Origin of the sequence: Streptomyces silvae, from assembly GCF_016745505.1 — a bacterium.
In the GTDB taxonomy this organism is placed as follows: domain Bacteria; phylum Actinomycetota; class Actinomycetes; order Streptomycetales; family Streptomycetaceae; genus Streptomyces; species Streptomyces silvae.
The window spans coordinates 1-54,391 of record NZ_JAERUC010000084.1; the positions used below are offsets into that span (position 1 = coordinate 1).

Here is a 54,391-nt window from a genome sequence, read left to right on the forward strand (position 1 = left end):
ACACACCCGGGGCGCGGCGCCGCCCGGATCGGATGAGACCTTCCATGTCTGCGACTTCACGGCACGACCCGGTGTTCGCCGCGGTGGACCTGGGGGCCACCAGCGGCCGGGTGATCACCGGCAGGGTCGGCCCCGGCGAACTGGAGCTGGCCGAGGCGCACCGCTTCGCCAATACGCCGGTGCGGCTCCCCGACGGGCTCCACTGGGACGTACTCGCCCTGTACCAGGGCGTGCTGGACGGTCTGCGGGCGGCTGCCCACCGGGGGCCCGTGACCTCGGTGGGCATCGACACGTGGGCCGTGGACTACGGGCTCCTGGACTCCGACGGGTCGCTGCTCGGGCTCCCGTACCACTACCGCGACGAGCGCAACACGCCTGCGGCCGAGGAGGTACTGGCGCGTATCGGCGCACGGGAGCTGTACGAGGTCGGCGGGCTGCAGCATCTGCCGTTCAACACGGTCTTCCAGCTGGCGGCCCACCGCTCCGCGGCTCAGTGGCCGGCGGCCCGGACGCTCCTGCTGATGCCCGATCTGCTGGTGTACTGGCTGACGGGGTCGGTGGGCGCGGAGGTGACCAACGCGTCGACGACCGCGCTGTTCGACGCGCGTACCGGCACGTGGTCCGACGCGCTGATCGGCCGGCTGGGGCTGGAGCGTTCGCTGTTCCCCGCCCTGCGTGAACCGGGCGAGCGTGCGGGCACCCTGCTTCCGCACGTGGCCGGGTACACCGGTCTGCCGGAGGAGACACCGGTGACCACCGTGGCCTCCCACGACACGGCGTCGGCCGTGGCCGCGGTCCCCGCGACCGGACCGGGCTTCGCTTACGTGTCGTGCGGCACCTGGTCGTTGGCCGGCCTCGAACTGGACGCGCCGGTGCTGACCGAGGAGTCCAGGGCGGCGAACTTCACGAACGAGCGCGGTGTGGACGGCACCGTGCGCTACCTCCGCAACATCATGGGGATGTGGCTGCTGGAGGAGTGCCGTCGTACGTGGGAGCGCTCCGGTACGTCGACGGGTCTCGCGGATCTCCTCGTGGAGGCGGCGCGTGCCCGGCCGTTCGCGGCCGTGATCGACCCGGACGATCCGGTGTTCCTGGCACCGGGCGACATGCCGGCGCGGATCGATGCCGCGCTGGCCCGGACCGCGCAGAAGCCGCCGGACGGGCCCGGCGGGTATGTGCGGTGCGTGCTGGAGAGCCTGGCGCTGGCCCATCGGAGGACGCTGCGGCAGGCAGCGCAGCTGGCAGGCCGTGAGCTGACTCGGATCCACCTGGTCGGCGGAGGGTCGCGCAACGCGCTGCTGTGCCAGTGGACCGCCGACGCGACGGGTCTGCCGGTCACCGCGGGACCGGCCGAGGCCACCGCGCTCGGCAATGTGCTGCTCCAGGCACGGGCGCACGGGCTGGTGGGCGGACTGAGCGACATGCGGGGGCTGGTCGCGCGCACGCAGGAACTGCGCCACTACTCGCCGCGGGGGGACAGGGGTGCCTGGGACCGGGCGGCGGGACGGCTGGAGGCGTGCGCCTGAGCGGCCCCGGCGCCCCCCTCGGGCTTCGCTGCCGGGGTGAGCGGGGGGCCGGACGGGAAGCTCGGTGTACGGGCCACGGGTCGGGTCCACGTCCCGGCCGGGCCAGGAAGGTCAGGCCGGGCCGGGAAGGCCGGGAGGGTCAGGCCGGGGCCAGGCCCAGTTCCTCGTCGCCCAGCGGCTCGAAGTGGCGCGCCACGTCGGCGGCCGTGACGTCGCCGGGCTCGGCGGGGCTCCATCGCGGGGCCCGGTCCTTGTCGATGATCCGGGCGCGTACGCCCTCCACCAGGTCATGTCCGGCGAACGCGTGGCAGGAGACACGGAACTCCTGGTCCAGAGCGGCTTCCAGGCTGCCGAGCCGCTTCGTCCGGCGTACGGCGGCAAGGGTGACCTTGAGCGCGGTGGGCGAGGCGGTGAGGAGTTCGGCGGCGGTCTCCTTGGCGGCGGGGACGCCGCTGTCGACCAGCCGGTCGATGATCTCCTCGACGGTGTCGGCGGCGTAGCAGGCGTCGATCCACTCACGGTGGCCGGCCAGCTCTCCGTCCGGCGCGTCGGTCGCGTACCGGCGCACGGTGGCCGTCACCTCGTCGGGGGTCCCGGCGGCGGCGAGCGCGCTTGTCAGGTCGGCGAGACGGCCGGACGGGACGAAGTGGTCGGCCAGCCCGCACAGCAGCGCGTCGGCCGCCCCGACGGCCCTGCCGGTGAGTGCGAGGTGGGTGCCGAGCTCGCCCGGTGCGGCGGCCAGGAGGTAGGTGCCGCCGACGTCGGGAACGAAGCCGATCCCGGTCTCGGGCATGGCGACGCGTGAGCGCTCGGTGACGACGCGGACGTCGCCGTGGGCCGACACCCCGACCCCGCCGCCCATCACGATGCCGTCCATGAGCGCCACGTACGGCTTGGGGAACCTGGCGATCCGGGCGTTCAGACGGTACTCGTCACGCCAGAAGTCCACGGACGCACGTCGGCCGGCGCGGGCGTCCTCGTAGATCGACCGGATGTCGCCGCCGGCGCAGAGGCCCCGCTCACCCGCCCCGGCGATCACGACGGCCGTGACGGCGTCGTCGTCCGCGGCCACGGTGAGCGCCTCGTCGATGCCGCGCACCATGGTGTGGGTGAGCGCGTTGAGGGCTCGGGGGCGGTTGAGGGTGATGTGCAGGATGTGGCCCTCGGTGTGCAGCAGGACGGGCTCTTCGTCGTTCATGTGTGCGCTCCGGTCAGCCGTGGACGATCTCTGCTGCCATTCTGCGACGGCCGTCGCGGAGCCCTGGCGCCGGGTCTCCTGTGAAACCGCTGTGGCACTCCCGCATCGCGGGCTCGACAATTGAGACCGATGGGCCGCGACGTCCAGCAGCCCCGCCGGACGACCTCCGGAGAAGGCATGACCGACTCTTCACGGCGAGCAGACGGCGACGCAGCGTCGCCGCCCCGGTCCGATCGGCGACACGCCGGTGGGACCGGTATCGAGGAGCGCCTCGCCCTGAACCGCACAGGCAGCTTCGAGTGGGATCTGGACGCCGAGACGCTGGACATCGACGAGGCGGGGCTCATGGTCTTCGGCCTGGATCCCGCGACCTCGGACGCGCGGCCGGGGGTCGTGCTCGAACGGCTGGACGCGACGGACCGCGCGCGTCTCGAAGCCACCGTCGAAGAGGCGATCTCCGGCGGGAGCGACTCGTACAGCGTGCACTTCCAGGTGCCCCTGGAGGACCGGACCTGGCAGTGGACGCACGTCCAGGCGCGGATCCTGCGGTCGGAGGACGGCCGGGCACACCGTGTCATCGGTGTGGTGCGGGACGCGACGGCCGAGGTCACCCATTCGGCCTTCGTGCTGGATGTGGAAAAGCGCCGCCGCCGCCAGACGAGCATCGTCGAACGCACCACCACTGCGATGTCACGTGCGGTGACCGTCGACGACGTCACGGCCGCGCTCACCGGCCCGGGCGGCCTCGTCGGGATCGGTGCGGACGGGCTGGCCCTCGGGCTGGTGGAGAACTCGACCCTCAAGATCATCGCGCTCAGCGGTGACTCGGTGGAGGTGCTCGAAGGCCTGGGCTCCGGGCAGCTCGACGCGACGCTTCCCCTCGGGGACACCATCCTCAGCGGGCGCCCCCGCTTCATCACCTCGCTGGGATCGCTGATCCGGCGCTACCCGGCGCTCGAACCCCACATCGGCCAGCTGAACTTCCAGGCCGTCGCCTACCTTCCGCTGATCGCTCAGGCCCGCTCGCTGGGCGGTCTCGCCCTCTTCTACCGCGAACGCACGGTGTTCAGTGCCGACGAGAGGATCCTGTGCCTGGGCCTGGCGGCCATCGTGGCCCAGTCGCTGCAGCGGGCGATCCTCTTCGACGAGGAACGCGAATTCGCCACCGGCCTCCAGTCGGCCATGCTTCCGCGGCGGATCCAGGAGATCGAGGGCGGTGAGATCGCGGTCCGCTACCACGCGGCGTGGAGCGGGCGTGAGGTCGGCGGCGACTGGTACGACGTGATCACGCTCCCCAGGGGCCGTATCGGCGTCGTGGTGGGCGATGTGCAGGGACACGACACGCATGCCGCGGCGATCATGGGCCAGCTGCGTATCGCCCTGCGTGCGTACGCCGCCGAGGGGCACCCTCCGGCGACCGTACTGGCGCGGGCTTCCCGCTTCCTGGCCGAGCTGGACACCGACCGGTTCGCGACGTCGACGTACGCACAGGTGGATCTCGCCACGGGTGCGGTTCGCGTGGTGCGCGCGGGCCACTTCGGGCCGCTGATCAGGCATACGGACGGGCGGGTCGGCGTCCCGCAGGTGCGCGGGGGGCTGCCGTTGGGCCTCTCCTCGGACTTCTGGGACGAGGAGTATCCGGAGACCCGTCTCGATCTGGTGCCCGGCGAGACCCTCGTCCTGTACACGGACGGGCTGGTCGAGGAGCCGGGTGCCGATGTCGACTCGGGGGTCGCTGCGCTGATCCACGAGGTGAGCGAAGGGCCCGACGGTGCGGAGGCGCTGGCCGACCATCTGTCGGACCGGTTGTGGGAGCGGTGGGGTTCGGGCGACGACGTGGCCCTGCTGGTTCTGCGGCGCAGTCCGGACCTCGGGTCGCCGCGTGCTCCCCGGCTGCACCAGTACATCCATCAGGCGGATCCGCAGGGGCTGTCGGAGGCCCGGTCGATCGTGCGTCAGGCGCTGACGGACTGGGACCTCGCGGGCCTGGCCGACGACGCGGAGCTGGTCACCGGTGAGCTGCTGGTCAATGTGCTGCTGCATACGGAGGGCGGGGCGGTACTCACACTGGAGGTGCTGCCGGAGCCCGTCCGGCGCATCAGGCTGTCCGTCCAGGACCGCTCCAGTGTCTGGCCACGGCGCCGCACTCCGGGCGAGACCTCGACCTCGGGGCGTGGCCTGCTGCTCCTGGACGCGGTCGCCGAGCGCTGGGGCATCGAGCCGCGGGGCGAGGGCAAGGCGGTCTGGTGCGAGATCGGCCCCGTCCCCTGATCCCGCGGCCGCACCGGTGGCCGGGACAGCGGCTGCGGCTGCCGTTGCGGTTGGAGCTGGGCGCCGCGGGGCCTCGGAACGCGGCGGGGGCGCACCGCGACGGAGTTGTCACGGTGCGCCCCCACCCGGCGCGGCGGTGTTCTTCCATCACCGCGCCGGGATGCCCGGGTGACGTCAGTGCTGCGCCGTACGGCGCTTACGGACGGACCACAGGATGCCGCCGCCGGCGAGGAGAACCGCGACAGCGGCTCCACCGATGACGGGCGTGGCGGACGACGAACCGGTCTCGGCGAGGTCCGGAGCACTGCTGCTCGGCTCCGCCGGGGCAGGCGCGGCTTCCGTGGCGGTCTCGCTCGGGGTCGCGCTCGGCTCGGGGGTCTCCGAGGCCGGCGGCTCCGTGCTCGGGGCCTCCGAAGGCGTCGCCTCGGTCGGGGTGGGCGACGGGGTGTCGTCCTCACACACCGGAGCGGTCTTCGTGTCGTCGAAGGAGTACTTGTCGCTGTCCCCGGCCTTGACGACGAGGCGGACGGTCAGCTCCTTGTCGTGCTCGGGGAGCTGGAGCGGCGTCTTGGTGCTGTACTCACGGCCGAACTTGGTCGTGGCAAGCAGATCGTCGCCGCCCACGACGGAAACGGTCACCTCGTTGGTGGCGTTGCCCGAGTAGGCCGTCAGGTTGAGCGTCACTTCGGAGCAGGTCACGGCCCAGGTGGGGGTGTGAGCTGCGGCCGGGCTTGCGGAGAGGACTCCGCCGGCCAGGCCGACTACCGCGGCGGCCGCGAATGCTCCCGCGCCGCGCCACGATCTCCTGGGTATGGTCATGGATTCTTCCTCCATATGAGTTCACCGCTGGGATGGCGGTGGGGCGCACAGTACTGCCCCCCGTATCAGGGGGCGCACCCGCCCCATGTCTCAGCGGCACCCCAACCGTGCCCACATCACCGCCAGTTGGGACATGACGGACACGCCAGGATGGCCGGAAGCCGTTGGCCTCACGGCCGCTCCGGCTGACTGTGAGGGTGGTTTCAGAGGGACTTGTGCATGATGTGCAGCCCCACATAGCCCTGTGTGGGGTGGTTGAACCCCTCGGGCAGGGTGCCGATGACATCGAATCCGAGGGAGCGGTACAGCTTCACGGCGTGGCTGTTCGTCTCCACCACGGCGTTGAACTGCATGGCGCGATATCCCGCCGTACGCGCCCAGTCCACGGTGTAGGCGCACAGGGCCCTGCCCACGCCCCGGCCGGAGTGCTCCGGTGCGACCATGTAGCTGGCGCTGGCGATGTGCGAGCCGTTGCCCATGTGGTTCCTGTTCATCTTGGCCGTACCGAGGACGATCCCGGCCTCGTCGACCGCGACCACCGTGCGTCCCGGCTCCGGGATGAGCCACCAGCCCTGGGCATCGTCCTCGCCGAGGTCCAAGGGGAAGGTGAAGGTCTCCCCCGCGGCGACGATGGTATGGAAGAACGGCCAGATGGCGGGCCAGTCCTTGTCGGTGGCTTCTCTGATCAGCATGGGCGTCAAGATGCCCCGCCGTACATCTGTGCGCAACCCCTTAACGATCTCCGCGCCCCGGCCTGCGCAGGCCGATCCTCGCGAGCAACCCTGGTCCGGCACCGGGCCTTCCCGCAGGCCGGCGGGGTGAGGGGCCCGCCTGCGGGGATACCGGCACCAGGAGTCCGGCCGCCGGCCGGTCCGCGGCCATACGGCCCCGGGCGAGGCGGCTCCGGGCGGGACCGCTCCTGACAGGGTGGAACCCGGGGTCGTGTCCGGGTCGCGGTGCGGGGCGGAGTTCGCGTGCCCGCTCCAGCTCCAGCGTCAGATTGACCCGGCGCCAGAGGATCTCGTCCGGGTCGTCCGCCAGCATCAGCCTCTCCATGGCCTCCCTGCCGGACACGGACCCCGGGCGGCCGAACACGGAATCCGGCTGTACCCGGGCCAGATAGGCCCGCTCGTACGGATCCTCGACGACCTCCGCGAGCTGAACCGGGTCCAGAGCGGACGCCTGCAGGGCCGCGCGTGTCCACGGGTCCTCCGCCCGGCTGAGCAGCCGGGCGATCCTGCGGGAACGCCAGTTGCGCGCGCGCCGGTCGATGCCCGCGTCCAGCATGGTCCGCATCCCCGCCGGGCTCTTGCCCGTGATCAGGCCGGGCTCTCTCGCGGCGAAGGCGAGGAGATCGTCCACCAGGTAGAGCCAGACCACCGCGCGGTAGCGGTTCAGGTAGAACGCGACCGGTGTGACGCACCCGATGCGGGCAAGCCCGGTGAAGCGCACGGGCCTTACCCCGAGGAGCGTGGCCGCTTCCGCCGTGCCCGCCGTACGCACCTGGTCCCGGAGCGATCCGGGAAATCCCGGCAGCCCGCGCAGCCGGTCGATCTCCTGCTGACGGATCCGCGGCCTTCCCCCGACCGCCGCCGGTTCCACAGCGATCAGCCCGAGGTGGACGGCGAGGTCGAACTCGCCTCGCTTCAACGTCAGTTCCTGAGCTGCCCGTCCCGCCGGCACGCACATGGACGCGGCCCCTGCGGTGTGCGTGCGGGTGGCTTCCGTAACGGTCATGACCGTCCTCCCCCGTGAGGTCGAATACTCTGTGTGACCACGGTAGCCCGGGGAGCAATCACGCGGGGAGCCTGTGGATAACTCCTGGATCCCCGCAGGAACCGCAGGTCAGAGATGGTCGATACGCTCGGCCTCCTGGCGGGCCGTCACGCCGAGGTGCTCGCCCACCCGGTTGACCAGGAGGGTCATCTCGTAGGCGACCTGGCCGACATCGGCCTCGGCGGCGGTCAGTACGCACAGGCAGCTGCCGTCCCCCGCGGCCGTCACGAAGAGCAGCGCCTCGTCGAACTCCACCATGGTCTGACGTGCCTTTCCCGCGCCGAAGTGACGCCCCGAGCCCCGGGCCAGGCTCTGCAGCCCGGACGAGACCGCCGCCAGGTGCTCGGCGTCCTCCCGGGCCAGACTCGTACTGGCCCCGGTCACCAGCCCGTCGTTCGACAGCACCAGCGCGTGCTGGATGTGCTCCACCCGGCCGGTGAGATCGTCAAGGAGCCAGTCAAGTCCCCGGTCCAGCGCCATGTGCTCGTCCTCCCCGTTCATCAGTTCCCCACGTCCGCGCAAGCCTTGCGTACGGCTTCCCTGCGGGCAAGCGCCTCCCCACCCCGGGGGCGCTGCTTCGCGCCACCGCCCGCCCGCCGTGGACACAGGGGCGTGCGGAGCGCGGGCGCGGGACACGGATGACCGTGCCGGGGTGCTCGTCTCACGCGGACCCGGCAGCCTGGCCGACCGAATCGAGGAGCCGTGCGGTGTGCATACGGCCGGCGTACTCGACCATGCGGATCAGGACTTCCTTCCCGGAGGCACGGTCACGCGCGTCGCACAGGACGACGGGTGTTCCCCGGTCCAGGTCCAGCGCACGCGAGACGTCGTCCTCGGCGTAGGTCCGCGCGCCCGGGAAGCAGTTGACGGCGACGACGAAGGGGATGCGGCGGTGCTCGAAGTAGTCGACGGCGGGGAAGCAGTCCTCGAGCCGCCGGGTGTCGGCCAGGACGACGGCCCCGAGCGCACCCTGGGACAGTTCGTCCCACAGGAACCAGAACCGGTCCTGCCCCGGCGTGCCGAAGAGATAGAGCGACAGTCCCGACCGGATCGTGATCCGCCCGAAGTCCATGGCGACCGTCGTGGTGGTCTTCTGATCGACCCCGCCGGTGTCGTCGACGGCCTCCCCGGCCTCGCTGAGGAGTTCCTCGGTCCGCAGCGGGCGGATCTCGCTCACGGCGCCGACGAGCGTCGTCTTGCCGACGCCGAATCCGCCGGCGACCAATATCTTCAGGGCGAGGGCCGTGGATTCCCCGGCCTCCTCCTCACCTGTGCTGTCCACGTACTCGGAGGACATCGATCACTTCTCCCGCCAGTGCCATCAGTAGGGGCGACAGCATGGCAATCAGGGGCAGTCGCCGACGAAGGTGAACGGAATTCGACTTATGTATCCGGATTCTTTCGTTCAGGACCCGGACGGGTCCGCTTTCCGCCCTGAGCTGGCGGTGTCCACGACAGTTGGCAGAGGCTTCAGAGAGCCCGGAGGCCGTCGATCACCTCCCGCAGGATGTGCTCGTCGGGGAGTTGCGCGGGCGGGACGGGCCTGCTGACCCGGATACAGCCCGCGTCGAGCAGGTCTCCGAGGAGCACCCGCACCACCCCTACGGGGAGGTCGGCGTCCGCGGCGAGTTCCGCGACCGACTGGACCTCGTCCTGGCAGAGCGCGAGCAGGGCCCTGTGCTCGGGCCCCAGCAGCACCTCCCCCTGGTGTCCGGCATCATCGCCGTCGGCCACAACGAGGGCGATCAGGTCGAGGCGGGCCCCGCCCGGCCCCGCTTCGGTCCGGCCGCCGGTGACGGCGTAGGGGCGGACCAGCGGGCCCGCCTCGGCGTCGTACCACTGACTGCCCGGCGGGTCTCCGCCCTCGCCCGTCCGCACGTGCCGGTCCTCAGCCCGTCGCCGGCCGCCCGGCGAGCCTCACCGGGGTGGCCAGGTGCTCGCCCACCCGCTTCACCAGCCGCGCCATCTCGTACGCCACGAGGCCCATGTCCGCCATCGCCGTACTCAGGACGGTGAGGCAGGAGCCGTCCCCGGCCGCGGCCACGAACAGGAAGCCGTCGTCCATCTCGACCATCGTCTGACGGACGCTCCCGGCGCCGAAGTGGCGTCCCGTGCCCTTCGCCAGGCTGTTGAAGCCCGAGGCCACGGCCGCGAGGTGCTCCGCGTCCTCGCGGCTCAGCGCGTGGGAGGCGCCGACGGCCAGCCCGTCGTTGCTCAGGACGACGGCGTGCCGGATCTCCGCGACCCGCGCGACCAGGTCGTCCAGCAGCCAGTCGAGTTCGCCGGAAGGGCGGGAGGCCCGTCCGGGCCTCGCGTTCACGATCATGTCTGGTCTCCTTCGGTGAGCCGGTGGGACGGGGCTGCGGGGGCGGACCGGCCCGCGGGGTTCTTCCCCGGTGCGGCCCCACCTCCACGGATCCATCCGTCGCGGTAGGCGGTCATGCGGTCACGAGCCTGTTCGGGGGTGCGGTCGGCCGGCGCGGACCCGCCGGCGCGGGCCTCGCCCTCCTCCGGCCGTCGCTGTTCACGCAGTTGGGGTACGAGGCTGGCCTGCCGGACGCGGCGAGGCAGTTCACCGTCCTCGTCGGCGGGGCGCGGGCGCCGGTGCGGGGTGGTCGCCGGGGCCGGTCCAGGCCGCGGCTCGGCCCGCGCGGTCGACGTCGCACCCGGGTCGAGGGCGGGTACGGCGACCGGGGCGGGAAAGGCGGTGGGGCGCGGGTGTGCCGGGATCGGGGTGTTGCCGGCCCCCGGCCCCTCGTCGTCCCTGGCCACCGTCGTCGTCCGGTGCGCGGCGGCCTCCGGGCCGTTTGGTGGGCCCTTTGTAGGTCCGCTCCGCAGCAGCGCGGTCGGCAGCAGCACCACCGCGGTCGTGCCCCCGTAGGCGGAGGTGCGCAGCTGGACCCTGATCCGGTGGCGGGCGGAGAGCCTGCTGACCACGAACAGGCCGAGCCGGTCGCTGTCGAAGAGGTCGAGGGTCTCGGACTGTTCGATGCGGCGGTTGGCCTCGTCCAGCAGTTCCTTGCCCATGCCGAGCCCGCGGTCCTCGATCTCCAGGGCGTAACCGTTGCCCACGGGCTCCCCGCTGATCCGCACCTTGGTGTGCGGTGGCGAGAACTGGGCCGCGTTCTCCACGAGTTCGGCCAGCAGATGGGTGAGGTCGGCGACCGCCGCGCCCTTCACGGCCGCGTCGGGCAGCGTCCGGGCCTCCACGCGCGCGTAGTCCTCGATCTCCGAGACCGCCGCGCGTACGACGTCGGTCAGCGGTACGGGCATCCTCCAGGCGCGCCCGGGGGCGGCACCGGAGAGGATGATCAGGCTCTCGGCGTGCCGTCTCATGCGGGTGGTGAGGTGGTCGAGGCGGAACAGGTCACCGAGTTCGCCCGGGTCCTCGGCGCGGCGCTCCATGCCGTCGAGCAGAGCCAGCTGGCGATGGACGAGGACCTGGCTGCGGCGGGCCAGGTTGACGAAGACCCCGGAGATGCCGCCCGCGAGTTCGGCGCGTTCGACGGCGGCGTCGAGGGCCGCGCGGTGCACGGTGTCCAGGGCCTCCCCCACCTGGCCGATCTCGTCGTGGGAGGCCGGGCCGCGGGGCGCCTCGGCCCGTACGTCGATCTCCTCACCCGCGCGCAGGCGCCTCATGGCCTGGGGCAGTTTGTGCCGGGCGATCTCCAGCGCGCCGTCCCGGAGGCCGACGAGCTCGACGACGAGGCCGCGACCGATGCGTACGGAGATGACCAACGAGGCTGCTACGGCCAGGAATCCGAGCAGGACCGCGGCCCCCGCGGGACTGTACAGCGCACGGGCGAAGGGGCCCGCGAGGCCCGAGGCGCGTCCGTCCTGCGCCGTCTCGATGGCGCGCAGCTCCGTACGTACGGCTCTCGCGTCCCGCTCCCAGGCCGTGGCAGGCACCGCCTCCGCCGCGCGGCGGCCGGGCGGCGCGGCCAGGACGGTGTCCTCGGCCGCCATGAGGCGCCGGTAGGCGGTGCGGTCGGTGAGGTCGCGCCAGGCCGTCCGCGCGCTGGCCGGCAGATCGGCTCCCGCCGCCTCGGCCAGCGCCCGGCGGGTCGCCACGGCGCCGGTGAACAGGCGGAGTCGCTCCCCGTCGAGTGTGCCGGTCAGGGCGGCGGATGCCAGCAGGGCGTCCTCCCGGGCGAGCATCTCACCGCTCCGTGCCAGTTCGAGCATGACGCTGGCCTCGGAGCCGGCTTCGGCGCCCTGGATGCGGGTCAGGGCCCCCGCGACACCGAGGCCCGCGGTGATCGTTGCGGTGTACCGCGCGTACACGGTCCGCGTCTCCGTGGCAGTGGCCCGGGCCGAGCCGTCCGCCGGATCCAGGAGCCCGGTGCGCAGGGTGCGCAGTCGCTGGGTCCGGTCGAGGAAGTCACCGAGCCGGGCGGCGGCTCCTGCGGGGAGGATGCCGGCGTCGGCGACGGTGTGTCCGCCGCCGAGGTCCAGGGCCTTCAGTGCCGTGTCCGTCCTGGCGGCCTGCCGCCGCAGTGCCGCGGCGTGTTCGGCTCCGGGAGCGGCCAGCCGGCGCAGTGCCGCCGTGCGTTCGTCCTGCAGCGCGCCGACGGCCGCGGTGACCGGGGTCCGTACGGTGCTGTCCACGCGCTGGACCTCACGCAGGCGTGCCACGTCCTGCGCCGTGGTGACGGTGGCGAGTCCCCAGAGGCCCAGCAAGGAGACGACGGGCACCATCAGCAGGGAGATGATCTTTGCCCGTACGGTCCGGGGGCGCAGCGAACCGCGTCCGGACCCGGAGGGCGAAGGCGGTTCCGCCCCGTGCTCGGAGCGTTCGTCCGCAGGCGGTCCGGCGTGTGCGCGTCGTCCGCGCGGCGGTGTCGCGGGCAGGCCGGGGCGTGCGCCTGGGGCCGGGGTCGTCGTGCGGGGTGGGCGCATGGCCTCCTCGTTCCGGGTGGGAGCTGTGTGCCCCGTTTTCTGTGTACGGCGCGCGGGCGGTCAGCCGACGGGAGCCCTCGCGGCCCGTTGGGCGGAGGCGCCGCCGGAGGCCGTGGCCGGCGCCCCGGCCGTACGGTCCCGGGCGGGCGGCGAGAGCGCGACGAACGCCGAGGTGAGGAAGAGGTACGACCCGAGGCCGACGGCGAGGGGGAAGATGAACTGCATCACCGTGGCCCCGGGGAGTTCGGCCCCCGAGGGTGCGACCCGGACGCCGATCGCCAGCATGCCGGTGTAGTGCATGCTGCTCACCGCCGCGCCCATGACGAGCGAGGCGACGGCCACCGCTCCGGGTGAGGTGATGTGGAGCGCCGCCCACAGTGCGGCGGTGGCCGCGACTACGGCGATGACGACGGACGCCGTCACCAGCACAGGGTCGTAGGTGACGGTGCCGTGGAGACGCAGGGCGGCCATGCCCAGGTAGTGCATGCTCGCGACACCGAGGCCGGTGGTGAGGCCGCCGGCGAAGAGGGCCCGCGGGCGGTCGCGGCCGTAGCCGACGGCGAAGACGCCCGCTCCGACCACCAGCATGGCGATCAGCAGGCTGAGGAGGGTGAGCGGCACGTCGTAGCGGATGTCGGTGCCGGTGACACCGAACCCGAGCATGGCGACGAAGTGCATCGTCCAGATGCCGGTGCCGAGGGCGGATGCGGCGGTGAGCAGCCAGTTCCGCCGTGAGCGGCCGCTGGTGCCGAGGGCGCGCACGGTGCAGCGGAGTCCGAGTGCGGCGCCGACCGAGGCCATCGCGTACGACAGCACGGGTGTCAGCCAGCCGAAGGTGGCGTGGTCCAGGTGTCCCATGGATCCGGGACGCTAGCCCGCTCCGGGGCGCGCACCGGGGGCGCGCTTCGAAAGGTGCTGGGATATGACAGAGAGATGTTCCCTGACGATCGGGCAACGTTCGAACGCGTGCACCGCTTCGTCCGTTTCGTTCGGGTGCGGACTGCGCGATCATGTCCGCATGGCCGACGACCACACACACGTCCAGGACTTCTTCGCCCCGCGCGCGGCGGACTGGGACAGCCGTTTCCCCGATGACGGCCCCGCCTTCGCCGTCGCGGTCGGTGAGCTCGGGCTGAGTCCCGGCGACGCCGTGCTCGACGCGGGCTGCGGCACAGGACGGGCGCTGCCTGCCCTGCGTGGCGCGGTGGGGCCCGGCGGCACGGTCGTCGGGGCCGACGTGACGCACGCGATGCTCGCCGCGGCCCTGCGAGCGGGAAGGGAGTCGAGCGGCACCCTTGTGCTGGCCGATGCCGCACGGCTCCCGCTGCGCACGGGAGTCCTCGACGCCGTCTTCGCCGCCGGGCTGATCTCCCACCTCCCGCATCCCGGGCAGGGGCTCGGGGAGTTGGCGCGGGTCGTGCGCCCGGGAGGCCGGCTCGCTCTGTTCCACCCCATCGGGCGCGCGGCGCTGGCCGCACGGCACGGCCGGACGCTCTCGGACGACGATCTCCGGGCCGAGCCCCGTCTCACGCCGCTGCTGGCCGGGGCGGGCTGGCGGCTGGAGTCCTACGCCGACGAGGACAGCCGATTCCTGGCGCTGGCCGTACGGACCGGCTGACCGGGCGGCACCGGTACGGCCCCGTGGACCGCTCCGGGCGCGCCCATTGAGCGCCCGGAGTGGTCCACGCGCCCGCCCGGTTCATTCCGCGGGTGCGTCCGAGGGCCGGCCGTGCGGCACAGGACAGCCGCGCACGCCCGGGGTCGGGAACGTGCCGAGCCGGGCCAGCTCGTAGCCGTCCGGGTAGCCCTTGATCTCGGGGTTCTGGCGGGCGTAGTGCGGGGTGGAGCGCGGCGGCAGGAGCCGTACCGCGCGGGCCCTCAGGCGCAGGGCGCCGCGGGTCAGCCCACGGGCGATGGGGCCGGGCCGCTCGTACCGGAAGGCCCGCAGCAGCGAGTCGTCGAGCAGGGCCAGGCTCGCCCTGCGGACCAGGGGCGCGAGCGGGCGCGGGTACCAGGAGCCCATGAGGGCGAGGGTGGCGTCCGAGACCGCCCGCGCGCCCTCGTCCCAGCCGAAGTGCTCCTCCTCGTAGGCGTCCAGGGCGCGCTCGAAGTCCTCGTACGTCTGCGGCACGTCCTGGATGCCCATGCGGGCGCCGAGCGTGCGGTAGTACGCGGCGAACGCGCGCAGCTCGTGCCCGGACAGCCGGCGCCAGCCGTACGAGTCGAGCCAGCGTTTGGGGGTGACGACGAACGTGCACAGCACATAGCGCATGTCGTCGTTGCTGATGTCGTAGCTGCGGTGCATCCGGTTGATCCGCCGGACGGCCGTGCGGCCCTCCTCGCTGTCGAAACCGTGCTCGACGACGGCGTCCAGAAGAAGTGCGGTGTCGTCGTACCTCTTCTGTGAACGTTCCGTCAGTTCCCCTGTCTCCGCGAGCAGTCGCCCGATGCTGGGGACGGCGTAGGTGCGGTACAGGGCGAGTTCGAGAGCGCGGGTGATGTCCCAGGGGAATTCGTACGACACGGTGAGCCGGTAGATCTCCAGGAAGTCCCGCTCCGGGTCCAGCCGCTGGATCTGCTTCAGCCGTTCGAACCGCTCCACCATGCTGTCCCCCTTGTCGGCCGGTGTCACAACCCTACGGGTCATGGGCGGTCCGGGACCACGGTACGAGGGGCTCCGTGGCGTGCCCCGGCGGCCGGTGGCCGTCTCCGGATACGTGGCCGTTCTCGCTTGTCAGGGCCTCGACGACAGGGTTACCGAGTAGTTAAGGTGCGCCGACGGAACAAGCGACCAGGGATGAGGGTGGGTGCTGTGGCTGCGACGGACGACACGGTCGCCGACGACGACGCGCTGTTTGTACTGACCGCGGTGCTGCTGACCCCCGCGCAGTTCCCCAGCGTGCTGGGCGACGACTACGTGGCCGCGTGCGCCGCGCTCGGCCTGGAGCCGTACGCCGAGGGGTACGGTCTCGTGCTCGGCCAGGACAGCGACGGCGCGCGGTGGACGGTGGTCGTCGAGGACGTCTCGCTGGTGGCCGTCGCCATCGCCTCGTGGGACTGCGGGATGGAGTACGACCTCTCCCCCGACGACCGCTCGGTCGTCTGCGCGCTCCCGGGATGGCCGCTCGCCCTGGCGGTCGCCGCGCCGGGCGTCCCCGCGCCGCACGATCCGGTGCCCGGTCCTGACGACGAGGGTCCGGCGCCGCTGACACCGCCGGACACCGAGGTCTGGGGAGCACCGCAGCGGCGCCTCGGAGCGGACGAGATCGCCCTTCAGTGGGCGGCGTGGCGCGATCAGATCGACGACGAGACCGCGTTCGGCCGGTCCGGGGAGCCCGGTACCGGCGGCGAGCCTCAGGCCGAGGCGGAGGAGGGCGCAGCCGAGCCCGCGGGCTCAGGGCAGCATCCCGGCGTACGCAAGGCACTCGAAGCGGCGCGGGCGTACGCCGGCTCGCCGCCGCCGCCCGGCCGGATCCGCTCCGCGTTCGCCCCCGGTGGGGCCCGTACGCTGCGGGTCGACGGGCCCGGGTGGTCCCTGGTGGCCAGGACCGACGACATCGCGTTCATCCTGCTGGACGAGGAACCGGGCGAAATCATTCCGGTCGGCCGCGGGCCCGAGCTGCCGGGCCTGCTGAAGTCGCTCGACGAACTGGCCGTCCGGCCGTCCTGACCGCGCGGCGCCGCGGCCGTCGGGCCCCCTCGGGTCCGTCGGCGCGGCCCGTGTGTACTACACGCGCTCCAGCGGGCGGTGCGGCTCCACGGGCAGCTCCACCTCGACCGCGTCCCCGGGCCGCACCACACCGCCCGTGGTGACGATTGCCATGATTCCGGCCTTGCGGACGACGGTGCCGTCGTCCGCGCGGCCGACGACCTGTTTGAGCAGCCCGTCCTGGAAGTGGTCGATCTGCAGGCACGGGTTCCGCAGACCCGTCACCTCGACGACGGCTTCGTCGCCGAGGTGCAGCAGCGTGCCCACGGGCAGGGCGAGCAGGTCGATCCCGCCGGTGGTGACGTTCTCCCCGAGGTCGCCGGGGCCCACCTCGAACCCCGCTTCCCGGAGCTCGGCGAAGAGCTCCTGGTGGATGAGGTGGACCTGCCGCAGGTTGGGCTGCGTCGGGTCCTGGGCGACCCGGGAGCGGTGTTTCACGGTGACCCCGGCATGGACGTCACCCTCCACACCGAGTCCGGCCAAGAGCGTGACGCTGTCCCTGTTCGGCTTGGTGAAGGAGTACACGCCGTTGCTGCTCACCGCGGTGACCGAGCTGTTCAGCGCCCTATCTCCTTACGGCTGATCCTGCGCAGCCTGCGCCTCTGCGACGGGTCCAGCATCAGGTACCCCACCGTGGGTACGCCGATGAGGACCAGCAGCGACCACCAGAATCCGATGAACGGAATCAGGACGACTGCTGCGACCACTCCCCCGATGGCGATCTTTGCACCGTTCGACATGATCCATGCCTCCTCCGCGGCCGGAGCCGCTCCTGCTGGGACAACGCCTGTGCGCCCCCATCCGTTCCTGCTGGGGCGCACAAGCCCTGCGACGGTCTACCGGAGCGGCTCGCCGACCTCGTGCATGTGCTCCAGCGCCTGCCGGTACGACTCGATGATTCCCGTCTCCGCGTACGGCATCCCGATCGATGCGCAGTGCGCCTTCACCAGCGGCTGCGCCAGCCTCAGGTGGGGACGGGGCATGCTCGGGAAGAGGTGGTGCTCGATCTGGTAGTTCAGGCCGCCGAGGAACCAGTCGGTGAGGACGGCGCCCCGCACGTTGCGCGAGGTGAGGACCTGGCGTTGCAGGTGGCCCCAGCGGTCACCGTCGGGGTCGGGCATCTCCATGCCCTTGTGGTTCGGGGCGAAGGCCATGCCCAGGTGGAGGCCGAACAGCGCATGGTGCACGAGGGCGAACACGAGGGCCTTGCCGGGGGACATGACGCTCAGGAGCAGCGTGGCGTACAGCGCGAGGTGGCCGGCCAGCAGGAGTCCGGACAGGGCCCGTTCACGGGCGGGCTGCCGTCGCAGGAACTGGAAGCCGTAGATCTTGAGCGCGATGCCTTCGAGGAGCAGCATCGGGAAGAAGAGCCGCGCCTGGTTGCGGGTGAGCCAGCGGGCGAAGCCCTCGCGCTGGGCGGCCTGCTTCTGGGTCCAGACCAGGGCGCCGACCCCGACGTCGGGGTCCTTGTCCACGTGGTTCGGGTTGGCGTGATGGCGTACGTGCTTGTCGTTCCACCAGGCCTCGTTCATCCCGAGGAGCAGATTGGCGTGCACGAGGCCGATGACCCGGCTCGCCTTGCGGTCGCCGGATATCTGGGCGTGTCCCGCGTCGTGCCCGAAGAAGGCCGTACGTGTCCACAGGACGGCCAGCGGCAGGGCGAGGAAGAGGTTCCACCAGGTGTCACCGAGGATCACCATGCCGGTGATCACGGCTCCGAGTGCGACGAGGTTGGCGGCGATGCCCGCCGCGTACCAGCCGGTGCGCCGTTCCAGGAGCCCCTGCCCCTTGACTGTCTTCAGCAGGGGCGCGAAATCGCTTCCGGGGAGCGGCGCGACCGCCGGCCCCTCCGATCCGTCGAGGGGGTGTTGCGCAACGGTGGCTGCTGGGGGCATGACGTCTCCGGTTTCTGGGCATCTGCGCTGACCTCGTCAAACGTACGGAGAGCGGGCCTGCGGCAGCCATGGCGCCATCACCCCGGCCGTGCGGGGGGAATCCCCCGTGTCCGGTGGTGGTGCGGGCTGTACCCCAGGCTTCAGAAGGCAGAAATGAGTGAGGTGGATCACTGGGCATTTCTCCCGGAACGGGCCGTGGGTGGAGTACCCTCGGCGAACCCCGGGCTCACTAGTCAAATTTGAGGAATCTGACATCGCTGTGCACAGGCTCCCTGCGGCAACACCCAACGAGATCTCTGAACTGTCCCGCTGCTCCGCAGTCTTCCTCCCCGCGGATCCGGCCCGTACCGGCCTGATCGCGTTCTGGAATGCGGACGGTAGCACCCCTCCCGGCGATCAAGGGAGTCCGGAGGAGCTGACGGTCGTCGGGAGCGACGTCCGCCCCTACGTGGTACCGGCGTTGATGGTGCCCGTGCGGGACGCGCTGCCGGTCCTGACACGGGCACGGGCGGACGCTCATGCCTCCCCTTCCGCGGCCTTCTGGGGCGCTGCCGGGGTTCTCACGCTCCAACTCGTCGCGCGCGGACTGCTGCTGCCCGGGCTGAGCCCCGCGGACCACGACGCCTGGCGGGCCGGACCGCTGACCGCGGACGATCTCGACCGGATCCGGGTGCTGGCGGCCTCCATGCCGCCCGAGGCCCATGCCGTGCCGCTCGACGTGCCGGACGGCCCGGTGATGCTGGCCGAGCCCGAGTCGCTGCTGCGGTCGTTCCTCGACTCGGTGGTGGACGGAATGCCACGCACGCCCGCGGCCGAACTCGTCACCGGCACACCGGCGTTCGCCGCATCGGGCCCTCGGCGCCTGCCCGGACTGCGGTCCTGGGCCGCCGATGTGGCGGCCGGTCACGACGCGGGCGTACGGCTCTCCCTGCGGGTCGAGGTCTCGGGGCTCGGTGACGCGGACGGCGCGGCGGGCGAGGAGGGTTCGGGCCGCCCGCCGTCGTTCCGTGCGGTCCTGCAGATCCACAGCGTCCAGGACCCCGCTGTCGTCGCCGACGCGGCGGATGTGTGGGCCGACCGTTCCCCCGCCGCGTCACTGTTCGGTCCGCGCGCACGCATGGACGCCCTGCTCGCTCTGCGGCGTGCCGCGCGGGCCTGGCCGCCGCTCGCTCCCCTGCTGTCGGCCGCGGTCCCGGACGCGGTCGAGCCGGCCGACGAGGAGATCGCCGAGCTGCTGGGCCCTGCGGCCAGGGCGCTCGCGGCGACGGGTGTCCAGGTGCACTGGCCCAGAGGGCTTACGGGGAAGCTCACCGCACGCGCGGTGATCGGCCCGCAGGACGACGGCGCCGGCACGGCCGGGCGCCCCGGGGCGGACACGCCGTCGTTCCTGTCGGCCGACGCGCTGCTGGCGTTCGACTGGCGGTTCGCGCTGGGCGGCACGACGCTGAGCCGGGCGGAGCTCGACCAGCTCGCGGAGGCGGGAAGGCCCCTGGTCAGGCTGCGCGACCAGTGGGTGCTCGTCGACCCGGAGGACGCCCGACGGGCCCGTCGGACCCAGGACCACAAGGTCACCCCGATCGACGCGCTGGGTGCCGTGCTGACCGGGACCACGGACGTCGACGGGCACCGGGTCGAGGTGGCGGCCACCGGCTGGCTGGAGCAGCTGCGGGAGAGGATCGCCGACCCGGAGTCGGGGGACCGCCGTACGGTCGGACAGCCGGCCGCACTCGACGCGAGTCTGCGCGACTACCAGCTGCGTGGCCTGAACTGGCTGCACACCATGACCTCGCTCGGTCTCGGCTGCTGTCTGGCCGACGACATGGGACTGGGCAAGACGATCACGCTGATCGCGCTGCATCTGCACCGCCAGGGCATCGAGTCCGCCGCGGGTCCGACGCTCGTGGTGTGTCCCACCTCCCTGATGGGCAACTGGCAGCGGGAGATCGAGAAGTTCGCCCCGGGCACACCGGTACGTCGCTTCCACGGCGTGTCGCGTTCGCTGGAGGGCCTTGCGGACGGCGAGTTCGTCCTGACCACCTTCGGCACCATGCGTCTCGACGCGGCCCGGCTGGCGCAGGTGTCATGGGGCATGGTCGTCGCCGACGAGGCACAGCACGTCAAGAATCCGCACTCGGCCACGGCGAGGCAGCTGCGCACCATCGGCGGGCGGGCCCGCGTCGCCCTCACCGGCACCCCGGTGGAGAACAACCTCTCCGAGCTGTGGGCCATCCTCGACTGGACGACTCCCGGACTGCTCGGCCGGCTCGGTACGTTCCGCAGCCGCTACGCGAGCGCGGTGGAGGGTGGCAACGACCCCGCCGCCGCGGAGCGGCTCGCCTCTCTGGTCCGCCCGTTCCTCCTGCGGCGCCGCAAGTCCGACCCGGGCATCGCCCCGGAGCTCCCGCCGAAGACGGAGACCGACCGCGCCGTCTCGCTCACCGCGGAGCAGGCCGGCCTGTACGAGGCGGTGGTGCGCGAGACTCTCGACGAGATCTCCGGCGCGGACGGTTTCGCACGGCGCGGCCTGGTCATGAAGCTGCTGACGTCGCTCAAGCAGATCTGCAACCACCCCGCGCAGTACCTCAAGGAGGAACAGCCCCGGATCGGTGACCGGTCGGGGAAGGTGGAGCTGCTGGACGAGTTGCTGGACACGATCCTCGCCGAAGGGGCGAGCGTCCTGGTGTTCACGCAGTACGTGCGGATGGCCCGGCTCCTTGAGCAGCATCTGGCGGCCCGCGGGGTCCCCACCCAGTTCCTGCACGGCGGCACGCCGGTCGCCGGGCGGGAGGAGATGGTGAACCGCTTCCAGGCGGGCGAGGCCCCTGTGTTCCTGCTGTCGCTCAAGGCCGCGGGTACGGGGCTCAATCTCACCCGGGCCGGTCATGTCGTGCACTTCGACCGCTGGTGGAATCCGGCCGTGGAGGCACAGGCGACCGACCGTGCCTACCGGATCGGGCAGACCCAGCCTGTGCAGGTGCACCGGCTGATCGCCGAGGGCACCGTCGAGGACCGGATCGCCGCCATGCTGGCCCGGAAGCAGGGGCTCGCGGACGCGGTCCTCGGCAGCGGCGAGGCAGCACTGTCGGAACTGAGCGATGCGGAACTGGCCGAACTGGTCGAGCTGCGAGGGGGCGCACGATGACGAGCAGGAGTGAGGGTCCGGAGCGCACGTTCGCCGCGCTTCCGCCCGCGCACGGCCGGGGATTCGCCTCGTCCTGGTGGGGGCTGGCCTGGCTGAAGGCCCTGGAGGACACCGCGCTCGACGGGCAGCAGCTCAAGGAGGGCCGGAAGCTGGCCCGGGAGGGCAGGGTCGGAGCGGTGTCGGTCAGGCCCGGCCGGCTCACCGCGGTCGTCCAGGACCGCGACGCGTCGGCGTACCGCAGTGACGTGCTGCTCCAGGAGCTGACCGACGAGGAATGGGACCGCTTCCTGGACATGGCGTCCGAACGGTCCGGGCACATCGCCGCCCTGCTCGACCGCGAGATGCCGCCGCACCTGGTGGAGGACGCGGCCGCCGCGGGCCTGGATCTGCTTCCGGGGATCGGAGATCTGGAGCCGGAGTGCAGCTGCGAGGCCTGGGACCACTGCCCGCATACGGGCGCCCTGTGCTATCAGGTGGCACGGCTCCTCGACCAGGACCCCTTCGTGCTGCTGCTGTTGCGGGGGCGCGGTGAGCGGTGGCTGCTCGACGAACTGCAGGTGCGCAGCGCCGCCCGTGCGGGCCGCCGGGAGGATGACGAGGCGTCGGCTGAGGACGCTGCCGGGGGGCCGTCCTCGCGCGGGGTGCGGGCCGACGAGGCGTACGCGGCGCGGGACATCCTGCCGCCGCTGCCTCCTGCCCCGCCCCTGCCACCGGAGCCGGGCCTGCCGCCGTCGCTGGACACGGAGACGGATCCGGCCGAGGGGGTCGACCCTTCGGCACTGGAGTTCCTGGCCGCTGACAGCGCCGTACGGGCGTTCGCGCTGCTGGCGGAGGCACTCGCGGCGGGCCACGGACAGCAGCCTCTGGCAGCCGGGCTGACGCCGGGGCAGGACGCCGTGCGGATGGCGGCGGACGGCCGGCCCGACAGCCCGCTCGCTGCACGCCTCGGCGCGGCAGCCGGCCGCGGCCCTGCCGGTCTCGACGTCGCGGTGCGGGCCTGGCGGTACGGCGGGACGACGGCACTGGCGGTGTACGACGAGGAGTGGCTGCCGGGGCCGGATGACCTCGCCCGCGCGCGGGCGCAGCTCGCCTCCGCCTGGGAGGAGGGCGAGGGTCCGCGGCTGCGTGTCACGGACAACCGCTGGACCGTGGCGGGTTCGGACGCACAGTTGCGGTACGGGCCCGACGGGCGGTGGTGGCCGTACGCCAAGGAGCGGGGCCGTTGGGTGCCCGCCGGGCCGGCGGAGGACGATCCGGCGGCCGCGCTGGCCGGGGCATTGTCCGGATCCTGAGGGCAACTGTCCGGCTGTGTACGGTCCTTGCCCGGCGAGGAACCGTACAGTGGGGCGGCGCGTGTTGTGCCGTAGACCGGACGACGTCCCACGCACAGGAGTGCTGATGCAGCGCAGACGGATACTTCAGGGCGCCGCGGTCGCGGCCGCCGCGGCGCTCCTTCCGGCCTCGGCCCGCGCCGTGGCCGCCCCGGCGGCGGAAACGGACTATCCGGAAGCACAGTGGTTTCCGGCGTCCACGTCCAACTACACGGCTGCGGACCGCCCTTCGGAGTATCCGGTGGAACGGGTCGTCATCCACGTCGCCCAGCAGACGTTCAGCGAGACGATCGGCATCTTCCAGAACCCGGCCAAGCAGGTGTCCGCCCACTATGTGGTGCGGTCGGGGGACGGGTTGGTGGCGCAGTGCGTGCGGGAGCGGAACATCGGCTGGCACGCGGGGAACTGGGACTACAACACGCGCAGCATCGGTATCGAGCACGAGGGCTGGGTCGATCAGCCGTCGTACTTCACCCACGCGATGTACGAGCGGTCGGCGCGGCTGACGGCGGACATCTGCGACCGCTACGGCCTGACCAAGGACCGCGCCCACATCATCGGCCACCACGAGGTGCCGGGCAGCGACCACACCGACCCCGGGGTCAACTGGGACTGGGTGCGCTACATCCGTCTCGTCAACCTGGTCTGAGACCTGCCGGGCGGTGGGGTCCGGGACCCCACCGCCGCCGAGGGCTGCGCGCCCTTCGTGGGCGTAGATCTTGATCGCCACGGGCCGCCCGCCGGGCGCCTATCCCAGTGGAGGGGAACCTTCGCCTCCGCCTCGTTTCCGTGTCGAGGCCCCGGTGTCGTGCGTCTCGTCCGCGCGCCCCCTCTCCGCACCGCTTCCGCCGTCGTCCGAGTCGTCCTCGTCGGTCACCGGCGGCGCCATGGGGACTCCGCCGCGCAGCCGTTCCAGGTCGGAGGCACGCACCTGGATGACCACCAGCGCGATCAGCGCCGCGATGCAGGAGACGATGGCGGCCACGATGAACGCACTCGACACACCGGAGGCCAGCACCTGGTCGCCCCAGGGCGGGGGAAGCTCACCCGTCCTGCGGAACTGCAGCTGCTGGGCGGGGGTCGCCTCGGCCAGGAAACGGGGTATCTGGTCCGTCGCCTCGTTACGGCTGGCCGTACCGAACACCGTGACCAGGATGGACAGACCGAGCGAACCGCCGACCTGCTGAGTGGCGTTGAGGACTCCGGACGCGGCCCCGGCTTCTCTCGGTACCACCCCGGAGACCGCCATCAGGGTCAGCGAGACGAACTGCATGCCCATGCCGAAGCCGAAGACCAGGATGGGCCCGAGAATGCTGCCCAGGTAGGTGCTGTGGACGTCGGTCCGGGTGAGCCAGGCAAGGCCCGCCGCCGCCAGGATCGCGCCGGTCACCATGAAGGGTTTGGGTCCCCACCTGGGCAGCAGCCGCGAGGCGAGCCCCGCACTGATCGCGATGATGGCGCTCACCGGCAGGAAGGCGAGTCCGGCGCGCAGGGGGCTGAAGTCGAGGATGTTCTGCACGAAGAGCGTCAGGAAGAAGAACATCCCGAACATGGCCGCGGCCAGGCACAGCATCATCCCGTAGGCGCCGGCGCGGTTACGGTCGCGGAACATGCGCAGCGGTGTGATGGGCTGCTTCGACCGGCGTTCGACGGTCAGGAAGATGATCAGGAAAACCACGGCGCCGCCGAAGGACGCGAGGGTCAGCCGGTCGCTCCAGCCGTCCTCGGAGGCCCGGATGAAGCCGTAGACGAGCAGCACCATGCCCAGCGTGGACGTCAGCGCGCCGAGGAGGTCGAAGTGGCCGGGGTGCCGCTCGGACTCCTTGATGTGGCGCGGGGTCGCGAGGGCGATCAGCAGGCCGATGGGAATGTTGACGAAGAGCACCCATCGCCAGTCGAGCCACTCCACGAGAATGCCGCCGGCGAGCAGACCGATCGCGCTCCCGCCCGCGGACACCGCGGCGAACACCCCGAACGCCCGGTTGCGCTCCGGTCCTTCGCTGAACGTCGTCGTGATGAGGGAGAGGGCGGTCGGTGAGGCGATCGCCCCGCCGACGCCCTGCAGGGCGCGTGCCGCCAGCAGTTGCCAGGATTCCTGGGAGAGGCCGCCGAGCAGCGAGGCCACCACGAAGAGCAGTACGCCGAAGATGAAGACCCTGCGCCGCCCGAGGATGTCGCCCAGCCGCCCGCCCAGCAGGAGCAGTCCGCCGAACGTCAGCGTGTAGGCGTTGATCACCCACGACAGGCTCTCGGTCGAGAAGCCGAGGGACCTCTGGATGTGCGGGAGGGCGATGTTGACGATGGTGACGTCGAGCACCACCATCAGCTGGCACGAGGCGATGACGAGCAGGGCTATTCCCTTGCCGTGGCCCCGCTCCGGGGATGCGGCAATGGGCGCAGACTTCGCTCGAAATCCGGTCATAGCGTGGGGTGCCGTACGAGTCAGCAATGAACAGAAACGTTCACTCATCGACGTTAGGACGGACCGGACCGGACCGCCAATCGATCACCCGACCGACGCACGCACGCCTGGGCGCACGGTCGTTCGAGGACCCCGCCGGACCTGCGCGCCCGGCGGGGCCTGGGGACGGAGCGGGGCGCGGGATCAGGTGAAGTTCACGTCGCTGCAGAGGAAGTACGTCTGGTCCATGTGCGACGCCTGCCAGATCGTGTAGACGACATGACGGCCGCTGAGCCCGGAGGTGCTCACCGGGATCTCGTAGTTCTGGCTGGGACCGTAGCTGCCCGTCTCGGCGACCAGCTGGAGGTCACCCCAGGTCAGCGCCTCCGTGGCGGGGTCGAAGCCCTGCCGGGTGACGTACACCTGTAAGTAGTCGGCGCCGTGGCTGGCCTGGTCGTAGAGCTTCACCGTGAAGTCACCGGTGATGTCCGTGGTCTTCCACGCGCCGACGGTGTCGAGGGAGTTGTACCGTCCGCTCTCCGTCCGGCCGCCGCTGCACAGCTGGCCGTCGGGTACGGCGGCCGGGAAGTTGCCCCCGGACCCGTTGCGGTAAAGGCCGTTCCAGTTCCACATGGCGTTCGGGTCGGCCTGCCAGGCCTGCCAGCACATGGGGTCTTCCTGCGCCATGGCCGGGTTCTGGAAGTCGTCGCCCCAGCGCAGCCAGCAGCCGTAATTGCGGGAGGCGGGATCGACGACGGAGCCGTGGGCGCTCGCGGTGCCGGTCCACGGCAGGAGGCAGAGGACGGCGGCGACGAACACGCCGCACAGGCGCAGCGCCCAGCCGCCTAAGTTGACGCGATCATGACAGACCATGGTGCGATCTCCATTCCGAGGGGAGGTGGGGGGATCCACCGGCGTGGGAGCGCTCCCGCGCCACTTGGGCTTTGCCCCGCCACTTCCGCCTCAAACATGCCCGTCGCGACATCACCAGTAATGCCGACGGCCTCCGACCGCGTGCCCCACGGCCCCCAGGATCCAGAGGGCGAGCCCGATCACGAGCAGGATGATCCCGATGGTCCACAGGACACCGACACCCGTCACCAGGCCGAGAATCAGAAGGATGGCTCCAATGATGATCATGGCTGCCTCCGGTCACCGCACCCCGTACGACGTAGGGGGATATCTGTGAGGATATGCCTGCGGGGGCCTCCATGCCCAGGGCGCTCCTTTACTTCTGTGAACGCCCGGATCCTTCTGCGTCAATCGCGGGGCAGCAGAGTTCCCAGCGGCCCGAGGTCCAGGTTGAGGTCCTCCGGCCGCACCCCGTGCTGCTCGCAGAGCTCCGCCATCCGCTGGTCGAGCATCATGAGCGTGGTGCCGATCTCGTCCACCTGGCCGTCGGTGAGGTCCCCCTGATCGATACGCCGGATGGCCTGCCGTTCCATCAACTGCCGCAGGAGCTCCACCACGGTGAGCACCAGGGCGACGAGGTCGCGCCCCAGCTGGTCCTTGTCGACGTCGAGCCGCGCGCCGGTCACAGCGGGCCTCCGTCCGCCCAGGGAGCGGGGACGCGCTCGTTGACGGACGACAGCAGGGCGTGGAGCGACACCCGGACGAGCGGAACGTCCGCGATCGCGATCACCAGGTCACCGCTGATCACCACACCCGTCGCGAGGAGCCGGTCCAGCAGGTCGACGAGCGGAACACCGATGGGGCCGCTCAACGGCTCGGGGTTGTCCCAGGGCACCACCTCGCGCTCCATCGCTACACCTCACCGACGAAGGAGTAGGGCACCCAGGGTCCGGAGACGTCGATCCGGGCACCGGTCGTGTTCCGCAGGGTCCGGGCGAGGACCTGGAGCTCCGCGCCGCGGTGGTCCGGCACCAGGTAGGTCGCGTTGAGCACCTGGGTGTGCCCCTTCCCCACGAGCTCGGGGGCGTGCAGCCGCAGCCTGCGCCCCGCGGCGGACAGGGCCCCGAACGCGGTCTCCACCGTTTCGGCGAGCCGCAGAGCATCCTCGTGCCGCCGCTCGCGCCGCGCCTGCACTCCTCGCTTCCGTTCCAGATAGGCGAGGCCGGCTCCCGGGGCGGGGCGGGAGCCGGCGGCCGGCGCCTCCGCTCGGGGCGGAGAGGGGCTCGGGTCGGGTGCCGGAAGGTCGGCCGTATACACCTTCACGCCCCACTCGGAGTGGCCCGCGGTGCGCTCCAGGGCGGTGCGGAAACGCTCGGTCTCGTCGAGGAGGGCCTGCCGGGCCCGGTCTTCCCCGTGGTAGAGCGTGGCGAGCGGGAGAGGGACGGTGGGGCAGCACGCCGCGGCTGCCGACACCACGTCGTGGTGCGCCCGTGCGTACCGTTCGAGTTCGTCCCGGTCCGCCATGCGGGCCTGCCAGACCTCGTCCGTGAAGTCGGCCGCTCTGACGGTCTGCACGATCGCCGTCAGTGCGCCGAACCGCAGCCGGCCCAGCGGTTGGCCTGCCGCGACGCCCGGCAGGCCTCCGAACGCCGCCGGGTCCGGTGCGTCGCACACCGCGAATACGTAGAGGGCGCTGTCGTCCGGCGCCTGGCCGGGTCCCCGCTCCGTCATCTGGTTCGACTCTCCCTGCTCATCAGTGGTCCGACGTCTCTTCCGTCTTCGACTCGAGCGCCTCGAGACGCTCGCGCAGTTCACGGTTCTCCTCCAGGAGGGAGTTACGGGCCGCGCGCGAGCTCAGTGCCGGATCCGTCTCCCACCAGTCGATTCCGGCCTTCTTCGCGGTGTCGACGGATGCCACGAACAGGCGAAGCCGGATGGTGAGCAGCTCGATGTCGAGGAGGTCGATCTTGATGTCACCCGCGATGACGATGCCCTTGTCGAGGACCCGTTCGAGGATGTCCGCGAGGTTGCTGTTCGGCGGCCCCGGGATGGGGTACGCCTCCCGTCCGAGGTCGAGATCCGTCACCTGGACGCCCTCCGTCCGCGACGCTTCCTCGGCGCGGGCGCCTCTTCTTCCTCGTCCTCTTCCTCTTCCTCCTCTTCGGGCTCCTCGTCCTCGTCTTCCTCTTCGTCCTCGTACTCGTCCTCGTACTCGTCCTCGTCCTCGGGCTCTTCCTCCTCGTCCTCCTCTTCCTCCTCGCCCTCCTCCGGCTCTTCCTCGTCCTCGTACTCGTCCTCTTCGGAGTCCTCGGGCTCCTCGTTCTCGGCTTCCTCCTTCTCCATGGCCTCCTCGTGCGACACGACGACTTCGCCGTCGCGAATTTCTCCGCGCCAGCCCTCGGGCTCTTCGTCGGTGAGCGTGACGAACTTCTGGAAGAGCTTGAAGTCGAGTCGCATGCGGCGGCCCTGCACCCGCCACAGGTTGCCCGTCTTCTCGAAGAAGCCGGAGGGGTAGTACTCCACCACCAGCACGATCCGGGTGAGGCTCGGCGCCAGTTCGTGGAAGCTGACGCACCCGCGGGTCGAGCCCTTGGCCCCTTCAGAGGTCCAGACGATGCGGTCGTCGGGCACCTGCTCCTGGACCGTGGCCTTGAATCCGCGTGAGGAGGGGCCGATCTTGACCTTCCAGTCGCTCGACATCTCCTCACTCATCGAGACGCTCTGCACGCCCTTGGTGAAGCCGCTGAACTCGTCGTACCGCGTCCAGTGGTCGTAGGCGGTGCGGAGAGGGATCCCTACGTCGAGGACCTCGATGATGTTCATGGACTTGCCGCCACCGGGCTTGCCCTTGCCGCCCCCGCCGCCTCCGCCGCCCCCGAAGGCGTCCTTGGCCTTGTCCACGACCTTGTCCTTGACGTCGCCGGCCTTCTCCGACATGAAGGCCTTCACCGGGGATTCGCCCTGCATCACGCGAGAGGCGATCGAGGGCAGCGAGCCGCCGTTCTCCGCCATGTCGGTGAGCTTCCCCGTGAGGCCGGTCAGCTTGTCGCCCGCCTTCTGCGCCAGCTTCTCCGTCTGCGCGCCGAGAAAGTTCGTGAACTCCCCGCGGAGACGGTCGAGACCCGACTCCTCCGCCTCGGGTTCTTCCTTGTCCGTCCTGGCCATGGCTGTCTACCTCCGCCGTTCGCCGCGCTGGGACGCGGTTCGCTTCGATGACGTCGTCTTCTTGGCTGAAGTGGTCTTCCGGGCCGACGACTTCTTGGCCGAGGCCGACTTCTTGGCAGGCGCCTTCTTCGCCGCGGACTTCTTCGCCGGGGCCGACTTCTTGGAGGGCGCGGACTTCTTCGAGGGCGCGGACTTCTTGGCAGGCGCGGCCTTCTTCTGCGCGGCCTTCTTGGCAGGGGCCGCCTTCTTGGCAGGGGCCTTCTTCGCCGCGGCCTTCTTCGGAGGCGTCTTCTTGGCGGGGGCCTTCTTCGCGGCGGGCTGCTTCTTCGCCGCCGCCTTCCTGCGGGCGCTCGGCCGAGGCTCCTCCGGTTCTTCCTCTTCTTCTTCGCCTTCTTCTTCTTCGTCTTCGTCTTCGTCCTCGTCCTCGTCTTCCTCGTCTTCTTCCTCGTCCTCCGGTTCCTCTTCTTCCTCGTCCTCGTACTCGGGCTCGTCGTCCTCGTACTCGCCCTCGTACTCCTCCTCGTCCTCTTCCTCCTCGTCGGGCTGCTCCCCCAGCCGCGCCGTCCGGTCGCTCAGGGCGTCGGCCAGCGAGTTCATGCGCCGGTCCGCCGCCGCCGTCAGCGCCTTGCGGCCCGATTCGAGGACCTCACCCTTCAACTGGTCCTGGAGTTCGGCGAACTGAGGCACCTCGCCCAGCCGCCGCATTCCTTCGGCGGCGAGCTGGCGCGGTTCCAGGCCGAAGCGCCTGCCCGCGAGATAGGTGGCGACGGAGATGGCCAGACGGCCCTTCTTCGTACGGCCGAGTACGTATCCGCCCACGACAGCCGCCGCGAGCGTCACCTTCGTCTGATCTTCCATGAGTAAGTCACCTTCGATGGTTCGGCGCGGGGTGGGCCCGTCCGGCGTACAGCCGGTCGAGCAGCTCCGCCTCTTCCCGTTCGAACTCCTCCAGGCCGACGTTGCCGTCCTCCAGCTCCTGGTTCAGTGCGGCGAGCTGTGCCCGGATCACGCCGGGGTCGTGCAGCTCGCGGTCGGCAGCGTCGTTGACCTTCTCCGCGACCCAGATCACGCCGCGGACCGGCGCGAGGGGCAGCATGAGCAGGCCGGTGAAAAGTCCCATGTCAGACCCTTGCGGCCGTCGGCCGCAGTCCGCTGGAGGCGACGAAGCTGTAGCAGGGCAGCGGCCCCGCGACGCGGATCTCGGCGCGGTCCCGGTGGGCGTCGGCGAACTTGCGCACCGTCGCCCTGAAGGCGTCGCTCTCGTCCCGGTCGACCAGGAACGACACGTTGAACGCGCATCCGTGGACCTCCGGCCCGGGGGCCACCGCACGGGCCAGGGGCGTCAGTCGGTGGAGCAGCGTGTTCCCCGCCTCGGCGGCCCGGCGGGACAGAGCGGTGGCCACGGCCTCACCGAGCCGCACGTTCGCCTCGTACCCGGGACGCCGGCGGACCTCCTCACGCAGACGCCGTACGTTCTTCTCCTCGGCGACGACGGCGGCGAGCGAGTCCTGGGCGGGGAGCGCCTTCACGTTGAGCTCCACGCCCCGGCCGAGGTGGCGGAGGGTCGCGAGGTGCTCGGTCTCCGCTCCGGCCAGCTGGGCAGTGACCGAAGCCTCGTCCGGCGCGACCACGCCGAACCTCATGGGCAGTACCGGGCCACCGTCCGAGAGGCGCAGCAGCACATCCTGATGTGCCATCAGATCGCGTCGTCGCGCACGAAGTTGCGGTGGTGCCTCGCTCACGACGGCGGTGACCCGCCCGTCTCCGGCCAGTCGCAGTGGGGCCGGGGGGCTGCCCACGCCGGCCGCGCCGGCCGGGAGTGCCGCTCCCGCCGGGATGATCGCGTACACGTACACGCCGTTCTCGGTCACGGCTCAGGCCTCCGCACGTCGGCGTCGGCTCGCCCCGTCACGCGCGGGCGCGCGGCGCTTCTTCGGCCGCTCCTCGTCCTCGTCGTCGTCGCTGCCACCGGCGCCCACCGCGCTGCGGACGGTGTCACCGACGGACTCGGCGGCCCTGCGGACCTTGCGCTTGCCGACCGACTTGGCGACGCCTCCGCCGAGCAGCTCGGGGACGGTGGTGCTGCCCGAGTCGCGTTCCAGGTCGAGCCGGTTGCACGCCTCGGCGAAGCGCAGGTAGGTGTCCACGCTCGCCACGACGATGCGCGCGTCTATCTTGAGGATCTCGATGCCGACCAGTGAGACCCGGATGAACACGTCGATGACCATGCCCCGGTCGAGGATGAGTTCGAGGACGTCGTAGAGCGTGCCTGCCCTGGGCGCGCAGGGGACGACTTCGTCGGCGTACATGGTTGGGGTCATGGGGGTGTTCCTTCCGGGTGACGGTGAGAGGCGGAACGGGTCATTCGTCGGCGGAGCCGCGCCTGTAGCGGCGGACCCTGCTGTACTCCACGAGTTCGCCCCGCTCGTCGACCTGCACCTCGTAGGAGGCCAGCAGACTCGTGGTGTCCGGGATGCGGGGCACTTCGAGTACGTCGACGACGACACACCATCCGTCGTCGTTCCGCCGTACGGCCGAGACCCCCTCGGCGGGGTGACAGATCAGCCTTTCCAGGCTCTCGCTGGCAGCACGGGCAGCGTGCTCGGGGCCGCGGCGGGAGGAGGCGCGGGGGGCGGCCGTCTTGGTCCCCGTCCTGGCCGCCGACTTGGCCGCCGTTTTCGCTGTGTGCCCGGAACGGGCTCGACGATTCTCTGCCATGGGATCCAGTCTGGTCAGGATCGGTTCCGCCGCACCTCGACCGCGGACCGGCGGCCGGCGGAGGCACTCACCCTTTCGCCGTTCCGGCGGGACGCGGCGCCCTGGGCCCGTGCACAGTCGTAGACATGAGCGAGAGCCGTGGCCCCACCGGGCCCGATGAGGAGCACGTACGGCCGTCAGGGGTGGACGACACGACCGTCGAGGCGCTCGGGGCGCTGGCGGAGGCGTTGGAGGGGGTGGAGCGCGCGCGGGGTCAGCTCTACGGATTCCATCAGCTCACGGGCGGTGCGGACCTGACGCTGGACCGGGCGGTCGAACTGCTCCGGATGGGTGGCCACGCGGAGCAGGCCGATCTGGTGGAGCGGGAGATCCTGGGCCGCAACGTGATTCCTGGCTGCTGGACCTTCCAGATCGTCGAGGCGTACGACGACACGTACTACCGGCCGTTCGTCGCGGTCGAGGAGCGGGTGCGCCGGGAGCTCGTGGGAGGGCGGCGTCATCTCTACGAGGCGGAGATGAAGGAAGCCCGCCGTACGCACGGGCACCCCCAGCACACCGCGCGGCCGTGACCGTGGATCCGGGGGACGCCCTGCGGCGGATCGCGTTCCTCCTGGAGCGGTCCCAGGCCGCGACGTACCGCGTGAAGGCCTTCCGTACGGCGGCGGAGGCGGTCGGGTCCATGGGCGGGGAGGAGGTCGCCCAGCGGGTGGCGCACGGCTCGCTGGAGACGGTGCGCGGCATCGGGCCGAAGACCGCCAAGGTGATCCGTGAGGCGGTGGAGGGCGCGACGCCCGCGTATCTCCAGGCACTTGAGGAGGAGGCGTCGGCGCCGTTGGCCTCGGGCGGCGAGACCCTCCTCGCGGCGCTGCGCGGTGACTGCCACATGCACTCGGACTGGTCCGACGGGGGCAGTCCGATCGCGGAGATGGGCAGGACGGCGGCCGAGCTGGGCCATGAGTGGGCGGTGCTCACGGACCACTCCCCCAGGCTGACCGTGGCCAACGGCCTCTCGACCGAGCGCCTCCTCGACCAGTTGTCCGTGGTGGCGGAGCTCAACGAGCGGTGGGCGCCCTTCCGGCTGCTCACCGGCATCGAGTGCGACATCCTCGACGACGGCTCGCTGGACCAGGATCCCGAGGTGCTGGAGCGGCTCGACGTGGTGGTCGTCTCGGTCCATTCGAAGCTGCGCATGGACGCGGCGGCGATGACCGAGCGGATGCTCGCCGCCGTACGGAATCCGCACGCGGACATCCTGGGGCACTGCACGGGGCGGCTCCTCGGCGGGAAGAAGCGGCCCGAGTCGCAGTTCGACGCGGAGCGGGTCTTCGCGGCGTGCGCCGAGGCCGGTACGGCGGTCGAGATCAACTGCCGTCCGGAGCGGCTCGATCCTCCGCGTGACCTGCTGCGGAAGGCGGTTGCCTCCGGTGCTCTCCTCTCGGTCGACACCGACGCGCACGCACCGGGCCAGCTGGACTGGCAGCCCTACGGGTGCGCGCGGGCGGAGGAGTGCGGGGTGCCCGTGGACCGTGTCGTGACCACCTGGCCCGTGGAGCGGCTCCTGGAGTGGGCGCGGGAGAATTCCGGCGGATAGCGGCCCGCTCCGGGGTGCGCTGGCGTGGACAGGCTGGTCTCGGCCGTTCGGCGTAGAGTCGATCACGGTTGTCCATGTGACTCCGGGGCATGCCGGGGCAGGAGGAAAGCCATGTCACCTCACCGAACGGGCCCTTCCCTTCCGCGCGCACGCGGGGTGCTGTCCGCAGGCGTGACCGGCTATCTGCGGGACGAGGGCGCGCTGCCCGATCCTGATGCCGCCCGGAACGCCGATCCCTACGGCGACGACCTTCAGCTCGCCCTCTACGTCTGCTACGAGCTCCACTACCGCGGGTTCGACGGCGTACGCCCCGAGCTGGAGTGGGATCCACCCCTGCTCGCGGTCCGCGCCGCGATGGAGGACCGTTTCCTCACGGCGCTTCGGCACGACGCCCCGGTGGAATCGAGCCTGGACGAGGTGCTGGACGGTCTTCTCGTGGAACCGGTCCGGGGCACCGGCGTCTCGTGGTTCCTCCAGGACCGGGGCGAGCTGCGCCACCTGCGTGCGTACGCGGCACAGCGTTCGCTGTACCACCTCAAGGAGGCCGATCCGCACGCCTGGGTGCTGCCGCGGCTCAGTGGCCGGGCCAAGGCGGGCATGGCGGCGATCGAGTACGACGAGTTCGGCGGCGGGCGCGCGGACCGTGTCCACGCCCAACTGTTCGCCGACCTCATGACCGACCTGGGTCTCGACACGACGTACGGCCGGTATCTGGACGAGGGCTGCGCGCCCATGCTGACCCTGGTGAACCTGATGTCGCTGTTCGGCCTGCACCGGCGGCTGCGCGGAGCGCTGGTGGGCCACTTCGCCGCGGTCGAGATCACCTCCTCCCCCGCGTCGCGGCGCCTCGCCGATGCGATGAAGCGCACCGGTGCGGGTCCGGCGGCGGAGTTCTTCTACACCGAGCACGTCGAGGCGGACGCGGTGCACGAGCAGGTGGTGCGCCGTGACGTGATCGGCGGACTGCTCGAGGACGAACCCGGGCTGGCGGCCGACATCACCTTCGGCATCACCGCCACCTCGTTCGTCGAGGACCGGCTCGGGGACCGGCTGCTCACGGACTGGCAGGCCTGAGACGGCACTCCTGATCCGTACCGCCGGCGAACACCGAATGGAGTCGCAGATGTCCGCAGACGTGGCCGAGGGCACCCCTGCCGCCCGCATGATGACCCTTCCCGGGGTGTACGCGCCCCAGCACGACACCCGGCTGCTCATGGCGGCCCTGAACCGCGAGGAGATCGGCCCGGGCACCGAGGTCCTGGATGTCGGCACGGGCAGTGGCGCCCTCGCTCTGCACGCGGCGCGGCTCGGGGCGCGGGTGACCGCGGTGGATGTGGCGCGGCGCGCCGTGGCGACCGCCCGTCTGAACGCGCTGCTGCACCGTCGGCGTATCACCGTACGGCGCAGTGATCTCCTCGCGGCGCTGCCCGGCCGCTCCTACGACCTGGTGATCTGCAACCCGCCCTACGTCCCGTCGCCGCTGGGCCGGCTCCCCGGGCACGGGGCGGCGCGGGCGTGGGAAGCGGGGCGTGACGGCCGGGCGATCCTCGACCGGGTCTGCGAGACCGCTCCGGCCGCACTCCGTCCCGGAGGGCGTCTCCTGCTCGTCCACTCGGGCCTGTGCGACAGCGAGGTGACCCTGCGGCGCCTGTCGGATGCCGGGCTCCGGGCGCATGTCAGTGACCGCGCTCTGGTCCCGCTCGGGCCGGTGCTGCGCTCCCGACTGCGGTGGCTCCGGGAGACGGGGCTGGTCGACGACGGGGCTACGGCCGAGGAACTGGTGGTCATCCGTGCCGAACACGCCTGAGCACCCGTGCCGGATCACCCTCGGCGACGAGGGGCCGCTGCTGGTGGAGGGGCCGGTCGAAGTCACCTGTGCCGACGGCAGCGTGGCGGTCTCCGACCGGTTCGTCGTGGCCCTCTGCATGTGCCGGCGCAGCCGGATGTACCCGTGGTGCGACACCAGCCACCGGCGCCGTACGAAGCCGGGCGAGGGGCCCCGCCGGTCGGCGGACTGAGTCCCTCACTCCTCGGCGCGCAGCCGCGTCCGCTTCACCCCGCGCAGCCGGCGGGAGACCTCCCGGAGCCGCGGGTGGCGTTCGTGGGCCTCGGCGGACCGGCGGTCCAGCTCTTCGGCCAGGCGCTCCGTGCGCTTGTCGATGTCGAGTTCGTCCAGGATGCGGTCGACCTCCGCGAGCAGCGCGCCGTGCAGCTGCCACTGCCTGGGGTGTTCCTGGACGTCCTCGAGCAGCAGATCCGCCACCCGGTCGCGGGTCGCACGGCTCCGGGCAAGGGCGTCGGCCAGGCGCTCCTCGGCCTCCTCGCCGCTCTCGGCCATCGGCGTGGTGATCATCAGAGCGAATCCCTCGATGGCGTCGGACATGTGCCCGAACAACTCCCTGAGGTCCGTGGCCACGTCCTCGGGGAAGAGCGTCTCCTCGGTACGCGCCTTGGCGAGGTCGGTCAGCGTACGGGTCAGGACGCGCAGCACCACGGCGCAGATCTCCAGCGTGTCGAGCCCGGTCCGCAGGACGACGCGGTAGAGCAGGCCCTGTTTGACGCGGGGGTTGAGCCTGAGGCTCTCCTCGGCCTGCCGCAGGGACGCGTCGACCTCCACGATGTCGTGGTCGAGGCGGCGGGCTTCGTGCAGGCGCGCGGCGGCCTCGCGTACGGGGTGGTTGCCGCCGATCTCGTCGCCCAAGGCCCGGAACATCCTTCCCATGCGCTCCCCCAGGCCTCCGATGGAGGCGCCCGCCGACTCGACCCAGACGGGCGGCGCCAGCAGGAGGTTGAAGAGCAGGCCGACCCCGGCGCCGATCAGTGTCTCCAGCACGCGTTCCCAGGCGGTGGCGGCGACCTGGGACACGCCGAGGACCAGCATCGCGCTGATCGCCACCTCGGGCACGAACTCGTTGACCCTGACCAGCCGGCCGATCAGCAGTGAGGTGAAGATGGTCAGGCCGAGGCTCCACCAGCTCAGACCGACCAGGGAGCTGAATCCGCTGGCGATCAGGACCCCGACGACGACGGCGTTCACACGCCGGATCCCGGTGGTGAGCGTGGCGTAGAGCGTCACCTGCACCACGAGGAGCGCGGTGAGGGGCGCGGTCAGAGGCGCGGGATGCGGGGCGGGCAGGACCGTCTGGGCCACCGCGAAGGCGATGACGGCCGCCGCCGTCGACCGCAGCGTCTGGGCCGCGGCCGGTTCGGTGGTGCGCTGGACGAGTTTGACGACGGGTTCGGGTGCGGCGACTGCTGGCATGCCTAGACGGTGCCCCGTTCCGCTGCCCCGCAGCGCTTCGGGCGCCGGTCGGACTCCGTACGGACGTACGCGTGCCGCCGTCGGCTCCGGGCTCGCGGTGGCGCGCCTCGCGGTCACGCGCGCACGGAGGGATGGTGGAGACATGGCTATCTCACTCACGCCCCCCACCGAGACACCTCCGGCGGAGGGCTGCATCAGCGAAGCGCACGTGGAACGGGCGGACGGAGGGATCTGGGAGCACCCGGTCTTCTGGGCGGCTTTGATACTGCTGGGCTCGATCATCGTCGCGGGGTACTTCATCGCGCGGATCTTCGGCTTCGCGTGAGCACCCGGCGGACTCTGGACACGCTGCTGGAGCGGCACGGCACCACGTACGCGGCCGAGGCGGGCATCCGGCTGCGTGACACCCCGCAGCCGCTGTACCAGCTGCTCGTCCTGAGTCTTCTGCTGAGCGCGCGGATCCGTGCGGACATCGCGGTGGCCTCCGCCCGGGCGCTCTTCTCGCACCGGCTGCGCACTCCGCGCCGGATGGCCGACGCCACCTGGCAGGAGCGCGTCGACGCGCTGGGCGAGGGCGGCTACCGGCGGTACGACGAACGGACGGCGACGCAGCTGGGGGACGGCGCGCTGCTCCTGCTCGACACGTACGGCGGGGACCTGCGGCGTCTGCGGCGGGAGGCCGACGGCGACATGGACAGGCTGCGCGCGGGCCTTCGGGGCTTCCCCGGCATCGGGCCGGCGGGTGCCGACATCTTCCTGCGCGAGGTGCAGACGGTGTGGCCCGAGGCGTCGCCCTATCTCGACGCGAAGGCGCTCCAGGGAGCGGAACGGCTCGGTCTGCCCGCCACCCCGGACAAGCTCGTCCGGCTGGCGAAGGGCGAGGACCCGGCTGTGCTCGCCGCGGCCCTGGTGAGGAGCGCGCTGGACAAGGGCTGAGCCCGGTCAGCCCGTCGGCCGCCGCTTGCCCGGCTTGGTGGAGCGGCCCTCCACGAGCGCGCGCCTGATCTGCGCGGCGGTGGCGCGGGCGTGCTCGGAGGTGGACGTACGGTCGGCCACCGAGGTGACGAAGCGGTGGGTGGGGCGAAGGCACCTGCCGCACGGGGTGTCGTCCGTGATCAGGTATCCGTCCTCGCACTGGGGGTCCGTGCAGCGGCCGGGGCTCACGAGCGCCTCGGCGATCTCCTGGGGTGCCCAGCGGCGCCGGCCGTCCTCGTCCTTCTCGTGGAGCGCGTGGGACCAGCGGACGTTCCACCGGCGTTCGAGCCGCTCCAGCAGCTGGTCGGGGGTGCGCCGGCCCAGCTCCTGATGGATCAGGTCGTGCACCGTACGGGGATGGCGGTGTCCCAGTGCCTGGACCAGCGGTTGCGGAAGTGCCTGGAGGATGTAGGTGACGGGGTCGCCGGCCGCGCGTTCACGCCACTTGCGGCAGCTGCACGGCCCCTCGGCGGGCAGCGCACGCTGGCACCGTCCGCACCGGCCGCGGCATTCGGCGCAGAGCCCGTTCTCCAGCCCGTCCAGGTGCGGTGCGGGCGCCCGGCCGCAGTCGCGGCAGCAGGCGGCGCAGGGGCCGCAGAGACGCTCGTCGCCCAGTTTCGTCGTCCACTGCCGCTGCTGGCAGCGGCAGCACAGGGCGTTGTTGCAGTACTCGTGGTGGGCGGCGCCGGAGTGCCGTCCGGAGGGCGGGAATGACATGGATACGTTCTCCAGGTGCGTGGCGAGGGCCTGTCAGGTCCTAGCCATGTCGACGAAGCGCGCGCAGGGGCCCTCGGACGACGGTATCGCCCTCGTCGGGTCCCGTGCGGCACGGTGCCGCGTTCAGCCGACATTCTCCCGCACCCGGACGGTGCGTGGGGTGGTGGTCAGGGCCTCAGGCCGCTGACGACGTTCGCGGTGGCGGTGATCCCTTCGTGGATGGTGGGAGCCATGCTCGTACCCGCGAGGAAGAATCCCAGCAGGGCGCAGACGATCGCGTGCGAGATCTTGAGTCCTCCGTTACGCAGGAAGATCACTGCGAGGATCAGCAGGAGCAGCACCACTGAGATCGAAATGGCCATGGCCAACCTCCTCCGCCGCGCCGGAATTGCGGCATTCGGCCGCCAGTGTGGCGCAGCGGAGGGGCCGTTCGGCGCACTGGCGTGTCCGCCGAACGGGTGTTGACTCAGGGTGACGGGGTGAGGCCGGCGGGGGCCGCTCAGCCGTTCCGGCCGCTGCCGGGCTCACGGCGGCGGAGGAAGCGCTCGAGCCCTGCCAGGTCGTCGGTGTTGAGGTGGTCGACGTCCGCGGCGACGAGCTCGTTCCAGACGGCTTCGCGTGCGGGGCCCGCGAGGTCGGGTGTGCCCCAGAAGCGGACCCGTTGCCCGCTCGTGTGCGCCGCCGCGACGAAGGTGCGCAGCCGGTCACGTTCGGCCGCCGGGAAGGGGCCTGTCCCCTGCCAGCCGAAGCTCGTGGCCCAGTTGCCGCTGATGAGCGGGATGAAGGAGGCGGGGGCTGCGGTGCCGAGGTCTTCCGGCCGGCCGTCGTAGAAGGCGTACCGGGTGGTCTGCGCCTCCATCGGGACGCGGGCGGCCCGGTCTCCCGAGACGACGGCGGTGACGGCGCCGGTACGGACCCGGCCGTGCACGGAGCGGGTGAGGAGGGAGCGGTAGCGGCGGAGCACCCGGTCGAGTTCGAGGTAGGTGGCGGCGCCGTCGGTCTTGATGTCGATCAGCAGCTGGAGCGGGGCGGGGTGCCCGGCGTGGACGTGCCCGTGGTGGGCGCGGACCCGGGCCGCCAGGGGGTCGAGGTACAGGGAGACGAGGGTGCGTGCCGGGTCGAGGCTCTCGGCCTCGTGGGCGACGAGCAGCTGGCCGTCGACGAGGAAGATGTCCGCCTCGACGCTGGTGAAGCCGTGCGCGAGGGCGTCGTGGAGGGGGCGTCGGTGCAGGTAGTCGTTGTGGGCGTGGGCCCGGGCCAGTGGCCGGGGGCCACGGGGACGGGTGTTCACGGCAGGGGTCGTGGTGGGGGTCGCGACGGCGGTCTGGGCGGGGATGAACGCTCCCGCGGCGGCCGTGGCGAGGGCGGTGGTGACGACTCTGCGACGGGTCAGGTGTGCCATGGGGTCTCCCTGAAGCGGTCGGTGGGGCAGAGCGGGCGGGGACGCGACGAGTATGGCGGCGGCAGCGGTTCGAAAGGCAGGTACCTGCCAAGAGTTGGAACGACCGTCGTCCGTACGTCGGCTGCGCTGCGCCTGTTGTTCCCTGGCTCCCACGCGTGCGGGGCGGGGGCGCGTCGGCCGCACCCCGCCCCGCGCCTCGTCACGGAGCCGGCAGCTCCACCAGCCCCGCCACGGCCTCACGGTGACGCCCCGCGGTGCCGTACGCGATCGAGTCGGCCTTGGCCCGCTTCAGATACAGGTGCGCGGGGTGTTCCCAGGTCATTCCGATCCCGCCGTGCAGCTGGACGCACTCCTCGGCCGCGTGCACCGCGACCTCGGAGCAGTACGCCTGCGCCACGGCGACCGCGAGCGGTGCGTCCGGGCTGCCGGTCGCCAGCGCGTCGGCGGCGTTACGGGCAGCTGCGCGCGCGGAGACGACCTCCAGCCAGAGCTGGGCCATTCGGTGCTTCAGCGACTGGAACGAGCCCACCGGCCGGTTGAACTGGTGGCGTTCACGGGTGTACCGGACGGTCTCGGTCAGGCACCACTCGGCCAGTCCGAGCTGTTCGGAGGCGAGCAGTCCCGCTCCGGCCAGCAGGCCCCTGCCCACCGCTTCGGCCGCGGGACCCGCCTCGGCGAGCAGGGTGCCGGTGGCCCCGGTGAGGGTGACCGTGGCGAGCGGGCGGGTCAGGTCGAGCGGGACGAGCGGCTGGACGGCGACACCGGCCCCGCCGGCCTCCACCGCGTACAGGCCCTCCGCCGTGGGCACCAGCAGAACGTCGGCCGCCGCGGCGTCCGCGACGCCGGTCACGGTCCGCTCCAGGGTGCCGGTCGTCGACGCGGCCGCGTCCGCGGGCGCCGAGGCGAACGGCAGGGCGAGCACGGCGGTCCTGCGGCCTTCCGCCAGCTCCCCGAGGAGTGCGGCGGCCGGGCCGCCGTCCTCGGCCAGCGCGAGCAGGATCTCGGTCGCGACGACGGCACTCGTCAGGTACGGCGCCGGGGCGACGCTGCGGCCGAACTCCTCCAGGACCACGGCGGCCTCACGATGGGTGGCGCCCTGGCCGCCGAGCTTCTCAGGGACGAGCAGCCCGGCCGCTCCGATCCCCGCCGCGAGCGATTCCCACAGCCGCAGGTCGTACGGCGTGTCGGACTCGACCGCGGCGATCACCGTCGGCGCGTCGGCCCGGTCGGCGAGCAGTGAGCGCACGGCGGACCGCAGGTCGTCCTCGGCCTCCGTGTAGAGCAGGTCGGGCGCCTGGGCGGCTTCGGTCTGTACGGTCATCGGGCGAGATCCTTCCAGGCGACGTCCTTGTCGTTACGGGGCTCGGCGGGCAGACCGAGGACGCGCTCGGCGACGATGTTGAGCAGGACCTCGCTCGTCCCGCCCTCGATGGAATTGCCCTTGGACCGCAGATAGCGGTAGCCGGCGTCCCGTCCGGTGAAGTCGACCAGTTCCGGGCGGCGCATGGTCCAGTCGCCGTACAACAGGCCTTCGTCACCGAGGAGTTCGACCTCCAGTCCGCTGATCTCCTGGTTGAGGCGGGCGAACGCGAGCTTCATGCCGGAGCCTTCGGGGCCGGGCTGTCCGGCGACGAGCTGCTGGCGCAGCCGTTCACCGGTGAGCCGGGCGACCTCGGCCTCCACCCAGAGCGTGAGCAGCCGCTGGTGGAGGTCGTGGGTGCGCAGGCCGGGCTGTTCGCGCCAGGTCTTCGCGACGGTGCCGATCATGCCGCCCTCGCGGGGGATGCGGGCTCCGCCGATGGACACGCGCTCGTTCATCAGGGTGGTCTGGGCGACCTTCCAGCCGTCGCCGACCGGGCCGAGGCGCCTGCTGTCGGGGATCCGTACGCCGGTGAGGAAGACCTCGTTGAACTCGGCCTCGCCGGTGATCTGGCGCAGCGGCCGCACCTCGACGCCGGGGTCGGTCATGTCGCAGATGAAGTAGCTGATGCCGCGGTGCTTGGGGACGTCGGGGTCGGTGCGGGCGATCAGGATCGCCCAGCGGGCCACATGGGCGCTGGACGTCCAGACCTTCTGCCCGTCGACCACCCAGTCGCCCCCGCTCCCGGCTTCGCCCGAGCGGGCGGTGCCCTCTTCGTCACGGACGGCGCGGGTGCCGAGGGCGGCGAGGTCGGACCCTGCGCCGGGCTCGCTGAAGAGCTGGCACCACACCTCCTCGCCGACCCACAGCGGCCGCAGGAAGCGCTGCTTCTGCTCCTCGGTGCCGTAGCCGAGGATGGTCGGGGCGGCCATGCCGAGGCCGATGCCGATGCGGCGCGGGTCGTTGTCGGGGGCGCCCGCTGCGGCGAGTTCGGCGTCGACGACGGACTGCAGGGAGCGCGGGGCGTCCAGTCCGCCGAGGCCTGCGGGGTAGTGCACCCAGGCCAGGCCCGCGTCGAAGCGCGCCTTGAGGAAGTCGGTGCGGTCGGTGGTGGCCGGCGGGTGGGCCGCCAGCAGTTCCTGGGTGAGGCGCCGGACCTGTGCCGCGTCGATGGCGGTGCTCATCGGGTGCCTCCTGACGGCAGGACGACGATGCGGCCGGTGCTGGTGCCGTCGGCGACGCGCTGGACGGCGCGTGCCGCGTCGGCCATGGGGACGCGCTCGCTGATCAGCGGCTTGACGACGCCCTGCGCCGCGAGCTTGGTGAGCTCGTCGTGGCAGGCGCGTACGGCGGCGGGGTCCTTGGTGTTGTAGAGACCCCAGTGGAGTCCGACGATCGAGTAGTTCTTCACCAGGGCGTGGTTGAGGCCCGGTGTGGGGATGGCTCCGCTCGCGAAGCCGACGACGAGGACACGGCCCTCGAAGGCGATGCACTTGACGGACTTGGCGTAGGCGTCGCCGCCGACCGGGTCGTAGACGACGTCCGCGCCGCGTCCGCCCGTGGCCTCCTTCACCGCGGCGACGATGTCCTCGCTCCGGCGGTCGATGACCAGGTCGCAGCCCAGTTCGCGCGCGATCGCGGCCTTCTCGGGTCCGCCGACGACCCCGATGACGGTGGCGCCGGCGGCCTTGCCGAGCTGGACGGCCGCGCTGCCGACCCCGCCCGCGGCCGCGTGCACCAGGAGCGTCTCACCGGCCTGCAGGTGTGCCCGCCGGTGCAGCCCGAACCAGCCGGTCTGGTAGCCGATGTGCAGGGCCGCGGCCTCCGCGTCGTCCAGTGCGTCGGGCGCCGGCAGCAGGGCCGCCTCGTCCGCCACGACGTACTCGGCGAATCCGCCCTCGGGGAGGGCGGGGGTGGCGAGCACCCGGCGCCCGTCCTGGGTCACGCCGCAGATCTCCACGCCCGGGGTGAAGGGCAGCGGGGGCCTCACCTGGTACTGGCCGCGGCAGAGCAGCGCGTCGGGGAAGTTGATGTTCGCCGCGCGCACCTCCAGCAGTACCTGCCCGTCCCCGGGGGTCGGCCGGTCGGTCTCCTCGAGCTCCATCACCTCGCTCGGCTCGCCGTTCCGGTGCACTCGCCATGCCTGCATGAGGGGCCTCCACAACACTGTCGGCATTACCACTGCTCCGCCGCATACTAAGCGGTCGCTTGCCCCTCTGGGAACACCTCGCGCCGACCGGTCGCGGACCCGTCTACGACCGCTTCGGCTTGGCCCGCACGTGCATCCGCTCCCCCTGCGGCCCGAACAGGCTGATGAACTCGACCGGCTCGTCACCGGCGGGGCCGAACCAGTGCGGCAGCCTGGTGTCGAACTCGGCGGCCTCACCGGGCGCCAGCACCAGGTCGTGCTCGGCGAGCTTGAGCCGCAGCCGCCCGTTGAGCACGTACAGCCACTCGTATCCCTCGTGGGTGCGCTGCTCGGGCGTCTCGGTGCAGGGCGCCTCCTGAATGACCTTGTACGCCTGGAGGCCTCCCGGCCGGGCGGTGAGCGGCAGCGAGGTCTTCGTGCCGTGCACGATCGGTTTCGCCTTGACCCGCGGGTCCCCGACCGGGGGTGCCCCGACGAGATCGTCGAGCGGCACCTCATGGGCGCGGGCGATGGGGAGCAGCAGCTCCAGGCTGGGGCGCCGGCCGCCGGATTCGAGCCGGGAGAGCGTGGAGACGGAGATTCCGGTCGCCTCGGAGAGCCCCGCCAGCGTCACGCCCCGGTCCTTGCGCAGCCGTCTCAGCCGCGGACCCACCCCGGTGAGCACGGCGTCGAGGTCGGGGTCGTCGTGGTTCTGTTCCGTCATGGGATCCATTGCAGAATCAGCAACCCTGTTTGTCAATCGGGGGCGAGTGCCGTGGGCTCGCCGGCGGCCGTTCAGCGGGCGAAGAGCTCGAAGGTGACGGCAGGGCGGCCGCCGAAGCGCTCGGCGGCCGCCTCGGTGGTGCCGGAGAGGAACGTACGGCAGTACGCCTCCGGGTCCTCGTCCGTCAGCACCTCGATGTAGGTGCGGTGGGCCAGCAGCGACCGTACCGAGCGCTCGAACCCCGGGGTGGCGTCGACCGCGTGGGTGGGACGGTCGGTGCCCGCGACGGCGACCCAGCGCACCCCGTCCCACGGTTCGAGGCCCCGCTCACCCAGCTCGGGGAAGATCCAGCGGTTCCCCGCGTCGCCCGCGGCGTCCAGGGTGGCCCGGCCGACGGCGCGGTGGTCCGGGGTGTTCCAGGCGACGCCGCCCCAGGTGTCCCGGTGGTTCAGGGTGATGACCAGCTCGGGCCGGTGGCGGCGGGTCGCCGCGGCGATGTCGCGGCGCAGAGCCGTGCCGTACTCGATGACGCCGTCGCGGTGGTCCAGGAACTCCACGGCCGTGACCCCGACGGCCGCCGCGCTCTCCCGCTGCTCCCGCTCCCGCAGTGGTGCGCACTCGGCGGGGGCGAGGGTGTCGATCCCGGCCTCCCCGCGGGTCGCCAGGAGGTACGTGACCTCATGCCCCTCGTCGGTCCAGCCGGCCACGGCGGCGGCGCAGCCGTACTCCAGGTCGTCGGGGTGGGCGACCACGGCCAGGGCGCGGTGCCAGTCCGTGGGCATGGGTTCCAGCTGCTGTGTCATACCTCGCAGGCTATCCAGCGAAGGGTGACGGATCCGTGCATTCCGGAAGCGGTTCGGGGCAGGGACCAGGGAGCCGCTCCGGCCGGACGCGCCGTACGACCAGGTACGCAGAGCCGGAGAGGAATACCCCTAGGGGTATGATTACCTTCCGGGGCGCCGGGGTGAGCAGACCCCGGGCCGCCCCGCTCAGGCGACCGAAAGGAAACCCCGCTCGTGATCAGCCCCGCCTCCCTCTCCCCCACCGAGGCCGCAGCCCGGCTGGAGGAGTTCACCGTCATCGACGTACGGGCCCCCGGCGAATACGCCTCCGGACACGTGCCCGGCGCGCTGAACATCCCGCTCGACCGGCTCACCGAGGCGGTGCCCGCACTGAAGTCGGCCTCCGCCCGTGGCTCACTGCTGGTGGTGTGCGCTTCCGGCGTGCGGTCCACCAGGGCGTGCGAGATCCTCGCCGACGCCGACATCGACGCCGCCACCCTGACCGGCGGGACCTCCGCCTGGGAGGGCGACGGCCACGGCCTCGACCGCCCGGTGGGTGCCCGGGCGACCTGGCCGATGGAGCGCCAGGTCCGCCTCGCCGCCGGTTCGCTGGTGGTGGCCGGCCTGGTGGCGGGCCGGCGTTTCCCGGCGGCGAGGTGGCTGTCGGCCGGCATCGGTGCCGGACTCGTCTACTCCGCGGTGAGCAACACCTGCGGCATGGCGGCCGCCCTCTCCAAGCTGCCGTACAACCGCGCGCCGGAGTCCGCCGCCGGCCTGGACGCGACGCTGGACGCCCTCCAGGGCTGACTGAGCGATCGGCGCTGGAGGGCCTCCAGGGCTGACCTAGCGGTCGCTCTCGCCCCGCACGAGGGCGAGCAGCCGGTCCAGCACGTGGGGGCCACCCGCTCGCACACCGTCGTGCTCGTACTCGCTGGTCACCCATGTGCGCAGCCCGCGGATCGAGGACGCGGTGCGCAGCGCGTGGCCGGTGTCGACGTACATGTCGTCGTGGTAGACGGCGGCCGCCACCGGCACCTCGTTGGCCGCGAGCCGCTCGGTGTCGTACAGGACGGGCCAGTCGGTGCGGGCGGCGAGCAGCTCCGCCGTCTCGCGCAGGGGGCGCAGCGCGGGATCGACGTCGAAGTGCCAGGGGTGGATGCTCTCGCCGGTGAAGAGCACGGGGCCGTCGCCGGCCAGGGCGGCGGCGGCGTCGAACTGCGGGAAGTCGGCGCGTACGCGTTCGGCGGCCCAGTCGGTGGGGCGTGCGCCCTGGCCGTAGATCGGCTCGTGCATGAGGGCGTACAGCGGGTGGCCGGCAAACGAGGTGGCGGTGCGCATGGCCTCCTGGAAGGCGTCGGACAGCTCGGCGCCGTGCGGGCCCTCGACGAACGCGTTCTCCAGGAGGTAGTGCAACTGGTGGCTGCCGTTGCCGGAGCCCAGCATGATGCCGAGGGACTGGAATCCCTCGGGTGTCAGCGTGTGCCCGGCGCTGTCCGGGCGGTGCTCGGCGAGGTGTGCGGCGATGGCGCGGGCACGGGCGACGTCCTGGGGGTAGCGGGCGTAGTGGGCGGCCACCTTCCGCTCGATCCGCGGGTAGGCGGCCCGGTAGACGTCGTCGGCGTGCGCGTCGAGTGAGGGCAGACCGCCGGTGATCAGGACGGCTTCGAGGCCCTCCGGGGCGGCCGAGAGGTAGTGGACGGCGCAGAAGCCGCCGAAGGACTGCCCCAGGACCGTCCAGGGCGCGCCGCCGGTGAGCCGGGGGCGGATCAGTTCGCAGTCGCGGACGATGCTGTCGGACCGGAAGTGGGCAAGGTAGTCGGCCTGCTCGCGGGCGCCGCCGCGCAACGGCAGCGTCTGCCGGTTGGCAGGGGTGGACAGCCCGGTGCCGCGCTGGTCCAGGAGCAGCACACGGAACTCCCGCACCGCCCGTCCCAGCCAGGCCTCCGTGCCCACGAAGCGGCGGGCGCCGAAGCCGGGGCCGCCCTCCAGGTAGACCAGCCACGGGAGGTGCTCGGTGGCCCTCCCGCTCGCCACGGCCTCACGGCCGAAGATCTCGATCGACTCGCCGCCCGGATCGTCGTGGTCGAGGGGGACCGTGAACCGTCGGTCGGTGAGGACGATGCCGGGCTGGCGATAGCTGCTCAAGTGAACTCCTGTATCCGGTGCTTCGCGGACAGTTCAGCACATCGCCGTGTTCGGGCCGGTCGCGGCCCATGCGCGGCCTTCTCCGGCACCCCCACCCGAACGCGTTCCCTCACCCTACGGTCGAGGGTGAGGGTTGACCGTCACGCCGGAGCCGGCCCGGCCGGACACACAGGCGGCGCGACTTATCGGCGTTTGCCATTAACCCGCGTGTGCAACTATTGTCTACGCCAGTAACCATCGCACGCCGATCGGCTTGGTCCGAGTAGGAAAGGCTCCACCATGTCCACGGTCCCCACCGTCACGCTCAACAACGGCGTCACGATTCCGCAGCTCGGCTTCGGTGTCTTCCAGGTCCCCGACGACGAGACGACCGCCGCGGTCGCTTCCGCGCTGGAGGCGGGCTACCGCTCCATCGACACCGCCGCCGTCTACGGCAACGAGGCGGGCGTGGGCCGCGCGCTGGCCGAGTCCGGACTCGCCCGCGACGAACTGTTCATCACGACGAAGCTCTGGAACGCTGACCAGGGATACGACGCCACGCTCGCCGCCTTCGACACGAGCCTGGCCAAGCTCGGCCTCGACCACGTGGACCTCTACCTCATCCACTGGCCCACCCCGGCACGCGACCTCTACACCGACACGTGGCGCGCCCTGGAGAAGCTGCTGGCCGACGGCCGGATCCAGGCCGCCGGTGTCTCCAACTTCCAGCCCGCGCATCTGCGCCGCCTGATGGAGGAGAGCTCGCTGGTCCCCGCCGTCAACCAGATCGAGCTGCACCCCGGGCTCCAGCAGAGCGAGCTGCGGGCCGTGCACGCGGAGTACGGCATCGCCACCGAGGCCTGGAGCCCGCTGGCACAGGGCGCGCTGCTGAACGAGGAGGCGATCGTGGCGGTCGCCGAACGCCACGGGAAGACGCCCGCGCAGGCCGTCCTGCGCTGGCACCTCCAGCTCGGCAACGTCGTGATCCCCAAGTCGGTCACCCCCGCACGGATCCGGCAGAACATCGACGTCTTCGACTTCGAGCTGTCGGCCGCCGACATGGACGCGATCGCAGGCCTGGACCGTGGCATGCGGACGGGCCCGGACCCCGACACCCTCAACTGACCTGAGCCGGCGGCCCGCTCCAGGGCCGAGACCGACAGGACCGGGCAGGCGCCCCGCGTCTGCCCGGTCGTGTGTCAGTAACTGTTTCCGATCCAAGGTTCTGGGTAGATTTGCCCCCTAGCCTGGACCGGTGTCTGAGGGTGCCGAGAGGGCCAGAGTGAGGGACTGTCCGGCTTGTGGTGAACGGCTGAGGCCGGACGCCCGGCCCGAGGCGGTGTTCTGCTCGTCGGTCTGTCGTTCCAGGCAGTGGCGCAAGGAACAGCGGCTGCGGAAGCGGTTGGCAGCTGTCCGGGACAAGGTCGGCCTGGTCGAGTGCCCCGAGTGCGGGGCCCGCTGGGTGGCGGGTGTCGACCGTCGTTCGGACGCCCGGTTCTGCTCGCGGCGCTGCGTCGTGGGGGCCTGGCGGAAGCGGAAGGATCCGTACGCGGATCGTGCACAGTGACCACTGAGCGAACGCATCCTTGGACCAGTTTCATTCACGGAACGGTCAATTGCGGTCATTCCTTGCGATCTTCGTATTTACGGTCTGACTCTCGGAAACAGATGCGGTCCCTGTCCTGTCACGGCCCGAAGTGCCACGCCTGGGAGCGCACTTGGATGGTGAAAGCCATGTCCGAGGAGAACGAGACCATCGGCGCCGTCAGCCAGTCTCGCTACGAGCAGATCGTGGCCGAGCTGCGGGACGTCGTCGAACAGCAGACCCGCGGCCAGTTCACGATCGGGGACCGGGCCCTGGAGGTCGAACCGATGCGGCAGCGGGGCGGCGAAACCAGGGACAGCGAGTACACGGTCGAGGAATCGCTGACGCGCCTGGCCGAGGACATCGGCCTGAGGTTCTCCACGGTGAAGACGGCCAGGTGGGTGGCGTCGCGGTGGCCGAAGGAACGACGCCGTCCCGAGCTCGCGTCCTACACGGTCCACCGGTCGCTGGCGAGTATCGAGGACGAGGAGAGGCGGTTCGCGACGATCCTGACGCTCCCGGAGGGAAAGGCCCGCTGGACCAAGGACGACGCCAATCGACAGGTCGGCCAGCAGGTCGAGACGCCCATCACCCCGCAGGAGAAGGTTACCGCGATCCACTCGCTGGCCCGGGACGCCGAGGTCGCGGCTGCGGTGACCACCGACTTCCTGAAGCGTCCCCAGGTCGCGGCCAAGGTGTCCTCGGAGGACAAGGTCCGGGTGGTGGAGGAATTCACCCGCGACGAGCAGGTCGCGACGACCGCCGCGACCAGCCTGCTCCGCAGGCCGGACGTCGCGTTCAAGGCGATGAGCGATGACACCGCCCGCTTCCAGGTCAACTCTGCCCAGGCCGAGCGCAGTCGGCAAGCCCTTGACCACTTCGAGCGCTCGAACCCCGTCGCCCCGGCAGTCCGCAACATCGACCGGACGGTGGAGTTCCTTGACCTGGTGACCGCCTTCCACGTGTTCGTCGCCGCTGCTGGCCGGACCGTCCCCGGCCTGCGCGACCGCCAACTGTCGGAGGACGAACGCACCATCGTCCACCAGAACGTAGCCAAGGTGAAAGCGACTCTGGACTGGATCGAAACGGCGGTCGACACCGGCAAGGTCGACATGGACGACGAGCTCGCGGCGATCCTGCGGGGCGAGTAGTCGTGCCCCGCGCCTCCCGGCGCAAAGGGGACGCGGCCAGACGGCACGCGGACACCGTCCGCTTCGTTCTGTTCGAGGCCCGCCCGGCCGGGCTGGAGTTTCACCAGCTGGTCCGTGCGAGCGCGCTCTCCCCGCACCAGGTCCGCTCCGGCCTGGCCGCGCTGAAGGACGAGGCCGCGTCCAAGGGCTGGCCTCCGCTGATCTGGAACCGTCTCGACGGCTACCAGCTCGGAGCGGAGCGGACCGCGCTCGAAGCCTACGAGCGGCAGGTCGTGGGCGAGAAGCTGACCCAGTTCCGGCGGTTCATCACCGGCACGGTCGCCCCGCACGCCGCCGCCCACCCGAACGACAAGTGGGTACGGCACATCGTCGCCCAGCTCAACTCCATCGAATCCACCCTCGACCTCATCGCCAGCGCCTGACCGATCCACGGGGCCGACCGGCGAAGCCGGTCGGCCCCGCAGCAGGTCACAGACGAGAGGGGAAGTGCGTCAGCGCCGCTATCCGTCGGACATGACGGATGACGAGTGGGCCCTGATCGAACCGCTGCTGCCGCTGCCGGCCTGCGACACCGCCCGCGGCGGCCGGCCGGAGAAGCACCCCCGGCGCGAGATCGTCGACTCGATTCGATATGTCGTGGACACCGGCTGCAAGTGGAGGGCCCTACCCGCGGACTTCCCGCCCTGGAGGACCGTTTGGGGGTTCATGGCCCGCTGGGCTGCCCGCGGTGTCATCGGTCAGATCCGTGACGCCCTGACCCAGCGGATCCGCCGCGAGGTGGGCAAAGGCCCCAGAGCCGTCGCGACGATCATCGACTCGCAGTCAGTCAAAGCGGCATCGACCGTCGGCAAGAACTCCCGCGGTTACGATGCAGGCAAAAAGATCAATGGCCGCAAACGGCATCTCGTGGTCGACACCCGCGGCCTGCCGCTGCTGGTCATGGTCACCCCGGCCGATCTGCATGACTCCGCCGCGGCCAAGGAAGTCCTCTTCCGTCTCCGTCTCATGCACCCCGAGATCACCATCGTCTGGGCCGACCGCGCCTACGCGGGCAAGCTCATTACCTGGGCGAAGAAGCATCTGAACCTCACGATCAAGACCGTTGCCCGCCCGAAGGACTCCTCCGGGTTCGTCCTGCTGCCCCGCCGCTGGGTCGTTGAACGCTCGCTGGCATGGATGATGAACGCCCGCCGGCACGCGAGGGACTACGAACGGCTCGTCCAGCACTCCGAAACGCTGATCACCTGGGCGGCGATCACGCTGATGACCAAGCGTCTGACCCGCAACGGGGCGGGCTCCGCCTGGGCCAGCAAGCCCAGTACGGGCGCCTGAACTGGTTATTCGCCCGGCTCCGGGCCGGGCCACGCGTACAGGTCGAAGGCTGCTGATCAAGGACCGCCAGGGGCATCTGGGTGGAGGAAGAACGGTCCGCAGCCTGCGCCTTGGCTGGCCGGGTGAACGTGCCGCTGGCCCGAGAGACCGCAAGCTCTTTTCGGGTCCGGAGCGCCGGTAGCGGTCAGCCATGAGGTCGAGGAGGGCCAGTGTGCTTGCACGCCCGTCGTGTCCGAGCTCATCCACCGTCCGCGGTCCGCTGCGGCACCGGGGTACGGCAGAACCGGCGCCAGCGAAACGAGTCGGCGTTTAGTAACACAGTCGGTGCGGCGCTTGAGATACAGCAGCCGCAATCGCGTCTCCCGCCGTACCGACGACCGACGATGAAGCGCTCGTCCAAGAAAGCATGGACCCCAGTCAGCTCGGCAGATAACGGCCGCCCGCTCCGGCAACGTCTTCTACCAGGAGTCCTGCACTGGCGCGAGGCACAGCGCCGCCCACGCCTCCCGCCCACCTGTCGCGGTCGGCGACTGCGCTGCGGCGGCACGATCTTCTTCCAACCGATGGCTGATGCGCTGAGCGCCTACGGCGTCAGCGGGTACTAACCGCCCCTTGGGGCACCTGGGCAGTCCGTCGCGTCGTCGGGGGTGACGGACTGCCCACTACGCCGTCGCTTATGAGTTCGCAGGGACGGATGAGGGCGGGCCTCAGGCGGGAATGAGGCCGTGGGGGTCGATGATGAACTTTTCGGACACTCCCGTGTCGAAGGTCGCGTAGGCGTCGGGGGCGTCGTCGAGGCTGATCACCTTCGTGTTGAGCATGGCGCTCAGGTAGGGCATGCGGTCCCACAGGATCGCCATCATCAGCTCGCGGTTGTAGTGCATGATCGGTGCCTGCCCGGCGGCGATCCGCGGCGACTTGATCCACGCCTTGCCGAAGTCGATCGGGTACGTTCCCTCCTGCTCGGCCTTCGACTTCGCGAGCGGGTCGGCGCCGTAGACGCCGATGACTCCGGTGGCCCCGCCCGCGCGGGTGGCGTCGAGCACCTGGTTGATGGCGTAGGCCGGGTCCATGTCCTCGGCTTCGCGGCCGATGCCGTGTGCCTCGGTGCCGACGTAGTCCACTGCGCAGTCGACCATGGGTTCGCCCAGGATGGCCTCGATCTGGTCGGTGAGCGCCGCGTCCTGGCTCAGGTCGATCGTCTCGCAGCCGTTCTTCTTCACCAGCTCCAGGCGGTCCTTGTGGTAGTCGCCGACGATGATGCAGGACGCCCCGAGGAGGCGCGCAGCTGCTGCGCCGCAGCGGCCGACCGGTCCGGCGCCGGCGATGTACACGGTCGAGCCCGGTTTGGCGCCGGCCTCCATGAGACCGTGGAACGCGGTGGGCAGGATGTCCGAGAGCAGCGCCAGGTCACGGATCTTCGCCATGGCCTGGTCCCTGTCCGGGAAGCGCAGGAGCTGGAAGTCGGCGTAGGGGACGAACAGGTATTCGGCCTGGCCGCCGGTCCAGTCGCCCAGGTTGAAGCCGTACGCTGCGCAGGACACCTTGGGGTTTGTGGTCTCGCAGACTTCGGTCCGGCGCGCCCTGCAGTTGCGGCATCGGCCGCAGGCGACGTTGAACGGGACGGAGACGAGGTCGCCCTCACTGAGGAACTCGACGTCGGGGCCGACCTCGATGACCTCACCGGTCATCTCGTGCCCCATCACCATGCCCTGGGGCACCGGGAAGGACCCGCGGTAGATGTGCAGGTCGCTCCCGCAGATGTTGGTGGCGACGATCCTGAGGATGACTCCGTGCGGGGCCTTCTTCCCGTTCGGCATCTGAAGCTTCGGGAAGTCGAGCGACTCGACGCGCATGTCTTTCGGGTTCTGAAAGGTGACAGCACGGTTGCTGCTTGCCATGACGATCTCCTCTGCTGATTCACGGTGACTCGGCCGAGCGAGTGTCGGCGGTCATTTGGGCGACTTTGCGACCTCGGGTTTCTTAACGTAGGGCTACACCCGAGGTATGCAGGCCAGCGCCACACCCTCTTGCGTGCCATCGCACTAACGCTGCGTGCCACGCGCCCGGTCAAGCGCGTCTTCTGCCGATCAGGCGGGTTGCGGTGCGTTGGCGAAGCGTTCGACGATCGCCTTGCAGAAGGCGGGAAGGTCCTGCGGGCCGCGGCTGGAGATCAGCTGGCGGTCGATCACGACCTCCTCGTCGACGACCTCGGCGCCGGCGTTGCGCAGGTCAGTACGAATGCTGGGCCAGGAGGTGAGGCGGCGACCGTGCAGCACGCCAGCCTCTGCCAGGGTCCAGGGTCCGTGGCAGATGGTGGCAACGGGCTTGCCGGTCTCCACGAACTCCCTCACGAAGGCGACGGCGTCGGGGTCGGTGCGCAGCTGGTCGGGGTTCATGGTGCCGCCGGGCAGCAGGAGCGCATCGTAGTCACCCACACGGGCGTCGGCGACCTTCTTGTCCACGGTAAAGGTTCCGGCCGGGTTGATGTCCATCTGGCGCGCGTTGATCTCGCCGGTGTGGAGGGACAGGAGTTCAGCCTGCGCTCCAGCGCCCAGCAGTGCGCCGAGAGGCTCTTCGAGCTCGACGCGCTCAACGCCGTCCGTGGCCAGGATTGCGACCTTCCTGCCGTGCAGTTCGTTGGTCATGGTGCGTAGTTCCTTCCGGTGATCGGCGGAGGACCGGTTCGGGTCCGTGCCCTCGGCTCAGCTGCCGTCGGGGAGGAGGACCTTGGTCCTTGCCCTGCTCGATCAGCCTGGTTGGCCTGGCACCTCCCCATGTCTGGTGGGCACGTCACCCACGGAACGACCTCACCACTCCCACTGTCCCACCCTCACAAGACACGTCAAAAGGTGCAAATTGTCTCGCTTGGCCGGTGACGCGCCGGGAACCCGGCCTGCCCGGCCCACGACAGACCACGGCAGGAAGGGAGATGCGGCCAGATGCCGCGGTGACACCGTCCGCTTCGTGCTCCTCGAAGACCGCCCGGCCGGGCTGGACTTCGGCCAGCTCGTCCGCGCGACGGACCTGTCCGCCTACCAGGTCAGATCCGGTCTCGGAGCGTTGTCCAGCCGAACGACAAGCGGGTCAATCACATCGTCGCCCAGCTCAACTCTTTCGAGCGACCCTCGATTTCATAGCCGGTCCCGGAGATCTTGTCCGCAAGGGGACCGTCCGTCGCCGATCGGGCGGCCTCCGTCACATCGCTGGGGCGGCCGTCATGCGTCATCCTCGCTATCCGTCGGATACCACTGATGCCACTGGGCTCTGGTCGAACCGCTGCTGCCGCCGGCGGCCTGCGACACGGCTCGCGGTGGCCTGCCGGAGAAGCACTCCCGTCGCGAAATCGTCGACGCGATCCGATACGTCGTCGACGGCATCACTGAAGCCCGCTCCCGAACCGGCCAGGAATTCGGCCTCGACCGCTTCCTTGCCTTCCTCACCGGCCACCTCGATGAAGGCGTGCCCCTCCCCGAGACTCTGCGCCGCCTCATGCACAGCCACCACGGACACCTCTGCGACGACGCCACCACCGTCCTCCTCCAGTGGCACGGCC

58 protein-coding genes and 1 pseudogene are annotated in these 54,391 nt (G+C 71.2%); 20 read left to right on the plus strand and 39 right to left on the minus strand.

What is annotated here, in order from left to right:
• The first annotated feature begins 44 nt into the window (after window positions 1-44).
• Window positions 45-1,526: a rhamnulokinase gene (locus JKV81_RS11975; protein WP_202075787.1), complete on the plus strand. Its 1,482-nt coding sequence runs from the start codon at window positions 45-47 to the stop codon at window positions 1,524-1,526.
• Between the two features lie 139 nt (window positions 1,527-1,665).
• Here the strand turns inward: JKV81_RS11975 and JKV81_RS11980 are convergent, their stop codons facing one another.
• Window positions 1,666-2,724 carry an enoyl-CoA hydratase/isomerase family protein gene (locus tag JKV81_RS11980; protein WP_202075790.1) on the minus strand — a complete coding sequence of 353 codons (1,059 nt, stop codon included), beginning with the start codon at window positions 2,722-2,724 and terminating at the stop codon, window positions 1,666-1,668.
• A gap of 177 nt (window positions 2,725-2,901) precedes the next feature.
• Between JKV81_RS11980 and JKV81_RS11985 the strand changes: the two genes are divergently transcribed.
• Window positions 2,902-4,995, plus strand: coding sequence for a SpoIIE family protein phosphatase (locus JKV81_RS11985; protein ID WP_202075791.1), 2,094 nt, complete (start codon window positions 2,902-2,904; stop codon window positions 4,993-4,995).
• A gap of 174 nt (window positions 4,996-5,169) precedes the next feature.
• Here JKV81_RS11985 and JKV81_RS11990 read toward each other — a convergent pair whose 3' ends face one another.
• The 9 genes from JKV81_RS11990 to JKV81_RS12030 all read right to left on the minus strand — a co-directional run bounded on the left by JKV81_RS11990 (window position 5,170) and on the right by JKV81_RS12030 (window position 13,347).
• The gene (locus JKV81_RS11990) at window positions 5,170-5,814 is read right to left on the minus strand and encodes an LAETG motif-containing sortase-dependent surface protein (RefSeq protein WP_129260129.1); all 645 of its coding nucleotides are present in this window, start codon (window positions 5,812-5,814) and stop codon (window positions 5,170-5,172) included.
• Between the two features lie 203 nt (window positions 5,815-6,017).
• Entirely contained in the window at window positions 6,018-6,506 is a 489-nt protein-coding gene (locus JKV81_RS11995) for a GNAT family N-acetyltransferase (RefSeq protein WP_202075792.1), read from the minus strand.
• 40 nt (window positions 6,507-6,546) lie between these two features.
• Complete coding sequence (locus JKV81_RS12000; protein ID WP_236056384.1) at window positions 6,547-7,551, minus strand: DUF6397 family protein; 1,005 nt, start codon at window positions 7,549-7,551, stop codon at window positions 6,547-6,549.
• A 108-nt stretch (window positions 7,552-7,659) separates the two neighbouring features.
• A complete protein-coding gene (locus JKV81_RS12005) occupies window positions 7,660-8,070 on the minus strand; it encodes a roadblock/LC7 domain-containing protein (protein WP_129260246.1) in 411 nt (136 codons plus the stop codon).
• Window positions 8,071-8,251: 181 nt separating this feature from the next.
• A complete protein-coding gene (locus JKV81_RS12010; RefSeq protein ID WP_202075793.1) occupies window positions 8,252-8,887 on the minus strand; it encodes a GTP-binding protein in 636 nt (211 codons plus the stop codon).
• A 173-nt stretch (window positions 8,888-9,060) separates the two neighbouring features.
• A complete protein-coding gene (locus tag JKV81_RS12015; protein WP_129260126.1) occupies window positions 9,061-9,468 on the minus strand; it encodes a DUF742 domain-containing protein in 408 nt (135 codons plus the stop codon).
• 10 nt (window positions 9,469-9,478) lie between these two features.
• Window positions 9,479-9,916: a roadblock/LC7 domain-containing protein gene (locus JKV81_RS12020; RefSeq protein ID WP_129260125.1), complete on the minus strand. Its 438-nt coding sequence runs from the start codon at window positions 9,914-9,916 to the stop codon at window positions 9,479-9,481.
• Entirely contained in the window at window positions 9,913-12,489 is a 2,577-nt protein-coding gene (locus tag JKV81_RS12025) for a sensor histidine kinase (RefSeq protein ID WP_202075796.1), read from the minus strand. Before JKV81_RS12025 ends, JKV81_RS12020 begins: the two co-directional genes overlap by 4 nt.
• Window positions 12,490-12,549: 60 nt before the next feature.
• Entirely contained in the window at window positions 12,550-13,347 is a 798-nt protein-coding gene (locus tag JKV81_RS12030) for an MHYT domain-containing protein (RefSeq protein WP_202075798.1), read from the minus strand.
• Between the two features lie 160 nt (window positions 13,348-13,507).
• Between JKV81_RS12030 and JKV81_RS12035 the strand changes: the two genes are divergently transcribed.
• Window positions 13,508-14,107 (plus strand): methyltransferase domain-containing protein, encoded by a 600-nt coding sequence (locus JKV81_RS12035; protein ID WP_129260122.1) that lies wholly within the window; start codon window positions 13,508-13,510, stop codon window positions 14,105-14,107.
• An 81-nt stretch (window positions 14,108-14,188) separates the two neighbouring features.
• Here JKV81_RS12035 and JKV81_RS12040 read toward each other — a convergent pair whose 3' ends face one another.
• Window positions 14,189-15,094, minus strand: coding sequence for an oxygenase MpaB family protein (locus tag JKV81_RS12040; protein ID WP_202075842.1), 906 nt, complete (start codon window positions 15,092-15,094; stop codon window positions 14,189-14,191).
• A gap of 207 nt (window positions 15,095-15,301) precedes the next feature.
• Between JKV81_RS12040 and JKV81_RS12045 the strand changes: the two genes are divergently transcribed.
• Complete coding sequence (locus JKV81_RS12045; RefSeq protein WP_129260120.1) at window positions 15,302-16,159, plus strand: hypothetical protein; 858 nt, start codon at window positions 15,302-15,304, stop codon at window positions 16,157-16,159.
• Between the two features lie 57 nt (window positions 16,160-16,216).
• Here the strand turns inward: JKV81_RS12045 and JKV81_RS12050 are convergent, their stop codons facing one another.
• The 3 genes from JKV81_RS12050 to JKV81_RS12060 all read right to left on the minus strand — a co-directional run bounded on the left by JKV81_RS12050 (window position 16,217) and on the right by JKV81_RS12060 (window position 18,093).
• Complete coding sequence (locus JKV81_RS12050) at window positions 16,217-16,759, minus strand: MOSC domain-containing protein (protein ID WP_202075844.1); 543 nt, start codon at window positions 16,757-16,759, stop codon at window positions 16,217-16,219.
• Window positions 16,756-16,938, minus strand: coding sequence for a tail-anchor membrane protein (locus tag JKV81_RS12055; protein WP_028442276.1), 183 nt, complete (start codon window positions 16,936-16,938; stop codon window positions 16,756-16,758). Before JKV81_RS12055 ends, JKV81_RS12050 begins: the two co-directional genes overlap by 4 nt.
• 96 nt (window positions 16,939-17,034) lie before the next feature.
• Entirely contained in the window at window positions 17,035-18,093 is a 1,059-nt protein-coding gene (locus JKV81_RS12060; protein WP_124279367.1) for a fatty acid desaturase family protein, read from the minus strand.
• A gap of 259 nt (window positions 18,094-18,352) precedes the next feature.
• On the opposite strand from JKV81_RS12060, the gene JKV81_RS12065 reads away from it, so the two are divergent.
• The 3 genes from JKV81_RS12065 to JKV81_RS12075 all read left to right on the plus strand — a co-directional run bounded on the left by JKV81_RS12065 (window position 18,353) and on the right by JKV81_RS12075 (window position 23,215).
• The gene (locus JKV81_RS12065; RefSeq protein WP_202075802.1) at window positions 18,353-21,235 is read left to right on the plus strand and encodes an SCO1167/SCO6262 family helicase; all 2,883 of its coding nucleotides are present in this window, start codon (window positions 18,353-18,355) and stop codon (window positions 21,233-21,235) included.
• Window positions 21,232-22,527 (plus strand): SWIM zinc finger family protein, encoded by a 1,296-nt coding sequence (locus JKV81_RS12070; RefSeq protein WP_202075805.1) that lies wholly within the window; start codon window positions 21,232-21,234, stop codon window positions 22,525-22,527. The genes JKV81_RS12065 and JKV81_RS12070 overlap by 4 nt, the downstream gene beginning before the upstream one ends.
• Window positions 22,528-22,633: 106 nt before the next feature.
• Window positions 22,634-23,215 (plus strand): N-acetylmuramoyl-L-alanine amidase, encoded by a 582-nt coding sequence (locus JKV81_RS12075; protein ID WP_202075807.1) that lies wholly within the window; start codon window positions 22,634-22,636, stop codon window positions 23,213-23,215.
• Window positions 23,216-23,314: 99 nt separating this feature from the next.
• Here the strand turns inward: JKV81_RS12075 and JKV81_RS12080 are convergent, their stop codons facing one another.
• The 13 genes from JKV81_RS12080 to JKV81_RS12140 form a co-directional block, all read right to left on the minus strand.
• Window positions 23,315-24,988: an MFS transporter gene (locus JKV81_RS12080; RefSeq protein ID WP_202075809.1), complete on the minus strand. Its 1,674-nt coding sequence runs from the start codon at window positions 24,986-24,988 to the stop codon at window positions 23,315-23,317.
• A 183-nt stretch (window positions 24,989-25,171) separates the two neighbouring features.
• Complete coding sequence (locus JKV81_RS12085; RefSeq protein ID WP_202075815.1) at window positions 25,172-25,840, minus strand: lytic polysaccharide monooxygenase auxiliary activity family 9 protein; 669 nt, start codon at window positions 25,838-25,840, stop codon at window positions 25,172-25,174.
• 111 nt (window positions 25,841-25,951) lie between these two features.
• Window positions 25,952-26,107, minus strand: coding sequence for a DUF6131 family protein (locus tag JKV81_RS12090; protein ID WP_099177085.1), 156 nt, complete (start codon window positions 26,105-26,107; stop codon window positions 25,952-25,954).
• 119 nt (window positions 26,108-26,226) lie between these two features.
• The gene (locus tag JKV81_RS12095; protein ID WP_129260115.1) at window positions 26,227-26,505 is read right to left on the minus strand and encodes a gas vesicle protein K; all 279 of its coding nucleotides are present in this window, start codon (window positions 26,503-26,505) and stop codon (window positions 26,227-26,229) included.
• Window positions 26,502-26,729, minus strand: a complete 228-nt coding sequence (locus JKV81_RS12100; RefSeq protein ID WP_129260114.1) for a gas vesicle protein — start codon at window positions 26,727-26,729, stop codon at window positions 26,502-26,504. The genes JKV81_RS12095 and JKV81_RS12100 overlap by 4 nt, the downstream gene beginning before the upstream one ends.
• Before the next feature lie 2 nt (window positions 26,730-26,731).
• Window positions 26,732-27,550, minus strand: a complete 819-nt coding sequence (locus tag JKV81_RS12105; protein ID WP_129260113.1) for a GvpL/GvpF family gas vesicle protein — start codon at window positions 27,548-27,550, stop codon at window positions 26,732-26,734.
• Window positions 27,551-27,572: 22 nt separating this feature from the next.
• On the minus strand, window positions 27,573-27,905 hold the full coding sequence (locus JKV81_RS12110) for a gas vesicle protein (protein WP_129260112.1): 333 nt from the start codon (window positions 27,903-27,905) through the stop codon (window positions 27,573-27,575).
• Window positions 27,902-28,984: an SRPBCC family protein gene (locus JKV81_RS12115; RefSeq protein ID WP_202075818.1), complete on the minus strand. Its 1,083-nt coding sequence runs from the start codon at window positions 28,982-28,984 to the stop codon at window positions 27,902-27,904. The genes JKV81_RS12110 and JKV81_RS12115 overlap by 4 nt, the downstream gene beginning before the upstream one ends.
• Before the next feature lie 6 nt (window positions 28,985-28,990).
• Window positions 28,991-29,842, minus strand: coding sequence for a histone protein (locus JKV81_RS12120; protein WP_202075821.1), 852 nt, complete (start codon window positions 29,840-29,842; stop codon window positions 28,991-28,993).
• A gap of 7 nt (window positions 29,843-29,849) precedes the next feature.
• A complete protein-coding gene (locus tag JKV81_RS12125) occupies window positions 29,850-30,104 on the minus strand; it encodes a gas vesicle protein GvpG (protein ID WP_099177078.1) in 255 nt (84 codons plus the stop codon).
• A gap of 1 nt (window position 30,105) precedes the next feature.
• The gene (locus JKV81_RS12130) at window positions 30,106-30,855 is read right to left on the minus strand and encodes a GvpL/GvpF family gas vesicle protein (protein ID WP_129260109.1); all 750 of its coding nucleotides are present in this window, start codon (window positions 30,853-30,855) and stop codon (window positions 30,106-30,108) included.
• A 3-nt stretch (window positions 30,856-30,858) separates the two neighbouring features.
• Window positions 30,859-31,305 (minus strand): gas vesicle structural protein GvpA, encoded by a 447-nt coding sequence (locus JKV81_RS12135; RefSeq protein WP_129260108.1) that lies wholly within the window; start codon window positions 31,303-31,305, stop codon window positions 30,859-30,861.
• A gap of 40 nt (window positions 31,306-31,345) precedes the next feature.
• On the minus strand, window positions 31,346-31,702 hold the full coding sequence (locus JKV81_RS12140) for a gas vesicle protein GvpO (RefSeq protein WP_129260107.1): 357 nt from the start codon (window positions 31,700-31,702) through the stop codon (window positions 31,346-31,348).
• A 125-nt stretch (window positions 31,703-31,827) separates the two neighbouring features.
• On the opposite strand from JKV81_RS12140, the gene JKV81_RS12145 reads away from it, so the two are divergent.
• The 5 genes from JKV81_RS12145 (at window position 31,828) to JKV81_RS12165 (ending at window position 35,311) form a co-directional block, all read left to right on the plus strand.
• Window positions 31,828-32,271, plus strand: a complete 444-nt coding sequence (locus JKV81_RS12145; protein WP_129260106.1) for a hypothetical protein — start codon at window positions 31,828-31,830, stop codon at window positions 32,269-32,271.
• Between the two features lie 2 nt (window positions 32,272-32,273).
• Complete coding sequence (locus tag JKV81_RS12150; protein WP_129260242.1) at window positions 32,274-33,293, plus strand: PHP domain-containing protein; 1,020 nt, start codon at window positions 32,274-32,276, stop codon at window positions 33,291-33,293.
• Window positions 33,294-33,404: 111 nt separating this feature from the next.
• On the plus strand, window positions 33,405-34,367 hold the full coding sequence (locus JKV81_RS12155) for an iron-containing redox enzyme family protein (protein ID WP_129260105.1): 963 nt from the start codon (window positions 33,405-33,407) through the stop codon (window positions 34,365-34,367).
• Between the two features lie 49 nt (window positions 34,368-34,416).
• Window positions 34,417-35,100: a HemK2/MTQ2 family protein methyltransferase gene (locus tag JKV81_RS12160; protein WP_129260104.1), complete on the plus strand. Its 684-nt coding sequence runs from the start codon at window positions 34,417-34,419 to the stop codon at window positions 35,098-35,100.
• The gene (locus JKV81_RS12165; RefSeq protein ID WP_202075823.1) at window positions 35,084-35,311 is read left to right on the plus strand and encodes a CDGSH iron-sulfur domain-containing protein; all 228 of its coding nucleotides are present in this window, start codon (window positions 35,084-35,086) and stop codon (window positions 35,309-35,311) included. The genes JKV81_RS12160 and JKV81_RS12165 overlap by 17 nt, the downstream gene beginning before the upstream one ends.
• A gap of 5 nt (window positions 35,312-35,316) precedes the next feature.
• Here JKV81_RS12165 and JKV81_RS12170 read toward each other — a convergent pair whose 3' ends face one another.
• Window positions 35,317-36,555 carry an FUSC family protein gene (locus tag JKV81_RS12170; protein WP_129260102.1) on the minus strand — a complete coding sequence of 413 codons (1,239 nt, stop codon included), beginning with the start codon at window positions 36,553-36,555 and terminating at the stop codon, window positions 35,317-35,319.
• A gap of 142 nt (window positions 36,556-36,697) precedes the next feature.
• Between JKV81_RS12170 and JKV81_RS12175 the strand changes: the two genes are divergently transcribed.
• Entirely contained in the window at window positions 36,698-36,880 is a 183-nt protein-coding gene (locus tag JKV81_RS12175; protein ID WP_129260101.1) for a hypothetical protein, read from the plus strand.
• Window positions 36,877-37,491 carry an endonuclease gene (locus tag JKV81_RS12180; RefSeq protein WP_129260100.1) on the plus strand — a complete coding sequence of 205 codons (615 nt, stop codon included), beginning with the start codon at window positions 36,877-36,879 and terminating at the stop codon, window positions 37,489-37,491. The genes JKV81_RS12175 and JKV81_RS12180 overlap by 4 nt, the downstream gene beginning before the upstream one ends.
• 6 nt (window positions 37,492-37,497) lie before the next feature.
• Here JKV81_RS12180 and JKV81_RS12185 read toward each other — a convergent pair whose 3' ends face one another.
• The 8 genes from JKV81_RS12185 to JKV81_RS12220 all read right to left on the minus strand — a co-directional run bounded on the left by JKV81_RS12185 (window position 37,498) and on the right by JKV81_RS12220 (window position 44,664).
• Window positions 37,498-38,247, minus strand: a complete 750-nt coding sequence (locus JKV81_RS12185) for a hypothetical protein (protein WP_124279346.1) — start codon at window positions 38,245-38,247, stop codon at window positions 37,498-37,500.
• A gap of 167 nt (window positions 38,248-38,414) precedes the next feature.
• Window positions 38,415-38,609, minus strand: a complete 195-nt coding sequence (locus JKV81_RS12190; protein ID WP_099177066.1) for a hypothetical protein — start codon at window positions 38,607-38,609, stop codon at window positions 38,415-38,417.
• Between the two features lie 137 nt (window positions 38,610-38,746).
• Window positions 38,747-39,649, minus strand: a complete 903-nt coding sequence (locus tag JKV81_RS12195) for a phosphatidylinositol-specific phospholipase C/glycerophosphodiester phosphodiesterase family protein (protein ID WP_129260099.1) — start codon at window positions 39,647-39,649, stop codon at window positions 38,747-38,749.
• A gap of 199 nt (window positions 39,650-39,848) precedes the next feature.
• On the minus strand, window positions 39,849-40,970 hold the full coding sequence (locus JKV81_RS12200; RefSeq protein ID WP_202075824.1) for an acyl-CoA dehydrogenase family protein: 1,122 nt from the start codon (window positions 40,968-40,970) through the stop codon (window positions 39,849-39,851).
• Window positions 40,967-42,193, minus strand: coding sequence for an acyl-CoA dehydrogenase family protein (locus JKV81_RS12205; RefSeq protein WP_129260097.1), 1,227 nt, complete (start codon window positions 42,191-42,193; stop codon window positions 40,967-40,969). The genes JKV81_RS12200 and JKV81_RS12205 overlap by 4 nt, the downstream gene beginning before the upstream one ends.
• Window positions 42,190-43,158 (minus strand): NADPH:quinone oxidoreductase family protein, encoded by a 969-nt coding sequence (locus JKV81_RS12210; protein WP_202075825.1) that lies wholly within the window; start codon window positions 43,156-43,158, stop codon window positions 42,190-42,192. The genes JKV81_RS12205 and JKV81_RS12210 overlap by 4 nt, the downstream gene beginning before the upstream one ends.
• A gap of 103 nt (window positions 43,159-43,261) precedes the next feature.
• Window positions 43,262-43,861, minus strand: coding sequence for a helix-turn-helix domain-containing protein (locus tag JKV81_RS12215; RefSeq protein WP_124279341.1), 600 nt, complete (start codon window positions 43,859-43,861; stop codon window positions 43,262-43,264).
• 71 nt (window positions 43,862-43,932) lie between these two features.
• Complete coding sequence (locus tag JKV81_RS12220) at window positions 43,933-44,664, minus strand: PIG-L deacetylase family protein (RefSeq protein ID WP_129260095.1); 732 nt, start codon at window positions 44,662-44,664, stop codon at window positions 43,933-43,935.
• Between the two features lie 213 nt (window positions 44,665-44,877).
• Between JKV81_RS12220 and JKV81_RS12225 the strand changes: the two genes are divergently transcribed.
• Entirely contained in the window at window positions 44,878-45,450 is a 573-nt protein-coding gene (locus JKV81_RS12225; RefSeq protein WP_129260094.1) for a rhodanese-like domain-containing protein, read from the plus strand.
• A 36-nt stretch (window positions 45,451-45,486) separates the two neighbouring features.
• Here JKV81_RS12225 and JKV81_RS12230 read toward each other — a convergent pair whose 3' ends face one another.
• Complete coding sequence (locus JKV81_RS12230; RefSeq protein ID WP_129260093.1) at window positions 45,487-46,788, minus strand: alpha/beta fold hydrolase; 1,302 nt, start codon at window positions 46,786-46,788, stop codon at window positions 45,487-45,489.
• 279 nt (window positions 46,789-47,067) lie between these two features.
• On the opposite strand from JKV81_RS12230, the gene JKV81_RS12235 reads away from it, so the two are divergent.
• The 4 genes from JKV81_RS12235 (at window position 47,068) to JKV81_RS12250 (ending at window position 50,835) form a co-directional block, all read left to right on the plus strand.
• On the plus strand, window positions 47,068-47,892 hold the full coding sequence (locus JKV81_RS12235) for an aldo/keto reductase (RefSeq protein ID WP_202075832.1): 825 nt from the start codon (window positions 47,068-47,070) through the stop codon (window positions 47,890-47,892).
• A 609-nt stretch (window positions 47,893-48,501) separates the two neighbouring features.
• Window positions 48,502-49,503, plus strand: a complete 1,002-nt coding sequence (locus tag JKV81_RS12240; protein ID WP_202075834.1) for a DUF6192 family protein — start codon at window positions 48,502-48,504, stop codon at window positions 49,501-49,503.
• A gap of 2 nt (window positions 49,504-49,505) precedes the next feature.
• A complete protein-coding gene (locus JKV81_RS12245) occupies window positions 49,506-49,925 on the plus strand; it encodes a RacP protein (protein ID WP_202075835.1) in 420 nt (139 codons plus the stop codon).
• A gap of 64 nt (window positions 49,926-49,989) precedes the next feature.
• Window positions 49,990-50,835, plus strand: coding sequence for an IS5 family transposase (locus JKV81_RS12250; RefSeq protein ID WP_307820526.1), 846 nt, complete (start codon window positions 49,990-49,992; stop codon window positions 50,833-50,835).
• 707 nt (window positions 50,836-51,542) lie between these two features.
• Here JKV81_RS12250 and JKV81_RS12255 read toward each other — a convergent pair.
• Together JKV81_RS12255 and JKV81_RS12260 are read right to left on the minus strand one after the other, a co-directional pair.
• Window positions 51,543-52,736, minus strand: a complete 1,194-nt coding sequence (locus JKV81_RS12255) for an alcohol dehydrogenase catalytic domain-containing protein (protein ID WP_202075840.1) — start codon at window positions 52,734-52,736, stop codon at window positions 51,543-51,545.
• A 189-nt stretch (window positions 52,737-52,925) separates the two neighbouring features.
• The gene (locus tag JKV81_RS12260) at window positions 52,926-53,483 is read right to left on the minus strand and encodes a type 1 glutamine amidotransferase domain-containing protein (protein ID WP_129260087.1); all 558 of its coding nucleotides are present in this window, start codon (window positions 53,481-53,483) and stop codon (window positions 52,926-52,928) included.
• 572 nt (window positions 53,484-54,055) lie between these two features.
• Between JKV81_RS12260 and JKV81_RS36225 the strand changes: the two are divergent.
• A pseudogene (locus tag JKV81_RS36225) lies at window positions 54,056-54,210 on the plus strand (transposase); the annotation flags it as partial.
• Window positions 54,211-54,391: the final 181 nt, after the last annotated feature.

Bases quoted from the DNA above. Each gene is read 5' to 3' on its own strand.
- JKV81_RS12200 (WP_202075824.1), bottom strand. From the start codon at position 40,970: ATGACCGTACAGACCGAAGCCGCCCAGGCGCCCGACCTGCTCTACACG.
- JKV81_RS12260 (WP_129260087.1), bottom strand. From the start codon at position 53,483: ATGACCAACGAACTGCACGGCAGGAAGGTCGCAATCCTGGCCACGGAC.
- JKV81_RS12005 (WP_129260246.1), bottom strand. From the start codon at position 8,070: ATGGCGCTGGACCGGGGACTTGACTGGCTCCTTGACGATCTCACCGGC.
- JKV81_RS12090 (WP_099177085.1), bottom strand. From the start codon at position 26,107: ATGATCATCATTGGAGCCATCCTTCTGATTCTCGGCCTGGTGACGGGT.
- JKV81_RS12070 (WP_202075805.1), top strand. From the start codon at position 21,232: ATGACGAGCAGGAGTGAGGGTCCGGAGCGCACGTTCGCCGCGCTTCCG.
- JKV81_RS12100 (WP_129260114.1), bottom strand. From the start codon at position 26,729: ATGGAGCGCGAGGTGGTGCCCTGGGACAACCCCGAGCCGTTGAGCGGC.
- JKV81_RS12205 (WP_129260097.1), bottom strand. From the start codon at position 42,193: ATGAGCACCGCCATCGACGCGGCACAGGTCCGGCGCCTCACCCAGGAA.
- JKV81_RS12055 (WP_028442276.1), bottom strand. From the start codon at position 16,938: ATGTCGAACGGTGCAAAGATCGCCATCGGGGGAGTGGTCGCAGCAGTC.
- JKV81_RS12020 (WP_129260125.1), bottom strand. From the start codon at position 9,916: ATGATCGTGAACGCGAGGCCCGGACGGGCCTCCCGCCCTTCCGGCGAA.
- JKV81_RS12060 (WP_124279367.1), bottom strand. From the start codon at position 18,093: ATGCCCCCAGCAGCCACCGTTGCGCAACACCCCCTCGACGGATCGGAG.
- JKV81_RS12235 (WP_202075832.1), top strand. From the start codon at position 47,068: ATGTCCACGGTCCCCACCGTCACGCTCAACAACGGCGTCACGATTCCG.
- JKV81_RS12000 (WP_236056384.1), bottom strand. From the start codon at position 7,551: ATGACCGTTACGGAAGCCACCCGCACGCACACCGCAGGGGCCGCGTCC.
- JKV81_RS12160 (WP_129260104.1), top strand. From the start codon at position 34,417: ATGTCCGCAGACGTGGCCGAGGGCACCCCTGCCGCCCGCATGATGACC.
- JKV81_RS12030 (WP_202075798.1), bottom strand. From the start codon at position 13,347: ATGGGACACCTGGACCACGCCACCTTCGGCTGGCTGACACCCGTGCTG.
- JKV81_RS11975 (WP_202075787.1), top strand. From the start codon at position 45: ATGTCTGCGACTTCACGGCACGACCCGGTGTTCGCCGCGGTGGACCTG.
- JKV81_RS12025 (WP_202075796.1), bottom strand. From the start codon at position 12,489: ATGCGCCCACCCCGCACGACGACCCCGGCCCCAGGCGCACGCCCCGGC.
- JKV81_RS11985 (WP_202075791.1), top strand. From the start codon at position 2,902: ATGACCGACTCTTCACGGCGAGCAGACGGCGACGCAGCGTCGCCGCCC.
- JKV81_RS12010 (WP_202075793.1), bottom strand. From the start codon at position 8,887: ATGTCCTCCGAGTACGTGGACAGCACAGGTGAGGAGGAGGCCGGGGAA.
- JKV81_RS12170 (WP_129260102.1), bottom strand. From the start codon at position 36,555: ATGCCAGCAGTCGCCGCACCCGAACCCGTCGTCAAACTCGTCCAGCGC.
- JKV81_RS12135 (WP_129260108.1), bottom strand. From the start codon at position 31,305: ATGACCCCAACCATGTACGCCGACGAAGTCGTCCCCTGCGCGCCCAGG.
- JKV81_RS12080 (WP_202075809.1), bottom strand. From the start codon at position 24,988: ATGACCGGATTTCGAGCGAAGTCTGCGCCCATTGCCGCATCCCCGGAG.
- JKV81_RS12040 (WP_202075842.1), bottom strand. From the start codon at position 15,094: ATGGTGGAGCGGTTCGAACGGCTGAAGCAGATCCAGCGGCTGGACCCG.
- JKV81_RS12085 (WP_202075815.1), bottom strand. From the start codon at position 25,840: ATGGTCTGTCATGATCGCGTCAACTTAGGCGGCTGGGCGCTGCGCCTG.
- JKV81_RS11995 (WP_202075792.1), bottom strand. From the start codon at position 6,506: ATGCTGATCAGAGAAGCCACCGACAAGGACTGGCCCGCCATCTGGCCG.
- JKV81_RS12195 (WP_129260099.1), bottom strand. From the start codon at position 39,649: ATGGCACACCTGACCCGTCGCAGAGTCGTCACCACCGCCCTCGCCACG.
- JKV81_RS12115 (WP_202075818.1), bottom strand. From the start codon at position 28,984: ATGGCCAGGACGGACAAGGAAGAACCCGAGGCGGAGGAGTCGGGTCTC.
- JKV81_RS12035 (WP_129260122.1), top strand. From the start codon at position 13,508: ATGGCCGACGACCACACACACGTCCAGGACTTCTTCGCCCCGCGCGCG.
- JKV81_RS12185 (WP_124279346.1), bottom strand. From the start codon at position 38,247: ATGTCATTCCCGCCCTCCGGACGGCACTCCGGCGCCGCCCACCACGAG.
- JKV81_RS11990 (WP_129260129.1), bottom strand. From the start codon at position 5,814: ATGACCATACCCAGGAGATCGTGGCGCGGCGCGGGAGCATTCGCGGCC.
- JKV81_RS12145 (WP_129260106.1), top strand. From the start codon at position 31,828: ATGAGCGAGAGCCGTGGCCCCACCGGGCCCGATGAGGAGCACGTACGG.
- JKV81_RS12155 (WP_129260105.1), top strand. From the start codon at position 33,405: ATGTCACCTCACCGAACGGGCCCTTCCCTTCCGCGCGCACGCGGGGTG.
- JKV81_RS12240 (WP_202075834.1), top strand. From the start codon at position 48,502: ATGTCCGAGGAGAACGAGACCATCGGCGCCGTCAGCCAGTCTCGCTAC.
- JKV81_RS12125 (WP_099177078.1), bottom strand. From the start codon at position 30,104: ATGGGACTTTTCACCGGCCTGCTCATGCTGCCCCTCGCGCCGGTCCGC.
- JKV81_RS12075 (WP_202075807.1), top strand. From the start codon at position 22,634: ATGCAGCGCAGACGGATACTTCAGGGCGCCGCGGTCGCGGCCGCCGCG.
- JKV81_RS12140 (WP_129260107.1), bottom strand. From the start codon at position 31,702: ATGGCAGAGAATCGTCGAGCCCGTTCCGGGCACACAGCGAAAACGGCG.
- JKV81_RS12220 (WP_129260095.1), bottom strand. From the start codon at position 44,664: ATGACACAGCAGCTGGAACCCATGCCCACGGACTGGCACCGCGCCCTG.
- JKV81_RS12105 (WP_129260113.1), bottom strand. From the start codon at position 27,550: ATGACGGAGCGGGGACCCGGCCAGGCGCCGGACGACAGCGCCCTCTAC.
- JKV81_RS12190 (WP_099177066.1), bottom strand. From the start codon at position 38,609: ATGGCCATTTCGATCTCAGTGGTGCTGCTCCTGCTGATCCTCGCAGTG.
- JKV81_RS11980 (WP_202075790.1), bottom strand. From the start codon at position 2,724: ATGAACGACGAAGAGCCCGTCCTGCTGCACACCGAGGGCCACATCCTG.
- JKV81_RS12255 (WP_202075840.1), bottom strand. From the start codon at position 52,736: ATGGCAAGCAGCAACCGTGCTGTCACCTTTCAGAACCCGAAAGACATG.
- JKV81_RS12210 (WP_202075825.1), bottom strand. From the start codon at position 43,158: ATGCAGGCATGGCGAGTGCACCGGAACGGCGAGCCGAGCGAGGTGATG.
- JKV81_RS12215 (WP_124279341.1), bottom strand. From the start codon at position 43,861: ATGACGGAACAGAACCACGACGACCCCGACCTCGACGCCGTGCTCACC.
- JKV81_RS12175 (WP_129260101.1), top strand. From the start codon at position 36,698: ATGGCTATCTCACTCACGCCCCCCACCGAGACACCTCCGGCGGAGGGC.
- JKV81_RS12120 (WP_202075821.1), bottom strand. From the start codon at position 29,842: ATGGAAGATCAGACGAAGGTGACGCTCGCGGCGGCTGTCGTGGGCGGA.